The organism is Marinobacter persicus (genome assembly GCF_002934325.1).
GTDB classification, from domain to species: Bacteria; Pseudomonadota; Gammaproteobacteria; order Pseudomonadales; family Oleiphilaceae; genus Marinobacter; species Marinobacter persicus_A.
The window spans coordinates 57,672-114,278 of sequence record NZ_PTIV01000007.1; the positions used below are offsets into that span (position 1 = coordinate 57,672).

General features: G+C 56.8%; 61 protein-coding genes (2 of these 61 running past the window's edge). 5 read left to right on the forward strand and 56 right to left on the reverse strand.

What is annotated here, in order from left to right; translation table 11 throughout:
- Window positions 1-1,696 carry the 5' portion of a translational GTPase TypA gene (typA, locus tag BY454_RS05805; RefSeq protein ID WP_104425545.1) on the reverse strand. Its footprint begins 125 nt before the window's first position, so the window shows 1,696 of its 1,821 coding nt (coding positions 1-1,696); it begins with the start codon at window positions 1,694-1,696; its stop codon lies beyond the left edge, outside the window.
- Between the two features lie 246 nt (window positions 1,697-1,942).
- Entirely contained in the window at window positions 1,943-2,122 is a 180-nt protein-coding gene (locus BY454_RS16750; protein ID WP_146082690.1) for a hypothetical protein, read from the reverse strand.
- Window positions 2,123-2,172: 50 nt separating this feature from the next.
- On the opposite strand from BY454_RS16750, the gene glnA reads away from it, so the two are divergent.
- From glnA to glnG, 4 genes are all read left to right on the forward strand, one after another.
- A complete protein-coding gene (glnA, locus tag BY454_RS05810) occupies window positions 2,173-3,576 on the forward strand; it encodes a glutamate--ammonia ligase (protein WP_104416870.1) in 1,404 nt (467 codons plus the stop codon).
- A 167-nt stretch (window positions 3,577-3,743) separates the two neighbouring features.
- Window positions 3,744-4,271 carry a DUF4124 domain-containing protein gene (locus tag BY454_RS05815; RefSeq protein WP_104416869.1) on the forward strand — a complete coding sequence of 176 codons (528 nt, stop codon included), beginning with the start codon at window positions 3,744-3,746 and terminating at the stop codon, window positions 4,269-4,271.
- A gap of 272 nt (window positions 4,272-4,543) precedes the next feature.
- Entirely contained in the window at window positions 4,544-5,632 is a 1,089-nt protein-coding gene (glnL, locus tag BY454_RS05820; protein ID WP_104416868.1) for a nitrogen regulation protein NR(II), read from the forward strand.
- Window positions 5,629-7,062, forward strand: a complete 1,434-nt coding sequence (gene glnG / locus BY454_RS05825; protein WP_104416867.1) for a nitrogen regulation protein NR(I) — start codon at window positions 5,629-5,631, stop codon at window positions 7,060-7,062. The genes glnL and glnG overlap by 4 nt, the downstream gene beginning before the upstream one ends.
- An 18-nt stretch (window positions 7,063-7,080) precedes the next feature.
- On the opposite strand, the gene BY454_RS05830 is transcribed toward glnG, so the two are convergent.
- From BY454_RS05830 to BY454_RS05925, 20 genes are all read right to left on the reverse strand, one after another.
- Window positions 7,081-7,353, reverse strand: coding sequence for a type II toxin-antitoxin system ParD family antitoxin (locus tag BY454_RS05830; RefSeq protein ID WP_104416866.1), 273 nt, complete (start codon window positions 7,351-7,353; stop codon window positions 7,081-7,083).
- A 103-nt stretch (window positions 7,354-7,456) separates the two neighbouring features.
- Entirely contained in the window at window positions 7,457-11,719 is a 4,263-nt protein-coding gene (locus tag BY454_RS05835; RefSeq protein WP_104416865.1) for a DUF6701 domain-containing protein, read from the reverse strand.
- On the reverse strand, window positions 11,716-12,111 hold the full coding sequence (locus tag BY454_RS05840; RefSeq protein WP_104416864.1) for a pilus assembly PilX family protein: 396 nt from the start codon (window positions 12,109-12,111) through the stop codon (window positions 11,716-11,718). Before BY454_RS05840 ends, BY454_RS05835 begins: the two co-directional genes overlap by 4 nt.
- A complete protein-coding gene (locus BY454_RS05845) occupies window positions 12,101-12,910 on the reverse strand; it encodes a type II secretion system protein (RefSeq protein ID WP_104416863.1) in 810 nt (269 codons plus the stop codon). The genes BY454_RS05840 and BY454_RS05845 overlap by 11 nt, the downstream gene beginning before the upstream one ends.
- Entirely contained in the window at window positions 12,910-13,452 is a 543-nt protein-coding gene (locus BY454_RS05850; RefSeq protein WP_146082691.1) for a type IV pilus modification PilV family protein, read from the reverse strand. The genes BY454_RS05845 and BY454_RS05850 overlap by 1 nt, the downstream gene beginning before the upstream one ends.
- A complete protein-coding gene (locus BY454_RS05855; protein ID WP_258075575.1) occupies window positions 13,430-13,930 on the reverse strand; it encodes a pilus assembly FimT family protein in 501 nt (166 codons plus the stop codon). Before BY454_RS05855 ends, BY454_RS05850 begins: the two co-directional genes overlap by 23 nt.
- A gap of 33 nt (window positions 13,931-13,963) precedes the next feature.
- A complete protein-coding gene (locus BY454_RS17130) occupies window positions 13,964-14,449 on the reverse strand; it encodes a type II secretion system protein (RefSeq protein WP_104416862.1) in 486 nt (161 codons plus the stop codon).
- A 35-nt stretch (window positions 14,450-14,484) separates the two neighbouring features.
- Complete coding sequence (locus tag BY454_RS05865; protein ID WP_104416861.1) at window positions 14,485-15,003, reverse strand: prepilin-type N-terminal cleavage/methylation domain-containing protein; 519 nt, start codon at window positions 15,001-15,003, stop codon at window positions 14,485-14,487.
- Between the two features lie 49 nt (window positions 15,004-15,052).
- Entirely contained in the window at window positions 15,053-15,589 is a 537-nt protein-coding gene (locus BY454_RS05870) for a hypothetical protein (RefSeq protein ID WP_104416860.1), read from the reverse strand.
- A 6-nt stretch (window positions 15,590-15,595) separates the two neighbouring features.
- Window positions 15,596-16,825, reverse strand: a complete 1,230-nt coding sequence (locus BY454_RS05875) for a type II secretion system F family protein (protein ID WP_104416859.1) — start codon at window positions 16,823-16,825, stop codon at window positions 15,596-15,598.
- Window positions 16,825-18,591, reverse strand: a complete 1,767-nt coding sequence (locus BY454_RS05880) for a GspE/PulE family protein (protein WP_104416858.1) — start codon at window positions 18,589-18,591, stop codon at window positions 16,825-16,827. The genes BY454_RS05875 and BY454_RS05880 overlap by 1 nt, the downstream gene beginning before the upstream one ends.
- The gene (locus tag BY454_RS05885) at window positions 18,588-19,712 is read right to left on the reverse strand and encodes an MSHA biogenesis protein MshN (RefSeq protein ID WP_104416857.1); all 1,125 of its coding nucleotides are present in this window, start codon (window positions 19,710-19,712) and stop codon (window positions 18,588-18,590) included. The genes BY454_RS05880 and BY454_RS05885 overlap by 4 nt, the downstream gene beginning before the upstream one ends.
- On the reverse strand, window positions 19,709-20,548 hold the full coding sequence (locus BY454_RS05890; protein WP_104416856.1) for an ExeA family protein: 840 nt from the start codon (window positions 20,546-20,548) through the stop codon (window positions 19,709-19,711). The genes BY454_RS05885 and BY454_RS05890 overlap by 4 nt, the downstream gene beginning before the upstream one ends.
- A complete protein-coding gene (gene mshL / locus BY454_RS05895) occupies window positions 20,548-22,251 on the reverse strand; it encodes a pilus (MSHA type) biogenesis protein MshL (protein ID WP_104416875.1) in 1,704 nt (567 codons plus the stop codon). Before mshL ends, BY454_RS05890 begins: the two co-directional genes overlap by 1 nt.
- A 17-nt stretch (window positions 22,252-22,268) precedes the next feature.
- On the reverse strand, window positions 22,269-22,598 hold the full coding sequence (locus BY454_RS05900) for a hypothetical protein (protein WP_258075576.1): 330 nt from the start codon (window positions 22,596-22,598) through the stop codon (window positions 22,269-22,271).
- A 1-nt stretch (window position 22,599) separates the two neighbouring features.
- Window positions 22,600-23,289 (reverse strand): type II secretion system protein GspM, encoded by a 690-nt coding sequence (locus BY454_RS05905; protein ID WP_104416855.1) that lies wholly within the window; start codon window positions 23,287-23,289, stop codon window positions 22,600-22,602.
- On the reverse strand, window positions 23,282-23,905 hold the full coding sequence (locus tag BY454_RS05910) for a PilN domain-containing protein (RefSeq protein WP_104416854.1): 624 nt from the start codon (window positions 23,903-23,905) through the stop codon (window positions 23,282-23,284). Before BY454_RS05910 ends, BY454_RS05905 begins: the two co-directional genes overlap by 8 nt.
- Window positions 23,902-24,837 (reverse strand): biogenesis protein MshI, encoded by a 936-nt coding sequence (locus tag BY454_RS05915; RefSeq protein WP_258075577.1) that lies wholly within the window; start codon window positions 24,835-24,837, stop codon window positions 23,902-23,904. The genes BY454_RS05910 and BY454_RS05915 overlap by 4 nt, the downstream gene beginning before the upstream one ends.
- A 207-nt stretch (window positions 24,838-25,044) precedes the next feature.
- Window positions 25,045-25,578, reverse strand: a complete 534-nt coding sequence (gene ssb / locus BY454_RS05920; protein ID WP_104416853.1) for a single-stranded DNA-binding protein — start codon at window positions 25,576-25,578, stop codon at window positions 25,045-25,047.
- A gap of 57 nt (window positions 25,579-25,635) precedes the next feature.
- Window positions 25,636-27,006 carry an MFS transporter gene (locus BY454_RS05925; protein WP_104416872.1) on the reverse strand — a complete coding sequence of 457 codons (1,371 nt, stop codon included), beginning with the start codon at window positions 27,004-27,006 and terminating at the stop codon, window positions 25,636-25,638.
- Between the two features lie 176 nt (window positions 27,007-27,182).
- Here BY454_RS05925 and uvrA point away from each other — a divergent pair, with 176 nt between their 5' ends.
- Window positions 27,183-30,008, forward strand: a complete 2,826-nt coding sequence (gene uvrA / locus BY454_RS05930) for an excinuclease ABC subunit UvrA (RefSeq protein WP_104416852.1) — start codon at window positions 27,183-27,185, stop codon at window positions 30,006-30,008.
- A 108-nt stretch (window positions 30,009-30,116) separates the two neighbouring features.
- Here the strand turns inward: uvrA and rplQ are convergent, their stop codons facing one another.
- The 34 genes from rplQ to rpoB all read right to left on the reverse strand — a co-directional run.
- On the reverse strand, window positions 30,117-30,515 hold the full coding sequence (gene rplQ, locus BY454_RS05935) for a 50S ribosomal protein L17 (protein WP_104416851.1): 399 nt from the start codon (window positions 30,513-30,515) through the stop codon (window positions 30,117-30,119).
- Window positions 30,516-30,548: 33 nt separating this feature from the next.
- Window positions 30,549-31,553, reverse strand: coding sequence for a DNA-directed RNA polymerase subunit alpha (locus BY454_RS05940; protein WP_104416850.1), 1,005 nt, complete (start codon window positions 31,551-31,553; stop codon window positions 30,549-30,551).
- 35 nt (window positions 31,554-31,588) lie between these two features.
- Window positions 31,589-32,209, reverse strand: coding sequence for a 30S ribosomal protein S4 (gene rpsD, locus BY454_RS05945; protein ID WP_091706118.1), 621 nt, complete (start codon window positions 32,207-32,209; stop codon window positions 31,589-31,591).
- Window positions 32,210-32,227: 18 nt separating this feature from the next.
- Complete coding sequence (rpsK, locus tag BY454_RS05950; RefSeq protein WP_091706120.1) at window positions 32,228-32,617, reverse strand: 30S ribosomal protein S11; 390 nt, start codon at window positions 32,615-32,617, stop codon at window positions 32,228-32,230.
- Window positions 32,618-32,630: 13 nt separating this feature from the next.
- A complete protein-coding gene (gene rpsM / locus BY454_RS05955; RefSeq protein WP_091706121.1) occupies window positions 32,631-32,987 on the reverse strand; it encodes a 30S ribosomal protein S13 in 357 nt (118 codons plus the stop codon).
- 140 nt (window positions 32,988-33,127) lie between these two features.
- Window positions 33,128-33,241 (reverse strand): 50S ribosomal protein L36, encoded by a 114-nt coding sequence (gene rpmJ, locus BY454_RS05960; protein ID WP_004580765.1) that lies wholly within the window; start codon window positions 33,239-33,241, stop codon window positions 33,128-33,130.
- 43 nt (window positions 33,242-33,284) lie between these two features.
- Complete coding sequence (gene secY, locus BY454_RS05965) at window positions 33,285-34,592, reverse strand: preprotein translocase subunit SecY (RefSeq protein WP_104416849.1); 1,308 nt, start codon at window positions 34,590-34,592, stop codon at window positions 33,285-33,287.
- 17 nt (window positions 34,593-34,609) lie between these two features.
- Window positions 34,610-35,044 (reverse strand): 50S ribosomal protein L15, encoded by a 435-nt coding sequence (gene rplO, locus BY454_RS05970; RefSeq protein ID WP_104416848.1) that lies wholly within the window; start codon window positions 35,042-35,044, stop codon window positions 34,610-34,612.
- A gap of 1 nt (window position 35,045) precedes the next feature.
- Complete coding sequence (gene rpmD, locus BY454_RS05975; protein ID WP_104416847.1) at window positions 35,046-35,231, reverse strand: 50S ribosomal protein L30; 186 nt, start codon at window positions 35,229-35,231, stop codon at window positions 35,046-35,048.
- A gap of 4 nt (window positions 35,232-35,235) precedes the next feature.
- Window positions 35,236-35,736 carry a 30S ribosomal protein S5 gene (rpsE, locus tag BY454_RS05980; protein WP_104416846.1) on the reverse strand — a complete coding sequence of 167 codons (501 nt, stop codon included), beginning with the start codon at window positions 35,734-35,736 and terminating at the stop codon, window positions 35,236-35,238.
- Between the two features lie 12 nt (window positions 35,737-35,748).
- Window positions 35,749-36,096: a 50S ribosomal protein L18 gene (rplR, locus tag BY454_RS05985; RefSeq protein WP_104416845.1), complete on the reverse strand. Its 348-nt coding sequence runs from the start codon at window positions 36,094-36,096 to the stop codon at window positions 35,749-35,751.
- Window positions 36,097-36,105: 9 nt separating this feature from the next.
- Window positions 36,106-36,639 (reverse strand): 50S ribosomal protein L6, encoded by a 534-nt coding sequence (gene rplF, locus BY454_RS05990; RefSeq protein WP_091706131.1) that lies wholly within the window; start codon window positions 36,637-36,639, stop codon window positions 36,106-36,108.
- 9 nt (window positions 36,640-36,648) lie between these two features.
- Window positions 36,649-37,041: a 30S ribosomal protein S8 gene (rpsH, locus tag BY454_RS05995; protein ID WP_104416844.1), complete on the reverse strand. Its 393-nt coding sequence runs from the start codon at window positions 37,039-37,041 to the stop codon at window positions 36,649-36,651.
- Between the two features lie 88 nt (window positions 37,042-37,129).
- A complete protein-coding gene (rpsN, locus tag BY454_RS06000) occupies window positions 37,130-37,435 on the reverse strand; it encodes a 30S ribosomal protein S14 (RefSeq protein WP_104416843.1) in 306 nt (101 codons plus the stop codon).
- A 12-nt stretch (window positions 37,436-37,447) separates the two neighbouring features.
- A complete protein-coding gene (gene rplE, locus BY454_RS06005) occupies window positions 37,448-37,987 on the reverse strand; it encodes a 50S ribosomal protein L5 (protein WP_104416842.1) in 540 nt (179 codons plus the stop codon).
- A gap of 15 nt (window positions 37,988-38,002) precedes the next feature.
- Complete coding sequence (gene rplX / locus BY454_RS06010; RefSeq protein WP_104416841.1) at window positions 38,003-38,323, reverse strand: 50S ribosomal protein L24; 321 nt, start codon at window positions 38,321-38,323, stop codon at window positions 38,003-38,005.
- A 17-nt stretch (window positions 38,324-38,340) separates the two neighbouring features.
- On the reverse strand, window positions 38,341-38,709 hold the full coding sequence (gene rplN / locus BY454_RS06015; RefSeq protein ID WP_091706140.1) for a 50S ribosomal protein L14: 369 nt from the start codon (window positions 38,707-38,709) through the stop codon (window positions 38,341-38,343).
- Window positions 38,710-38,727: 18 nt separating this feature from the next.
- A complete protein-coding gene (gene rpsQ / locus BY454_RS06020) occupies window positions 38,728-38,994 on the reverse strand; it encodes a 30S ribosomal protein S17 (RefSeq protein ID WP_104416840.1) in 267 nt (88 codons plus the stop codon).
- A 1-nt stretch (window position 38,995) separates the two neighbouring features.
- Window positions 38,996-39,187 carry a 50S ribosomal protein L29 gene (gene rpmC / locus BY454_RS06025; RefSeq protein WP_091706143.1) on the reverse strand — a complete coding sequence of 64 codons (192 nt, stop codon included), beginning with the start codon at window positions 39,185-39,187 and terminating at the stop codon, window positions 38,996-38,998.
- Window positions 39,187-39,600, reverse strand: coding sequence for a 50S ribosomal protein L16 (gene rplP / locus BY454_RS06030; RefSeq protein ID WP_104416839.1), 414 nt, complete (start codon window positions 39,598-39,600; stop codon window positions 39,187-39,189). Before rplP ends, rpmC begins: the two co-directional genes overlap by 1 nt.
- 12 nt (window positions 39,601-39,612) lie before the next feature.
- Window positions 39,613-40,296: a 30S ribosomal protein S3 gene (rpsC, locus tag BY454_RS06035; protein WP_091706146.1), complete on the reverse strand. Its 684-nt coding sequence runs from the start codon at window positions 40,294-40,296 to the stop codon at window positions 39,613-39,615.
- Between the two features lie 11 nt (window positions 40,297-40,307).
- Window positions 40,308-40,640, reverse strand: a complete 333-nt coding sequence (gene rplV, locus BY454_RS06040; protein ID WP_104416838.1) for a 50S ribosomal protein L22 — start codon at window positions 40,638-40,640, stop codon at window positions 40,308-40,310.
- 16 nt (window positions 40,641-40,656) lie between these two features.
- The gene (gene rpsS / locus BY454_RS06045; protein WP_104416837.1) at window positions 40,657-40,932 is read right to left on the reverse strand and encodes a 30S ribosomal protein S19; all 276 of its coding nucleotides are present in this window, start codon (window positions 40,930-40,932) and stop codon (window positions 40,657-40,659) included.
- A 24-nt stretch (window positions 40,933-40,956) separates the two neighbouring features.
- Window positions 40,957-41,784 carry a 50S ribosomal protein L2 gene (gene rplB / locus BY454_RS06050; protein WP_091706150.1) on the reverse strand — a complete coding sequence of 276 codons (828 nt, stop codon included), beginning with the start codon at window positions 41,782-41,784 and terminating at the stop codon, window positions 40,957-40,959.
- Between the two features lie 17 nt (window positions 41,785-41,801).
- The gene (gene rplW / locus BY454_RS06055; RefSeq protein WP_104416836.1) at window positions 41,802-42,095 is read right to left on the reverse strand and encodes a 50S ribosomal protein L23; all 294 of its coding nucleotides are present in this window, start codon (window positions 42,093-42,095) and stop codon (window positions 41,802-41,804) included.
- A complete protein-coding gene (gene rplD, locus BY454_RS06060; protein ID WP_104416835.1) occupies window positions 42,092-42,697 on the reverse strand; it encodes a 50S ribosomal protein L4 in 606 nt (201 codons plus the stop codon). The genes rplW and rplD overlap by 4 nt, the downstream gene beginning before the upstream one ends.
- Before the next feature lie 11 nt (window positions 42,698-42,708).
- A complete protein-coding gene (gene rplC / locus BY454_RS06065; protein WP_104416834.1) occupies window positions 42,709-43,347 on the reverse strand; it encodes a 50S ribosomal protein L3 in 639 nt (212 codons plus the stop codon).
- A gap of 75 nt (window positions 43,348-43,422) precedes the next feature.
- On the reverse strand, window positions 43,423-43,734 hold the full coding sequence (rpsJ, locus tag BY454_RS06070; RefSeq protein ID WP_077529290.1) for a 30S ribosomal protein S10: 312 nt from the start codon (window positions 43,732-43,734) through the stop codon (window positions 43,423-43,425).
- Window positions 43,735-43,915: 181 nt separating this feature from the next.
- Complete coding sequence (gene tuf, locus BY454_RS06075) at window positions 43,916-45,112, reverse strand: elongation factor Tu (protein WP_104425546.1); 1,197 nt, start codon at window positions 45,110-45,112, stop codon at window positions 43,916-43,918.
- Between the two features lie 35 nt (window positions 45,113-45,147).
- On the reverse strand, window positions 45,148-47,253 hold the full coding sequence (fusA, locus tag BY454_RS06080; protein ID WP_104416832.1) for an elongation factor G: 2,106 nt from the start codon (window positions 47,251-47,253) through the stop codon (window positions 45,148-45,150).
- A gap of 18 nt (window positions 47,254-47,271) precedes the next feature.
- Window positions 47,272-47,742 (reverse strand): 30S ribosomal protein S7, encoded by a 471-nt coding sequence (gene rpsG, locus BY454_RS06085; RefSeq protein WP_099619739.1) that lies wholly within the window; start codon window positions 47,740-47,742, stop codon window positions 47,272-47,274.
- Window positions 47,743-47,857: 115 nt separating this feature from the next.
- Window positions 47,858-48,232 carry a 30S ribosomal protein S12 gene (gene rpsL, locus BY454_RS06090; protein WP_007154021.1) on the reverse strand — a complete coding sequence of 125 codons (375 nt, stop codon included), beginning with the start codon at window positions 48,230-48,232 and terminating at the stop codon, window positions 47,858-47,860.
- 166 nt (window positions 48,233-48,398) lie between these two features.
- Entirely contained in the window at window positions 48,399-52,613 is a 4,215-nt protein-coding gene (rpoC, locus tag BY454_RS06095; protein WP_104425547.1) for a DNA-directed RNA polymerase subunit beta', read from the reverse strand.
- Window positions 52,614-52,688: 75 nt separating this feature from the next.
- Window positions 52,689-56,607: the 3' portion of a DNA-directed RNA polymerase subunit beta gene (rpoB, locus tag BY454_RS06100; RefSeq protein ID WP_104416871.1), read on the reverse strand. It continues 161 nt past the right edge of the window; 3,919 of the gene's 4,080 nt are visible here — the last part of the coding sequence; the start codon falls outside the window, past its right edge; its stop codon occupies window positions 52,689-52,691.

Below are 56,607 nucleotides of genomic sequence, written 5' to 3' on the forward strand. Positions count from 1 at the left end.
GCTTGATGGGCGGCACCAGACCAATGACTTCGTCCTTGCCAGACGCACGCATGTTGTCCAGCTTCTTGGCCTTGGTGGGGTTGATCACGATGTCGTTGTCACGGCTGTGAATGCCGCACAGCTGTCCTTCGTAGATTTCATCGCCCGGGGCCAGGAACAGCTTGCCACGGCTCTGCAGAGTTTCCAGCGAGTACGTCATCGCGGTGCCCTTGGCCATCGAAATCAGCACGCCGTTCTGGCGCCCGGCCATCGCGCCTTCTTTCACGGGGCCGTAGTGGCTGAAGGTGGACGTCAGGATACCGGTACCGGAGGTCATGGTCAGGAAGGCGTTGCGGAAACCGATCAGGCCACGGGCCGGAATCACATACTCCACGCGCATCCGGCCTTTGCCGTCGGGAATCATGTTGGTCATGTCACCCTTGCGCAGACCCAACTGTTCCATCACCGGGCCCTGGTGCTGCTCTTCGATGTCCACAATCACGTTTTCATACGGCTCTTGCTTCACACCATCGATTTCGCGAATGACCACTTCCGGACGGCCCACGGCCAGCTCGAAATTTTCACGGCGCATGTTTTCGATCAGTACCGACAGATGCAACTCACCACGACCGGAGACCTTGAACTTGTCGGCAGACTCGCCCTCTTCCACACGCAAAGCCACGTTGTGCAGCAGCTCTTTCTCCAGGCGTTCCTTGATGTTACGACTGGTCACGTACTTGCCTTCCTTGCCGGCAAACGGCGAATCGTTTACCTGGAAGGTCATGGAAACGGTGGGCTCATCAACCGTCAGGGCCGGAAGCGCCTCAACGTTGTTGGGATCGCACAGGGTGTCGGAAATGAACAGCTCGTCCAGACCACTGATACACACAATGTCGCCAGCTTGCGCTTCATCCACTTCCACGCGCTGAAGACCGGAATGCCCCATGATCTTCAGGATACGACCATTGCGCTTTTTGCCATTGGAGTCGATGGCGGTAATCGGAGTGTTGGTCTTCACCTTGCCGCGCATGATCCGGCCGATACCGATAACACCCAGGAAGCTGTTGTAGTCCAGCTGGGAAATCTGCATCTGGAAGGGGCCGTCCGGGTCTACGTCCGGCGCAGGGACGTGATCGACAATCGCCTGGAATACGGCGTCCATGTTGTCGTCCATTTCCTCATGCTCCATCCCGGCGATACCGTTCAGGGCACTGGCGTAAACAATCGGGAAGTCCAGCTGTTCGTCGGTAGCGCCGAGGTTGTCGAACAGGTCAAATACCTGGTCCACCACCCAGTCCGGACGGGCACCCGGGCGGTCAATCTTGTTCACAACCACGATCGGGCGCAGGCCCGCATCGAACGCTTTCTGGGTAACAAAACGGGTTTGCGGCATGGGACCGTCGATGGAGTCCACCACCAGCAAAACACTGTCCACCATGCTCATAACCCGCTCAACTTCGCCGCCAAAGTCGGCGTGGCCCGGGGTGTCGACGATGTTGATGTCGTAGTCATTCCACTTCAGGGCCGTGTTCTTGGCCAGGATGGTGATGCCACGCTCTTTTTCCTGATCGTTGGAGTCCATCACCCGCTCATTTTCGAGCTCCTTACGCTCAAGGGTGCCGGACTGGCGCAACAACTGGTCAACCAGGGTTGTTTTACCATGGTCTACGTGGGCAATAATGGCTACGTTTCTAAGCTTACTGATATCATTCGACATATTAAGAGATTTCACTTCATTGAATAGCGAGTTCGCACCTGACTGGCGCCCAACTCAAAATGTGCTCTCGGCCTCAGGGCCTCGGCTTGAAAATAAGGGGTGCGCGATTGTACACGGTTTGACCTTTCAGTTATATGAATTTCTTGTCGGCCTGGCGCTTCGGATCCTCGCCACCACGCCGCACCGTTATCGCGCACAATCACTCTATTCGCACCATTATGGTGCGCACATAAGGTGCATTATTCCTTAATAAGGAAGGTCGCTTAAGGCCAGAATCGCACCAAAGCCTTGCAACTGCGCCCTTGTGGCGCAACCAGGGAAAACTGGCAAGCAGCTTGCTATATCTTTTTCAGCCGTTTTTGGCGGGTAAGAGATGACAGCTTCTGTTAAGCTGCCCGAACCAGCAAAAGCGATCGAGCTCAGCATTACTGAACGATCCGGCACACGAACAAGCAATCACATACGGAGCATGCACAATGTCCAAGACACTTGACCTGATCAACGAACACGAAGTGAAGTGGGTTGACCTGCGTTTTACCGACAGCCGTGGTAAAGAGCAGCACGTAACTCTGCCGGCCACCGAGGTGGACGATGACTTTTTTGCCGACGGCAAAATGTTCGACGGCTCCTCCATCGCTGGCTGGAAGGGCATCAACGAATCCGACATGATCCTGATGCCGGTTGACGAAACCGCTGTGCTGGACCCGTTCACCGAAGAAACCACCGTTAACATCACCTGCGACATCGTGGAACCGACCACCATGCAGGGTTACGAGCGTGACCCGCGCTCTGTTGCCGCTCGCGCCGAGGAATACCTGAAGTCCACCGGCATCGCCAACGGCGCACTGTTTGGCCCGGAGCCGGAATTCTTCGTATTCGATTCCGTGAAGTGGAACGTGGACATGCAGGGCGCGTCCTACCACATTCACTCCGAGGAAGCCGCCTGGGTTTCCGGTGAAGACTTCGACCGTAACAACATCGGCCACCGTCCGGGCGTTAAAGGCGGCTACTTCCCGGTTCCGCCGGTAGACAGCCTGCACGACCTGCGTGGCGCCATGTGTGCCGCCATGGAGTCCATGGGCCTGGAAATCGAAGTACACCACCACGAAGTGGGCACCGCTGGCCAGTGTGAAATCGGCGTTGGCGCCAACACCCTGACCCGCAAGGCTGACGAAGTTCAGATCCTGAAGTACTGCGTGCACAACGTGGCTCACGCCTACGGCAAGACCGCCACTTTCATGCCCAAGCCGGTAGTGGGTGACAACGGTTCTGGCATGCACGTACACATGTCCCTGAACAAAGACGGCAACAACCTGTTCGCTGGCGACGGCTATGCTGGCCTGAGCGAAATGGCCCTGCACTACATCGGCGGCATCATCAAGCACGCCAAGGCCATCAACGCCTTCACCAACCCGGCCACCAACAGCTACAAGCGTCTGGTTCCAGGCTTTGAAGCCCCGGTTATGCTGGCCTACTCCGCCCGCAACCGTTCCGCTTCCATCCGTATCCCGTACGTGAACAGCCCGAAAGCGCGTCGCGTGGAAGTTCGCTTCCCTGACCCGGCGGCCAACCCGTACCTGGCCTTCGCAGCCCTGATGATGGCCGGCCTGGACGGCATCCAGAACAAGATCCACCCGGGCGATGCCATGGACAAGGATCTGTACGACCTGCCGAAGGAAGAAGCGCTGAACATCCCGCAGGTAGCTACTACCCTGCAGGAAGCCCTGGAAGCACTGAAAGAAGACCACGAGTTCCTGACTCGCGGCGGCGTGTTCACCGAAGACATGATCGCCGGTTACATCGACCTCAAGCAGGGCGAAGTAGAGCAGCTGAACATGACTACCCACCCGGTAGAGTTCGACCTGTACTACTCCTGCTAAATGCATTGCACCACTTCGGTGCATCGCATTTATCCCCGAAAGCCCCGCCCCGTGCGGGGCTTTTTTATGCCTTAACGAGATGTAACCACACCACTTGCCTCACCCGTTGCAATGCAATCCCGCCACACTGATAATCGGGCAAAAGGACTGCAATACAGGTTACCGGAATGAAAAAACGTCTCGCACTCGCAATCGCTTTTCTGGCTATCACCACCTCAGCGGCTCATGCCGAGGTGTATCGCCACGTGGACGAATACGGCAACGTCACTTACTCCGACGAGCCCATTGATGGCGGCGAGACCGTTGAGATCAAACCGGTCACCACCATCACCCTGCCTAAGCCGGAAACCGTCAAAAAGTCCGACGAGCTGCGGGAAATTGTCAAAGAGGAAGGCGCTGCCTACGAGAGCGTGTCCTTCTCCTACCCGGAGAATAATCAGGCGTTCTACAGCGGCGGCGGCAATGTCACTTTCCGCTTAAACAGCACGCCCGGCCTGCAAGCCGGCCACAAGTACGAAGTGACCCTGGATGGCCAGCCGATTGGCCAGACCAGCACCAGTGAGCTTACCATCGAGAACGTTTACCGGGGCACCCACAACGCCAACGTCCATATCGTCGATGAACAAGGCGTTCAGGTAAAAAGCGGTAACCCCATCACCTTCACCGTGCACCGCCCATCTGTCATTAATAATTAAGCCAAAGCTTGCACTCCCAACAACACTTCCGCACCATTTCGGTGCGCTTGCACTATAATAAGACCATGCCCTGAGCAACCAAAGGGCGAGTTCAGGTTGCGCGTCTCGCTCATTTCACAGGTTGCACCAACCTACAGCACCGGCATGCCTTGTCAGACGGCGCCTGCCTGCTCTTGAGCCACGCCACTGCTCACGATTGAGAAAAGCTGGTTTGGTTTTTGCAAAACAGAAACCAAAGAAGGACGACACACGCACCCAAAACGGAATCCGTTATGTCACCGCACTCCCCAGTCCTGACCCATCATGGATACAAAGGCATTCTGGATGGCCTGACAACGGCAGTACTTGTGCTGGGCGAGGATCTCAGCATCCGGTACCTGAACCCAGCCGCTGAAAGTCTGTTCAAGATCAGCTCTGCACGAAGTCAGGGGCTTTTGCTGAACGACGTGTTGATCGACTCCGAAGGTGCACTGAAAACACTCCATGAGGCCGCCCGGGATGGCCGGACCTACACCCGGCGTGAGGCGGAATTCTTTGTCCTCTTTGGCTCACGACTGGTCGTGGACTATTCCGTCACCCCACTGTCGACCAACCCCACCGAGCTCCTGATGGAGATCCAGCCTCGCGAGCGCCTGATGCGCATCACCCGCGAGGAAGACATTATCTCCCAGCAGGAAGCCAGCCGGATCCTGGTGCGGGGCATGGCCCATGAGATCAAGAACCCGTTGGGCGGCATTCGTGGCGCGGCTCAACTGCTGGACCGGGAGCTGGCAGACGAAGGCCAGCGCGAATATACCAAAGTGATCATCAACGAGGCCGACCGGCTGCGCAGCCTGGTGGACCGGATGCTGGGCCCGAACAAGGCACTGTCGAAGGCTCCCACCAACATCCACGAAGTCCTGGAACGCGTGCGTACCCTCATTGACGCCGAGAGCAAAGGCCGTATCCAGCTCAAGCGCGATTACGACCCAAGCCTGCCGGAATTCTCCGGCGACAAGGAACAACTGATCCAGGCCTTCCTGAACATTGCCCGGAATGCCATGGAGGCGGCCTTCGAGAATGAGACCACCGGGCCGGCGACCATCTGCTTCCGCACCCGGGCCTTACGGCAATTCACCATCGGCCACCGCCGGCACCGCCTCGTGTGCCGGGTGGACATCATCGACAACGGCCCCGGCATTCCCGCCGACCTGCTGCAGAATATCTTCTATCCCATGATCAGTGGGCGGGCATCGGGTACCGGACTGGGGCTTTCCATTACTCAAAGCATCATCGGCCAGCATCACGGCCTGGTGGAATGCGAAAGTGAGCCTGGAAGAACCGATTTCATCATCTTCCTGCCTCTGGAGGACTACCAATGAGCGAACCGGCAAACGTCTGGATTATCGACGACGATCAAAGCATTCGCTGGGTGCTGGAACGTGCCTTGAGCCAGGCCGGTATGCAAACCAGAGTGTTCGAAAATGGCGAGAACATCATGGCCCGGCTGGAACACGAACGGCCGGACGCCATCATCAGCGACATTCGCATGCCGGGCGTTGATGGCATCACGCTGCTCTCGCAGGTAGTGGAAAAGCACCAGGATGTCCCTGTCATCATCATGACCGCCCACTCTGATCTGGACAGTGCGGTGACCAGTTACCAGACCGGCGCGTTCGAATACCTGCCCAAACCGTTCGACGTTGACGAAGCCGTGGCCCTGGCCAAGCGGGCGGTGGCGCATGCGCGGGAAAAACGCGCCACTACGGAGCCTACCCCAGAGAATGCCCAGCGCAATGCCGAGATCATTGGCGAAGCACCTGCCATGCAGGAGGTATTCCGGGCCATTGGCCGGCTCTCCCATTCCAATATCACCGTATTGATCAACGGGGAAAGCGGCACGGGTAAAGAGCTGGTGGCCCAGGCGCTGCACAACCACAGCCCCCGGGCACGCAACCCGTTCATCGCCCTGAACATGGCGGCGATCCCGAAAGACCTGATTGAATCCGAGTTGTTCGGCCACGAAAAAGGCGCCTTCACCGGTGCCGCAGCCGCCCGCCAGGGCCGCTTTGAGCAGGCCAATGGCGGCACCCTTTTCCTGGACGAAATCGGCGATATGCCTGGCGACACCCAGACCCGCCTTCTGCGGGTGCTGGCCGATGGCGAGTTTTACCGCGTGGGTGGCACTACACCCATTAAAGTAGACGTACGCATCATTGCCGCCACGCACCAGAACCTGGAAAAACTGGTGGACGATGGCAAGTTCCGCGAAGACCTGTTTCACCGCTTGAACGTTATCCGGGTACACCTGCCCAAACTGGCCGAACGCCGGGAAGATATCCCGAGGCTGATGAAACACTTCCTCAAGCGCGCGGCTGAAGAGCTGGCCGTTGAGCCGAAGGTTCTGCGCCCGGAAGCGGAAGAATACCTCACCACCCTGCCCTGGCCCGGTAACGTCCGCCAGCTGGAAAACACCTGTCGCTGGCTGACGGTAATGGCCAGCGGCCGGGAAATATTGGTGGACGATTTACCCCCGGAACTGATGCACCAGGCCGCGACCGAAACCACCACCTTCGGCCGCACCTGGCAAGAAGGCCTGAAAAGCTGGGCGGAGCAGGAACTGAAGCGGGGCAAGAAAGGCATTCTGGACACCGCCGTGCCCGAGTTCGAGCGCATCATGATCGAAACCGCCCTGAAGCACACCGGGGGGCGCCGACGGGATGCTTCCATCCTGTTGGGCTGGGGTCGGAATACGTTGACCCGGAAGATCAACGAATTGGGGCTGGATCATCCGGAGGGGGATGAGGAGTAAGGGCTTTTGCTCTTCTCTTCAGCTTCCTTGCTCAGCTGATATGTCATCCTGCCCATCCTTGGCTAGTTTCCTGGCGTGCATACGGAGCTCTTCCATCGAGCGGTTTCCAGGACCACTTTTAATTCCCGCGTCTACCAACGCCTGCATCTCGGCAATCTTGCGTTGACGATCCTGATCCCTGCGAATCAAATCCCGTATGTAATCGCTGGCATTTGCGTACCGCCCTGATGCGGCCTGCTTCTCAGCCCAATGTTTCATTGGCTCAGGTAGTGAGATATTCATAGTTGCCATTATGTGTCCTCCATCCTCGGCAACATTATGGCAAAGATTGCCATTTTTGGCACATGCTTTATATCTCACCCGCCTTATAACCGCTCAAACTTCACCGGCATCTCTAGTTCAATACTTCCTGCCAGTAGATGATGCGGTCGTTGCCTCGGTAGACGCCGAACGTAGCCCGGGCGGAGGGATCCTCCAGCGAACCATCGTCATTAAAGTCGCCCTGAAGCCACAAAGGCACTGCGAAGGTAGCGATCACATCGCCTCGATTTTCCGCGCCAGGAGCCTCCAGCAACACCCCCCTTCCGGGCGGGGACACGCCTCCATTGAGCGTATCCGAAAGGGAAGTGACTGACGTGCTTCCCCCACTCAGGCCAGATTGGTCCAGAGAAACATCCGCCGTATTGTAGGCCCAGCATCCGTCCGCCGCGTTGAGCACAAAACCACCGGAAGTGTAATACTCAGCCTGGAACGGAATCTCAAGACCGGAGGTTTCCGGCCCGTAGGCATTTTCCATCTGTAAACGCCCATACCTCATATCCAACCCGAATACTGGATCAATGGCTACCGGTACCTGGGGCGATGAGACCCCATCCGCGTCTGAAAAATTAGTTAATTCAATGCGATAATCCGGCGTGAATGAAGGCACGCGGCTTTTTGGCGTCTTGCTATAGGTAACCTCATCATCCGGGGCAAACCGGTATTCCAACCGACCCGGATCCAGCACCGACAGGCTTCCACCATTTAGGCTGGTGGACACCGGGAAAGGATTACCATCCACGTCAACGGCGGTAACGTCCGAACTACCCGGCGAGCGGTTCGGATCAAGGTTTGCTGCTGACAGACGTTGAAAATCGCCCAATGTGTAATTACGGGTGCGGGTACGGGTAGGGATGCCGCCGGCGTTCGGGGCGTACGGGGCGCTCAGGGCCTCGAGGGTCAAAGCCGGCTGCAAACCGTTTTTCCAACTCAAGCCCTGCCCCATGTAGGCAAACGCTGTGGTCACGCTACAGTATGGCGCCACTTGGCCAGGCTCGGACACTACGACTTTGAACCGGTCCGGAATAAAACGACCGACGTACGGTTCTTCATTACCCAGCACATTCTCCGTAGCCAGGTAACTGCCGCTGGCAAGTGACGGCATAAGGCTGATAATGCCAACCTCTGGCCACCGGAAAAGACCACACGCAGTTCCAGCGGTGGAGGCATTACCGTTACAGTCTTCGCCGAAATTACCGAACGCACCGGTAAGTGGCGGCAAATCGCCTCCCGACGGGGCTACCAGAGCTTCAGTCAGGTCCACTGTTTCCGGCGTGACCTCCTTCCCGAAGTTGGGAGTAACATTTCCACTGGCGTTGATCGAGGACACATGGATTTCAAAGTCTGCACCGGCAGCCACGAAATCATTATTATCCAGCACATTAGTGGCGGCCGGATTACCGGGGATCTGCAATTCAAAATGATCCGGACGAGCCACGAACGTGCTATCACCCAGCATTACCAAACCGGCATCATCCCCTGACCCCTCGTATCGGGCATTCAACCGCACTTGACCTACGTCTGGATAACGGAGATCAGCGGTTGCCACACCATTGCCGTCAAAGGCCAAGGAAGTTGTTCCACCCTGGGATGCAGGAATCGCGGTGCTATCTGCATACACGTCCAGACTCCCCGAGGAAGGATTTACATAGTCGGACCAGAGAAAAACAGGCTTAGTGACATTGGAAAAACCTGGTATGCATTGCTCAGTTACTGGATCCTTGCGCACCGCTGCGATGGTTGCCTGGACCAATGTATCCGACACATGATCCGGCACAGAGATGTCAAACCCGGAATCGAAAAAAGTCATATCGCAATTATTGGCTGAAAGGAGTCCAGAGCCATTATCGCAGAGCGTATCAGAGAACGCCTTTGTTCCAGGATCAGACGTCGGTATCGCCAAAGTTACCGTACCGGGGCTGGTAACTCGCAATTCGGCCGTCGTAGTTCCTGTAAACGTGAAGGTATCTCCAGCCACCCAGCCAGATGGCGACATGGTTACCTCAACAGGATCCGGGAACTGTTGGCTGCAGTCAGCATTATCGCAGGCTCGGATCGTGACTGCCTCGGGACTGCAGGTAAGGCCAGTACCGCTGTGTACTATCTCGAAGTGATCCACCAGATTTTCCACTGGACCAATCTTGTCGGCACAGATCTGAAGGTTGTCTAGCTCATGGATATTGTCCGAGGCACCGGTCGAACCTGTGAGTGACAACAACATATTTTCCGGAATCGGCGGTTGGCCCGACAAAGTTTCCTGGATTAACTGTTCAAATTGATTACCGGTCCCAAGCCCCCGCCTCTCAACGGTTAACTCAGGCGTTCGATTGTTCCTGGAATCAATGGTAATCCTGTATCGATAAGGATTGTTGGCATTGTTGGAATCAATGCCGTTCTGCAACTCTCCCGAGTCCGCGATATAGGCATAATCCGGCGCAGCTCCCCGGATGGTTACGGCATCGGGCGTAAAGCCATCCCCCCCTTGCCGGCCCTCGTTATCATTCGCGAAGTTGCCATATTCATCAAGGCCAACCCCCAGCCAGCCTCCGGCAAAGCCACCGCTGCCATCCGGTTCCTGCGCATACCCGAGGGAACCGCCGTATCCGCCGGCTTGCGGCGTAACTGAGGCATCCGAAAACACTACGGCAAGGCCATCGGCACCGGAACCGCCGTATGCGTAGTAGTCGAACTCCACCTGGATTAAATTGTCAGCCCCGGGGAATGTTCGCTGATAAGTTGCCGCTGTCGCCTGATTGCCCACATCTTCAGTCATTCGAAGGCGGTTATTGATGATCTGCGGGGTGAAACTGCCGCTGGAGCGGTCTGTTACCCAATCGGCGCCCAAATCTGTCCGGTTAAAGTTCTCGGGCTGACAGGTAAACGAGCGACTCTGTAAAATCACGTCGTCAATGTGCCAGTAATCGTAATTGCTACCGCTGCCTCTCCACTGCAGGAAACGAAACCTGAAGCCGGAATGGAGGGCACCTGAGGGTAACTCAAAGCTACTCTGACCTGCTTCACCCTCTTGGCCACGCCCCTCGAGAGTTTCCAGATCCCTCCAGTTATTCGACCGATCCAAATATTGAATGTATAAGTCTTCGTTATTGTCCGGTGATTCACTGAAGCTATCTCCACCTCTCCGCCACCAATAATCAAGACTTACCGTTGTCGCTCCCGACAAATCAAAAGCTGGAGAGGTAATAACTACTTCACCACCATTGATTGAGAGTGAAGCTGGAGGGCTGCTGTTTGTATCACCAGTAATATCAATCTGCCCGTCCCCATATTCATTAACCGTCCACCCGTCGCCCAGGAGAGTACCAGTATCAAAGTCATCGCAAAATATTGCGTTGACCCCACTGCAAAAGGTATCTGGCCTGGTTAAAATTCCAGAGCTTCCAGACTCAAATGCGAACCATCCAATGGCCTCTTCCAGTCCCGTCCGCTCCGAGTCGTTCACCTGATCTTCGTCTATATGAGCGGAAAAATCCGATGCCGACAGCTCACCACCACAAAACCGGAGCCAGCCACCATTAGTACCTGCCATGGTGTTATGGCTGGCAACCAAATCAGGCATTGCCCCAAACCCGGTCAGTGAGTAGGTATCACAGGAATCATCGTGTCTATCAACATCCCGGCTGGAAAGTCGCCCAGCAACATACGAATGACCATTATTTGTGCCACTGGCTGGTTCTATTGCCACCCAGCCAATCACCTCTGAACCATGATTCCAGAATGCCTCAGCTCCTTCCAACGCAAGCGTCATTCCACTGGTATCAGGGGGATTTCCTGTATCGTTGCCACTCTCCCAGGCCGACGAAGTAATCCAGTCCGAATCGTTAAAACTGTTTACCGAATGTAGAACGGCAGGGCGCTGACTGAAAGACTGCTGAAAAGTGACGGTATCGAAGCCCCAGTTATTGCTCCACCAAGAGCGCACACCCGAGGTTGCAAGCTTCCCCGCTTCCAGCCTGGTCCCATCCGGAAATTCCCATACGCCTTCTTCGACAACCCAATAACGTATTGCCTCGGCCGCCCAGCCCCCTGCAGGTTTACAGTCATACCCTTCACTTTCACAAGGACTCTGGAAACCAACCTGGAAACTGGACGCCGTTACATCCCGGACACGGGCACTAAGAGACCGATCATTGTTATGGGTGACTGGCCCCACAATAACGACAGGGTTGGTGTAGGTCTCGCGCAAGGTAACTGTTTCCCAGTTACCAGAGTCAATCGAGTCGGAGACCGTAACCGAACCCGTTTCAAAAAACGCTGTCTCGGCGACGGCCAAAGAAGGGAGTGTGAGGAAGATCAGAAACGGGATAACGAAAAAAATCATCTTAAACGAACCTCCACTGTCCTGGATGCCTCTTCCTGACCAGTACCGCAACGACCTTCGCTGATCACTTCAAAAAGTCCATTCCCAGTAATATCCGTACAACGGATCACAGCTCGACAGCCTGACAGACCTGCATCCGGGAAACTAAGGGTACCGTTGGCAAAACACTGAGGATTAGTGGGGTCCGCCAGCACCCTCTTCACACCGACCTGCCCGCCACTTTCGGCGGCAAAAAACGCGCGCTGGGACTGTATCTGCAGGCTGATGGAGCGGCCAGAGCTTTCCTGCAGTTGAGCCATCCCGACTACCAGCAATGCGAGTACGGTAATGATGAACAGCGCAACGGGCAAGCCAGCGCCCGTCTGCTTTCTGAAGCTTGGATCAAGGCACATTTCGAATCTGCACCTCCTGGCCTACTTCGGTTGTTTCGTCGCCGTCCGGGTCCCTCAGTTCAAAGGCGAAATGGACCAGCGCGCCGCGATTCAAGGAAGGCGGCTGGACCCGCAAATCCAGGCTGCCCGAGACCAGGTTGGCACTCATCACTTCGCGGGTTCGGCTGCTCTTACCGGCCAGATCGCTGGCCGTGGGTTGGTCTGTGCCATGGCTGTAATCAGAGTACCGGTAGAGCCATTCGTCATTGGCTCCCTGGCCCTGGCAGATACTGACACGATTGCCCACCGCATAGATTCGCTTTTCCGGGGAGCGCTCCCGAAAACGATGCGACTCTGTGCTATCAAAAAAAGTAACGGTGGTATCCAACGGGTCAACTTCGTTGATGGGAGGAGAAACCGGGCCCGGGTCATCACTGCCATATAGATCATCACGGGGCGAGCCGTAACCATAAACAATTAACTGAGCGCCTTCTGGTATAAGGTCACCAAAGGGCCGCACTTCGACTCGATCAAAATCCGGTCCCGTGGGCAGTTTTTCATAGCCGGTCGCGCCCAGGACCGGACGCCACTCCAGGCACTCACCATTTTCACGTACCGTCAGGGGGAAAGCCTCCCGAATCTCGCGGGTGATCTGCTCACTGATCACCACACCCTGCAAGGCTCGCTGTTGGCGGTCACCAACATCAATAGCACCGCGAGTGGAGAGGGCGACAAACTGTACGGATATGGTGGCCACAATGCCGAGCAGGATGATCACCATTACCAGCTCTATCAAGGTGAATCCGCGCTGCCCAGCCATCAGAAATTCCCCCGATAGCCACTGAACAGGTAATTATTGCCGGAGGGATCGGTGATGGTTATATCAATGCGCTTGGCTTCGTAGTCATTTGCAAAGCCAACGTCGGTACCGGCACAAACCACGGACACCGAGACCGAAAAACCACTGTATCCTGTCAATGGGGCTTCTTCATTGTTCTCCGGTGCGGCACTGCTGAGTTCGTCGTAGTCATCAACATCGTCGTAGGTGGCGCGGGTTTCGGTGTCATCCGATCCGATATTTCCGCAGTCTGCCTCCGAACTGCTGCCAGCCTCACCTCCGCCCAGTGGTGAACCGTCAGCGTACTTCTGGGCCAGGATTTCATCCATGTAAAGCTGCGACAGGGCCACCGCCCGACTCTGGTTCAACGGATCCGCACTGCGGCCCGCAATCAGGGCAAAGGCGCCAACAACGCCGGCAATGGCGATACTGATGATCACAATGGTCATGACCAGCTCAACCAGAGTTGCGCCGGCCTGTCGAGCACACCCACGCGCCAGGCTAACCACTGCAGACCCCGCCATAGACTGCTCCGAGGGAACTGACGCAGACCTGGAAATTGCTATCACCGGAAATGCTGATGTCCCGGTTAGTACGATCAGCTGGTCGACCTAACTTGTCAAAGTCGATGGATTGGGGAGTGGCATTGCCGTTGACGGTTATGGAAACGCCACCTGTCGGCAAAGTGAATTCTTGGAGAATGAAGGGAGGAGTCGAACCCGGACCATCTGGGTCAAACTGGGCCCTGAAGACGGGCTCGCTACCTGCGGGGTGTTCAATACGAACCGATGCATTTGGTTGCCCCGCCAACGCTGCCTGCTGGGCAAGCAGCGTGGCGGAGGCAAGTTGCTGGGTGACCAGCATGGGAGAGAAGGCGGAGCTTCTAGCAAAAAGCCCGATACCGAGTGCGGAGAGCACGCCGATCAGAATGATGACCGTGATTAGCTCTATCAGGGTGAAGCCGTAACAGTCTCGGACCACTATCCCACCTTTAAAGCCCAACTGCTCTCCAAAACAGAACCATTCATCCCCTTCTTAAGGACAATTAACGGCTGCAGTGGAGGCAGGTGTAACCGGCGTTGTTGTTGTATCGGCCTCGGTGTAAACAAAAGAACAACCATCATTCGAGACCGTAAGAGTAGGCGGTGTAGCAGCGCTGTCGTACGCAAGAGTAAAGTCAGCCGCAGACAATTGTGCAGCAGCAGCGATACCGTTATTATTCGCCACAGCCGGAGTCGTTAAAGTACCCCCTGCCTGAGGATAGCCACCCACCATGTTGATCGTTTGGCCTTCAAGGGTCACGTTGCCTGTGCTGCCACCAGCCAACCAGGCGGCATGCGCAATTCCTGTAGCAGATTTAACCGCTCCCTGAGCTCCGGAAATTGCAGCCTGCTCAGCATCGCCCCCCAAGTCCGCAAAACGCGGCAAGGCAAACGCCGCCAGGATACCGAGGATCACAATCACCATGACCAGTTCGATCAGGGTGAAGCCTTTTTCTTTTCTTGCTGTCATCGCTTTCATGTTATTGCTCCATTTTACCGTTATGGCTTGCGCTTTTAGTTAATTGTGGTCTCGATTTCGCCGGTGTCGGCGTCGTAAACAATGGTACTGCCCTGTCCGTCCGACTGGTACGTAAAGACACAGTCACTGCCCGGATCCCCGTCTGCATCCGCCTGGGTCGTCACAGCGTAATCCGGGTTTGTTCCATTGATTGTCGGTGCATTCGATTGCAGAACGCCTAACCAAACCTGTTGGCAAGGGGCTGCTGTCATATCTGCATCGTTACTGCCACCGGTTGCCGTGGGCCACCCATCTCCACTCACGTCAACATTGTCATTACCAAAACCTTGAACGTCGTCTGTGGCTGCAGTCTGGCCATTGGACACCCACTGAGTTTTAGTCAGAGCCACACCCGCCGCCAGCGCTCCCGCAGTTGCCCGGATACTGGACTGATGCGCCTCCTCCGACAACTGCGCAAACCGCGGCAAGGCAAACGCCGCCAGAATCGCCAGGATGGCAATCACCACCACCAGTTCGATCAGGGTAAAACCCCGGTTCTTTTTACCTGTATGCATGACAGCTCCTTAGCCTCATATCTTTGAGAATTGTGTCACAAACCTCAAGTTAATCCCTATAGTTCTCAAGGTTAATTTGACCAGATTTTACACGGGTCAATTTCAGGCCAACCGCCCGGGGCGGTTTGTTGCCGGCCGGGGTGGTGTAGTCTACTTCCACCCGCCAGGCCAGGGGCTCGGTGCCGGCACCCTCTTGGCCGGTGATCGTGGCCCTGGCGTCGGGTGAGCGAGGAAAGTAAACCACCACTTGTTTCTCTTCGTGGAAACACCAGCCCCCCGGTTCCGCATTCGTTCGCTGGCAATCACCTCCCCAGTTCATTGGAGGCCGCTCCAATAACTGCACCGGGTTGAGGCCCGCCAGCGGTTCCAGTTTTTCATCGGCCAGCATGGCTTCGGCGCCTTTGACCACCAGGGCGCTGCGAAACTGGTTAAGCATCAGCCGCACGCCCTGCTGTTCGGCCTGGGCCGTCACCCGCTCCAGTGAACTGAACAGGTAGGTAACGGCGAACCCCAGCAGGCACACCGCCAGCGCCAACTGGAACCGGCTACGATAGTCCGCCCCGATATGGCCGATTCGGTTGGCCATACCGGGTTATTGCCGCCCCATGGCGGCGGCGCCCAGATCCCAGATGGGCAGGAATACGCCCAGCGCCAGGATCAGCACCAGTACACCCATGGCCACAATCAGGATTGGCTCTATGGATTCGGCCAGGCGCTTGAGGCCGTAATCCACGTCTTCGTCGTAAAAGTCCGACACGTTGTTAAGCATATCGTCCACCGAGCCGGTCTCTTCGCCCACGGCAATCATCTGCAAAATCAGTGGGGTGAACATGCCGCTGTTGCGGGCGGTGCGCAGCAGGCTTTCCCCGCGCTCAATGCCCTGGCGCATTTCTTTGATGTGGTCGCTGATCCAGGCATTGTCGGTGGCATCGGCCACCACGCTGAGGGCACTCGTCACTGGCATGCCGGCACTCAGCATGGTGGCAAAGTTACGGGCGAAGCGGCTGAGCATGATCAACTCCAGCAGCGGGCCGATGATGGGGATTTTCAGTTTGTAGCGGTCCCACACCCGACGGCCCTTGTCGGTTTCTTTCCACTGACGAATCAGGATGCCGGCGGCGGCCAGGGCAAACAACATTACGTGCCAGTAGCCAAGCAGAAAATTGGAGGTCCCGACCAATACCTGCGTGAGGAATGGCAGGTCGGCGCCCAGTTTGTCGAATACGGAAGCAAACTTGGGGATTACCAGAAAGTTCACCACCATCAGGGCGGCGAAGAGCGCGATAATGACAAAGGTGGGATAGCGCAGGGCCTGTTTTACCCGTCGTTTGGTATCCCGTTCCAGTTCCAGAATCTCCGAAAGCCGTTTGAAAGCGTCGTCAAGCATGCCGGTGTTCTCGCCCACATGGATCATGGCAATGAACAGATCGGAAAACACTTTCGGGTGCATCTGCATGGCGGTCGCCATTGTGGTGCCGCCTTCCAGGCGGGTGGTGATGTCGTCCAGCACCTCTGCCAGCACCGGGGAGCGGGTGGTTTCCGCCAGCCCGCGCATGGTGCGGATCAGCGGTATACCGGCTTTGGCCAGCGCGTGCATTTGCCGGCAGAATACAATCAGCTCATCCAGCGTGACATTCTTCTGGAAAAGCGGAATGTTGTTGAGCTTTTCGGTAACAGACTGCTGTTGCTGGCTTTCCTTGATGGTCAGCGGTGTTATGCCCCGGCGCATCAGTTCACTGGCCGCCGCTTCCTGGCTAGCAGCCTTGAGTGAACCTTGCTGGACAGCGCCCTGGCTGTCCTTGCCCCGGTAACTGAATTGCATCAGGAATCCACCCCTATGGCATCCCGGCTCAATTCATCCTCTTCCAGGGAAACACCCATTTCGGCGGTGGCCGCTACGCGACTGACTTCCTGCAAGGAGGTCACCCCCTGCAAGGCATAGTCCATGGCGCACTGACCCAGCGGCCGGAAAAATTCGCTCTTGCGGGCAGCCCGGGTGAAATCGGAGACATCCTTTCGGCGCAGGGCATCGAGCATGTCCTCATTCATTTCCAGCATCTCGTACACGCCCACCCGGCCCCGGTAACCTGTGTTGCTGCACTGATAGCAACCACGGCCGTGCACGAATCCGGCTTCGATATCGAGCGGGTCCAGGTCGAAGGAACGCAGCCAGATCAGCTCCTGTTCCGTGGGTTCGTAGGTTTCCGTGCAGTTGTCGCAAACACGGCGTACCAGTCGCTGGGCCACCACACCCAGCAGGGAGCTGGCCACCAGGAAGGGCTCGGCACCCATGTCGATCAGGCGCATGGCACTGCTGATGGAATCGTTGGTGTGCAGGGTGGAGAGCACCAGGTGGCCGGTCATGGCGGCACGCAGGCCGATTTCCACGGTCTCATGATCCCGCATCTCACCCACCAGAATGATATCCGGGTCCTGGCGCAGAGCCGAACGCAGCACGCTGGCGAATTCCAGGCCGATTTTCGGGTTTACCTGTACCTGGGTAATACGCGGCAGGCGGTATTCCACCGGGTCTTCGGCGGTGATGATTTTCACTTCCGGCTTGTTCAGCTCGGTCAACGCACCATAAAGCGTGGTGGTTTTACCACTACCGGTGGGGCCGGTCACCAGGATCATGCCGTGAGGCCGTTTGATCAGCTTGCGAAAACGCTCCAGCAGGTGCGAGGGCATCCCGGTGCTTTCCAGATTCAGCGTACCCTGGCTCTGATCCAGCAGACGCATAACCACCGACTCGCCATGCTGGACCGGCATGGTGGATACCCGCACATCGATGCTGCGCCCTTTCACCCGGATGTTGAAGCGACCGTCCTGAGGCAGGCGTTTCTCGGAAATGTTCAAGCCGGCCATCAGTTTCAGGCGCAGGACCAGCGCGGAATTCACGCGCTTTTCCTTCATCACCTGCTCCTGCAACACACCATCGATGCGCTGGCGAATACGCACCACCGTCTCATCCGGTTCTATATGGATATCCGAACTGCGGGCCTGGACCGCATCTTCAAACAGCGTCTGCAGTAGCTTGACGACCGGGGCATCCGCGCTTTCCGTTTCGGCCGAAAGGTTCGCCAGGTCAAAGGCGTCGTCGTCCAGTTCGTCTTCCAGCTCTTCGGCCAGGGAGGCGATTTCATCGGTCCGGCGGTAAACCAAATCCAGGGTGTTGAGCAGTTCGCTTTCTCGGACCACCGCCTGTTTGACCGGCTGCTTGAGCACCCGGACCAATTCGTCGTAACCCACCAGATCCAACGGGTCAGCCATGCCCACCAGCAGTTCACCGTTCTGCTCGGCCAGTACAATGGCGCGGAAACGCCGGGCCATGGCTTCCGGCAGCTTTTTTACCAGCTCGTTGTTGAACTGATAGTGGCGCAATTGAACAAAGGGAACGTTGAGCTGGCGAGACAGGATGTTAAGCAGAGTGTCTTCTTCAACGTAACCCAGCTCGACAAGTGTCCGGCCCAGCTTTCGGCCGGTATTCTTCTGCTCCCGAAGGGCCGTTTTCAGCTGGTCTTCGGTAATGACGTCGTTCTGGACCAGCAGGTCACCGATCCGGATTTTTTTCTTCGGTTCCGCGCTCATGATCCTGCCTGTAATGCCTGAATACGTTGTTTGGCGTAGCTGGCCAGCCGTTCCGACAGCCCGGGCATGGCCGCGGCCTGAACATAGGCCCGGGCGGCACTGTTAGCCTGGCCGGCAGCGTCCAGTGCCATGGCCAGCCCAAACCACCAGCTCGGCTGGTTATTCTGGTATTCGATCAATTCCGACCAATGGGCCGCCGCCGCTTCCGGCTCTCCCGCCTGTTGCAATAACGTCGCCAGGGTCACCCGGTAGTCCGGGAAGGCGTCTACCGCTGGAACCTGGCTGCGCAACGTGGCCACGGCTTGCTTAAGGCTGCCCAGCTCCAACTGGGCACGGGCCCTCAGAAGACGAAGATTGGCGTGGTCGGACGCCAGGCTTTGCGGTAGCCAGCCCAGGGCTCTGGCCGGCATCTGCTGGACCAGCATTTGTCTTGCGAAGACTTCCCGGCTTTGTGGTGCTGGTTGCCGGGCAGTCAGTTCAGTCAGCCGCTGCTCCGCTTCGGTCGTCCGGCCACGGGCCAGCAACTGCTCAAGGTCGCGGCTGGCCCGACGGTCAATCGCCTGGGGCGTCTCACGGGGCTGTTTCACCGGGTTGTGGGCTCTGTCCTGGAGCTTGGTTTCCGCATCACTGGTCACCGATATCGACTTCGTGTCAGCAACCTGCTCTGCCGGCTGGTCGGAGTTCAGTCTCGGTGACTCTGGTTCTGGCTCTGGAGCAACCGCTTCTTGGGTTTCCTGCTTCACTCCCACTGGCTCCGGAGTTTTTGCCTCAGGTTCCGGCGCAGGCTTGGTCAGTTGCGCGACCGGCTGAATGGGTTCCGGCTCAGGCTGCGGGGCGGCAGCCTTCGGCTTTTCTTTCGGGACTTCGACCACCGGCTCTGGCCGTACGGTTGGCACCGGAGCTTCGGCAGCGGCTTGCCGGGGTGGCTCCGCCAACGGTTGGCCCATCACCCACCAGCCGACACCGACACCGGCCAGGACCACCGCCAGCAAGACCGCCAGCAGGGGCGCTTTCGAACGTTGGGGCGGCTGCCCCTGCGCCTGGCCGGTGTAGGCGCGGCTCACCTGAGGGCGATTCTGGCGTTGCTCGGCGGCTTTCAGGGCATCGTTCAGCAGGCTCATATCCGGCCTCCCATAACCCCAACCGGGCGCGCACTTTCGGTATCGCGAACGGCCTGCATGGCGTGCTTGCGGCTTACCTGGGCATTCCCGCCACCCCAGGCAGCGAGCAGGGATTTGTGGGCCAATACATTCACCAGCCGCGGGATACCGCCCGAAGCTTTCCAGATCACTTTCACCGCCGAAGGCGCAAACAATTCGCCGCCGTTATACCCGGCCTGGGTCAGGCGATGGCGAATGTACTGGCCGACGGAATCTTTGGTCAGCGGTGAGAGCCGGGTCTGGAAAGTAATCCTCTGGCGGAGCTGACGCAGGCTGTCCTTGCCCAACGCGACATCCAGTTCGGGTTGGCCGAACAGGACCACTTGCAGCAAGCGGGTGCTTTCGGTTTCCAGGTTGGTCAGAAGGCGAAGCGCTTCAATGGTCTGCTCCGGCATGGCCTGGGCTTCATCAATCACCAGCACCACCGGCTTCTGCTCCATGGCCAGATCAATCAGCCGCTGGTTCAGTGCCTTCAGTGTCTGGTGGGTATTGGCGCAACGGGCCACATCCACGCCCAGTTCTTCGGCTACGGCTTCGTAGAGCGTTTCCGGCGGCAGATGCGGGTTCGGTATATAAGCGGTACAGGCTTCTTTATCCAGTTCGTTTAACAGGAGCCGGCATAGCAGGGTCTTGCCGGTACCCACCTCGCCGGTGACCTTGATAAAGCCCTCACGCTGGCGCAACGCCACCAACAGCAATTCCAGGGACTCGGAATGGCTGGGCGCCCGCAGGAAATAACGGGTGTTGGGTGTAAGCGCAAAAGGCGCTTCCTGTAATCCGAAATGGCTCTCGTACATCAGCGTGGCGCAGTTTCAGGTTGAGGCTTGACGGATTCGGTCGAGTTCAGCAACTCGCGCAGCACACTCATGCGCTCGCGGGTGGCACGAACGTCCGCTTGCATCTGCCCCGGCGTTGAAACAATCGGGCGCAGCAGGATCACCAGTTCACTCTTGCGACTTTCGTAATTACGCTGTTTGAACAGCTCTCCCATCAGCGGAATGTCACTGAAAAACGGCACTGCGGCGTTGTTGTCTTCGCTACGATTCTGGATTAACCCCCCGATCACCACAATCTGGCCGCTCTGGGCCCGGATGACACTGTCTGTCTCCCTGACCGTGCTTTGCGCCAGGGGCAGGGTTACGTCCCGCTCACCCACAGTGATCAGTTTTTGCTGATCCTCCACTTCACTGACGGCGGGATGAACATGCAGAGTGATGGTTCCTTCTTTTGAAATCTGCGGGGTAACATCCAGGGAAATTCCCGAGAAAAAGGGTGTCAGCTCGACGGACGTTGACGTGTTCTCGGTACCCGTGCCCGCCGTGGTGTCGTCGTTAAAGTCGATATCGGTCACAAAGAACTCGTCCGTGCCGACCTTGATCACGGCTTTCTGGTTATTGGTGGTGGAAATACGGGGGCTGGAAAGGATCTGGACATTCCCTTGCTGCCCCAGCAACTCAATGACTGTACTGAAATTGCCCTCTGTGATCGTTGCCGAAAACAGGCCACCAATGTCACCTGTACGAATAGCCTGCCCCACCAGTTCCCCGGCGACGCTGGTAGGAGTGGAGCCCGACGACACTGACCTCAGATCTGACCAGTCAATACCCTGCCGGTAACTCTCATTCAGTTCCACCTCCAGAATCTTGGCTTCCAGAACCACCTGCCTCTGCATGATCAGCTCGGTGCGCCGCAGGTAATCCTCCACCATGTCCAGCTGGTCCGTACTGGCCCTCACCATCACCAGGCCAGCTCCGGCGTTTACCACGACCTGCCCGTCCTCGGCCGATACGATCATCTGCAGCGCGCGGGTGATGTCCTGCCAGAAATCGGATTCTGTCTCGGTTGAAATCGCGGTCCCCACCAGATTGCGGGTATCGCCAGACTGGTTATTACCGCCAGTTCCCGAGTTTCCGCCTCCTCCAGAGTTACCGTTACCGCGAGCGCTGCTGACCTGCCCGGAACTGACCCGGGTATCGGAGCTACCGCTGCGCTTGAAATGCAGGTAGTCGATGGGAAAAAGGCGGGTCTGGACGTCGTTGGCCGCCACCCGGTAGAGGCGCCCGGTCTTGCGGATGTTCAGCCCATAGAGATCCGCCGCAATGTCCATCACCTCAGGCACCGTGACGTCCGTCAGCCGCAGGTCAACAGCCGTGCTCACATTCGGGCGCACCACGACGTTATAGGGCGTGCCTTCTACCAGGGCCTCGAAAAAACTGGCGGCGGGAACGCCAGAGGCATTCACATCAAAGCGTTCGTCCTGGAGTTGCGGACTCTGCAGAGGCGGTAACAACTGGCTGCTGATCTCCGCTGGCGTCGGTGCGTTGCTTGCGGTCTCCGCCGGACCGCTTACCGCCTGCCGTTCCGCCTCTGCCATGGACTGGTCAATCTGATCCGCCACATCCGTGGAGGTGGCATTGGTGGTGCGCATCATCGGATTGTTGCTGCAGGCGGTCAGGGTAAGCCCAAGCACTACAGCTACCAGGGGTCTGATTGTAATCATCGTGATCCGTTTGTCCGTCATTGGCTTCTCCGCACCTGCGGCAGGGTTTTCGGGTAGAGCACCCTGAACTGGCCCTGATCAAGAATTTCCACCTTGTGCCGGTAAATACGCTTAACCCGGATGCCATTGTGGATTTCCCCCTCGCGCATCGGCACGCCTTCGATAACCGCCACCCGCCGTGCACTGCCCAGCAGTATGGAACCGAGCTCCAGATCCCGGACTGGTGCTTTCTGCACGCTTGGCAGCCGGGCCTCTGGCGGCCGGGTCGGGTCCTGCAGGGCGTTGGCCTGACTACTGGCCATCAAGGCAACGACCAACAGCCATTGAAAACAGGTTCTTATCAACACATCACACTCCCAGCCAGGCGGCTTCAAGGCTCAGGGTTCTGACCCGGATCCGGGCCTGGCCTCCCGGCCACTCACCGGCTTCGTAATTGAGCCGCAGCCATCCCAGACGATCATCCATGGCTTCAAGCTTTTCCAGGTATTGAAGGACGGCAAGGTAACCACCGGAAACCGTCAACTCGACATCGTGGGCGTAAAGCAGGGGCTCCGGGGCCTCACTGTCGTCGGTGTTTTCGGATTCCGTGGGCGGCTCACCCTGATAGACGGGCTCGGGTGTGCGCAGCACCAGCGATTCCAGGGTCAGCTCTTCCTGCGCTGCCAGCATGTTCCGGAGCAGTGCCACCATATCCCGTGGCGCGATCAATTGGTTTGTCGTTTCACTGATCTGCTGGTCCAGGCGATCAAGTCGGGTCTGACGGGTCTGCAGGCGTTTGCGTAATTCAGCCGATGGATCACTGGCCAGCTGGGCACTCAGGGTTTCCTGCTCGCCCAGAAGGTTATCTCGTGTGGTGGCGAGTGTCTGCAGGCGATTGTTCAGTTGTTGTTTCTCGGCCAACACCGGTGTCACCAGCAATTCCCAGCCAATCACGAACAACAGCACACAGGCCGTCACCATAATCAAGGCGCGTTCCCGCACCGGCCGCTCGTTAAACCAGACCGCACCGGCCTCGAACCTCTGCTGGAATTTAGTCATTACCCGCCTCCTTACTCGGATGAGTGGCGACGCGAAATGCGACCCATTCTCCCGAGGCATCCTCATCGTCTGGACGAGTTAACAGGAAATCCCGGAACGTCTGGCCGGCAAACACAGCTTCGGAGCCCAGCTGTTCCAGGTAAAGCGGGACACGCTCAGGCACTCGGGTTCGCCCTTCCAGACCGAGGCGGGGCGGAGAGGATTCCAAGCGAATCGCGGTCAACCAAAGCTGGGAGGGAACCTGCCGGGCTAGCGCAGCCATGCGGCTGGCAAATCCAGAATCGTTGTTGCTGGCCAAGCTATCTACTCGTTCCAGCAACCGCTGCCGTCGGGATATGGTATCGGTAATTCTTGCCAGGGCCTTTTCCAGTTCCGGGTCCGGCTTACGGGCCTCCACCTCTTTCGCCATGCGATCAATGGCCTGCTGCAGCTGACTGTTTTGCCGCTCAATCCTTTCAGCCCGCTGCTGCAGCTGTTGGTTCTGCCATTGCCCAAAGGCCATGGCACCCACCAGTGCGACAACCACAACGGCCACCAACACCAGGGCAGAGCGGGCATTCAAATGCTGTTTGCGGGGACGCAGCTCGGCGGTGTAGAGGTTGACCGTTTGCCTCATGCGTTGCGTCTCCCGGGAGAGAGGTTCAGGCCTGCGCTCCAGGCCAATAGGCAGCGAGAATCAAGTTCTTCATTCAGGGCAAAAGCCGACCAGTCCGGCGCATCAATACCGGCCGCCATATACGACCCCAGCATGGACGTCAGCGGCAGCATGGAATCCCTCGCCACCAGCCGGATAATGGCGGGGGGAGCCTGGCCCAGTTGGCTTTCGAAGTAATCCATGGAGCGCTGCATCTCCAGCGCCAGCGCCTGAACGGCCTCCTCCTGCTTGGAGGCGTCCAGAAGATCGTCGTACGACAGCTCCAGACGGCGGGAAAGGTAAAGTGTCTCGCCGCGACACACCACCATCTGACCATAACGGTCCCGCAGATGGACAACGGCCACGCCCACATTACCAGCATCCAGACCGGCGGCAAAGTTACGCAATGCCAGCTCGGCGATATCAATTTGCTGGAGCTTCAGGTCTGCGTTGTTTACCAGTGCAACCAGCTCCTGAACCAGGGATTTACGGGCCGCCACCAGGTTCACCAGTGGCCCACGGCCCCGGGTGGCATCCTCGGGGAAAGCAAACACATCGGAGACAGCCTCGGTGGGGCTGAAATCAAGAAAGTCTTTCAGCTTCCACTTCAGGGCGTCTGCCAGCTCCGAGTCCTCGACCCCTTCTGGCCGCTCCACCTGGAAGACCTGGTATTGCTCAATGGGCAGAATCAGGGTGGTGGGGGCGCTTGCCCAGCCATGACTGGCGACGAGTTCGTCGAGGGTTTGCTGGCGCTTGGCTGGCAGGCACTCAGCAAATCCCGCTGCCTGCTCTGGCGTCCCCGGCGACACCGCCCAGGCGATGCCATCGGGCCGAACCTCCAGACAAAGGCGGGAGACTGACGAACCACGCCGGAATAATCGCTGTAGGGGCTTGATGCCAGGGATCAGGGCCATGTCTTCCTTGGTGTTGTTTGGAATGCCATTGCCGGACCAACGTCAGGGAATAATGCTTGGAAATCCGCCAATTTTTACATGAGGTTACATCATAAGTGAAAAACTCTGTCCAACTCCACGTTTTATGACGGATTTCACAGAATTTTGCACACCCTTTACAAAAAAGCCCGCGCAGAGCACGGGCTTTCTACAAGGCGGAAGACAGACTTAGAACGGGATATCGTCGTCGAAGTCATCAACCGGCTCCGGCATCCCGCCGGAAGGCTGCTGGCCCTGCGGGTTGCCGCCATAACCGCCAGACTGGGACTGGGGCTGCTGCGGTGGCTGCTGGTTGTACTGCTGATTCTGTGGCCGCCCCTGGGGAGCCCCCTGATTCATCGCGCCTTCGCTACCGCCACGACTGTCCAGCATCTGCATCTGGCCGTTGATATCCACTACGATTTCAGTGGTGTAACGGTCCTGGCCGTCCTGCCCCTGCCACTTCCGGGTTTGCAGTTTACCTTCGATGTAAACCTTGGAGCCCTTGCGCAGGTACTGCCCCGCCACTTCGGCGATCTTGCCGAACATGACTACGCGGTGCCATTCGGTCTTTGGCACCAGTTGCCCACTTTGTCGGTCCTTATAGCTCTCATCGGTGGCAAGGTTCAGATTCACAACCGCATTGCCATTGGGGGTGTACCGTGTTTCCGGGTCCTGTCCCAGGTTACCGATGAGAATGACCTTGTTTACGCCTCGTGCCATGGTTTGCTCCTGATCTATGTTTGCCGAATGCCTGCTTTCCGTGCACGCATCCCGTGTTTAAGAGTTATTACCCTGCCGCACAAAGTCCAGGTGCGCAAGCTGATCTTGGTTAAAATCCTGCCGGTCGACTTTCAGGTACGCCACCGCTCCATCTTCCACGATGACCACATCTTTAACGCCCACCAGATTTCGAAGATTCTCGTCGATTTCGTCAAAGCGGGCAGCGGCCACCTCATGCAGCGGGACAGTCAGGCTTGTGGTGTACTGTGGCACCGGCATGGTCAGCGCCACCAGCAACCAGAGCACCAGGCTGATCACCATCAGCCCGATCACACCTTCCAGGCCAGCCATCTGAAGCAGCAAGCCACCCAGCGTGCCCCCAAGGAAAGCGCCGGTAAACTGCGATGTGGAATACACGCCCATGGCGGTGCCCTTGCAGGCAGCGGGCGCTTCCTTACTGATCAGCGAGGGCAAGCTGGCTTCAAGCAGGTTGAAGGCCATAAAGAATAGGAACAGCACGCCCCAGGCTGCCCACAGACTTTGCCCCACCACCGCCAGGCACGCGGTGGAAATCGACAATAAGGCAATGGCGCCACATAGCACCGGCTTCATTTTACGCTTTTTCTCACCAATGATGATAAAGGGCACCATGGCGAAGAAAGAGGTGACCATCACAGTCAGGTAAAACCACCAGTGCGAGGTCGCTGCCAGACCGAGCTTGTCCTGCAACATGGTTGGAAACACCAGGAACAGTGACGTCAACACAAAGTGCAAAGCAAAAATACCGAAATCCAGGCGCAGAAGACGCCCATCTTTCAGCACCCGCCCCAGCATTTCCCGCGCCGGGTGCGTGTCGGCACTGATCTTGTGATCATGCGGCCTGGGTACCAGCCGGGCAACGATCACCAGCGCAACCAACGCCAACACCGCAGTCAGGTAGAAAATGCCGGACAAGCCCCAGACCGATCCCAGCATGGGTCCAAGCACCAGGGACACCGAGAATGACAAGCCAATGGAGATTCCCACGGTGGCCATGGCCTTGGTCCGGTGCTCTTCCCGGGTCAGGTCACTGAGCAAGGCCATCAGCACACTGGCTATCGCGCCCGCCCCTTGAAGAATCCGTCCGGCGATAACACCGTATATGGAATCCGAGGCTCCGGCGAGCAGACTACCGGCCGCAAACAGAATCAGGCCGATGTAGATCATGCGCTTTCGCCCCACTCGATCTGACAACAGACCGAAAGGCACCTGTAACACAGCCTGGCTGAAACCATAGGCGCCTATCGCAAGGCCTATCAGCAACGGCGTTGCACCCGTCAGGTCGCTGCCCAACAGTACAAATACCGGCATCACCATAAACAGGCCGAGCATACGCATGGCGTACACCGAAGCCAGAGCCATTACTGAGCGTTTTTCAAGCGCGTTCATCTTGTCCCGTGCGGCATGGATGAATGGAACGACCATCGGTCGCAGGTCGCGCATTGTAACAGAAGCACCCCGCATTCGGGACTTGACGGTCTAAATGCCGGGTCCGCGTTTTTACCGCCTTCGCTGGGGCGGGGGGAACACGATATAATGATTGTTTTTTCTTCAAGAGAGGTTGTATGGACCATATCCAGATCAAGGGCGCACGCACCCATAACCTGAAAAATTTCGACCTGGATATGCCAAGGGACAAGCTCATTGTGATTACCGGCCTGTCCGGCTCCGGCAAGTCCTCCCTGGCGTTCGACACGCTCTACGCCGAGGGCCAGCGACGCTACGTGGAATCCCTGTCCACCTACGCCCGTCAGTTCCTTTCGATGATGGAAAAGCCGGATGTGGATCATATCGAGGGGCTGTCGCCCGCGATTTCGATCGAGCAGAAGTCCACTTCCCACAACCCCCGCTCCACCGTCGGTACCATTACGGAAATTTATGATTACCTGCGTCTGCTGTTTGCCCGCGCAGGCGAGCCCCGCTGCCCGGACCACGGGCAACCCCTGGAAGCGCAGACTGTCAGCCAGATGGTGGACCAGGTACTGGCCATGCCCGAGGGCAGCAAGCTGATGATCCTGGCGCCGGTTATCCGGGACCGCAAGGGTGAGCACCACCAGGTGATCGACACCATGCGCAGCCAGGGCTTTATCCGGCTCCGGGTTGACGGCACCGTCTACGACATTGACGACATCCCCGCCCTGGATAAAAAGAAGAAGCATCACATTGATGTGGTGGTGGACCGTTTCAAGGTAAAGGAAGGCCTTGAACAGCGGCTGGCAGAGAGCTTTGAGACCGCGCTGGAAATGACCGATGGCATTGCACTGGTCGCTCCCATGACCGGTGAAGGTGAAGAACATACGTTCTCCGCCCGCTACGCCTGTACCCAGTGCGGTTATTCCCTCAGCGAACTGGAGCCCCGGCTGTTCTCGTTCAACAACCCGGCCGGGGCGTGCCCCACCTGCGATGGCCTGGGCGTACGACAATTTTTCGACCCGGAGAAGATCATCCAGAACCCGGAAGCCACGCTGGCAGCCGGCGCCATCAAGGGATGGGATCGCCGGGCGGTGTATTATTTCCAGCTACTGAACAGTGTCGCGGAATATTACGGCCAGGACCTGGAAACACCCTGGGAAGAATTACCCGAAGACTTTCAAAACACCCTGCTTCACGGCTCCGGCGACGAAGAAATTCCATTCCGGTACGTGAATTCCCGTGGCCATATCATGGAGAAGTCGCACCCGTTTGAAGGCATCCTCCCGAATCTGGAACGCCGTTACCGGGAAACCGAATCCCAAAGCCTGCGCGAGGACCTGGCGCGCAACCTGAGTACCCAGCCGTGCCAGTCCTGCGGCGGCTCACGGCTTCGGACCGCCGCCCGGCACGTGTTTATCGAAGACCGAAACCTGCCGGACATTTCGCACCTGCCAGTCGGCGACGCCCATGACTATTTCAGCCAGCTGAGCCTGCCAGGGCGCAAGGGTGAAATTGCCGAGAAAATTCTCAAAGAGGTGCGCCAACGGCTGCAGTTCCTGGTGAATGTTGGCCTTCAGTACCTCACCCTGGAACGTAGCGCCGACACCCTTTCCGGGGGTGAGGCCCAGCGCATTCGACTGGCCAGCCAGATTGGCGCGGGCCTCGTTGGCGTGATGTACATTCTCGACGAACCATCGATCGGGCTGCATCAGCGCGACAACGACCGCCTGCTTGCCACGCTGACCCACTTGCGGGACCTGGGCAATACCGTGATCGTCGTGGAGCACGACGAAGACGCCATTCGCGCCGCCGATTATGTCATCGACATCGGCCCCGGAGCCGGGGTTCATGGCGGAGAAATTGTCGCCAAGGGGACGCCAGACGACATCATTGCCAACCCCCAGTCATTGACCGGGCAATACCTGAGCGGGGAAAAATCGATCGCCATACCGCCGACCCGACAGAAGGGGAACGGCAAATCCCTCGTGCTGTCCGGCGCCACCGGCAACAACCTGCAGGATGTCACCCTGACTCTGCCGCTGGGCATCATGACCTGCATCACCGGGGTCTCCGGGTCTGGCAAGTCAACGCTGATCAACAGCACGCTTTACCCGGTCGCGGCCACGAGGCTCAACAAGGCTACAACCCTAAATCACTCGCCTTACGGGCATCTCAAGGGCCTTGATCATCTGGACAAGGTCATTGATATCGACCAGAGCCCCATTGGGCGAACACCTCGCTCCAACCCGGCGACCTACACCGGCTTGTTCACTCCCATCCGGGAGCTCTTCGCCGGTACGCAGGAGGCCCGCTCCCGTGGCTACAAACCGGGGCGCTTCTCCTTCAACGTGAAAGGAGGCCGCTGCGAGGCCTGCCAGGGCGACGGCGTCATAAAAGTGGAAATGCACTTCCTGCCCGACATCTACGTGCCCTGCGATGTCTGCAAGGGCAAACGCTATAACCGGGAAACACTGGAAGTGCGTTACAAGGGCAAGAACATCCACGAAGTCCTGGACATGACCGTGGAAGAAGGCCGGGAGTTCTTTGACGCCGTGCCTTTCCTGGCCAGGAAGCTCCAGACACTAATGGACGTGGGGCTGTCCTACATTCGACTGGGACAGAGCGCCGTCACACTCTCCGGCGGGGAAGCTCAGCGAGTGAAACTGGCGAAGGAGTTGTCCAAGCGCGATACCGGCAAGACACTGTATATCCTGGACGAGCCAACCACCGGCTTGCACTTCTACGACATCCAGCAATTGCTCAACGTACTGCAACGGTTGCGGGACCATGGCAATACCGTGGTCGTGATCGAACACAACCTGGACGTGATCAAGACCGCCGACTGGATTGTCGACCTGGGCCCTGAAGGCGGTTCGGGGGGCGGGCAGATTATTGCTGAGGGCACGCCGGAAGACGTTGCCAAGAACCCCGCGTCCCACACAGGCCGATACTTGCAGCCCATGCTAGAAAAGTTATAGACGGGAAATGAAGAGCTTGTCGGCGAAGGATTTCCCAGAACCCAGACACAAAAAAACCGGGAACCTGACGGAACCCGGTTTTTTTGTGGTTGGCCAAAGCCGCGGAAATTAATCCTCGTCTTCGTCCACCTCTTCCGCTTCGATGTCCAGCGGGCGACCGACCAGCTCAACGAATGCCATCGGGGCATTGTCGCCGGCACGGAAACCGCACTTCAGGACACGGAGATAACCACCCGGACGCTCGCTGTAACGCGGACCCAGCTCTTCAAAGAGCTTGGCCACGGCAGCATCGTTACGCAGGCGAGAGAACGCCAGACGACGATTCGCAACCGAATCTTGCTTTGCGAGCGTGATCAGCGGCTCTGCTACCCGACGCAGCTCTTTGGCTTTCGGGAGAGTCGTTTTGATCAGCTCGTGCTCAACCAGTGACGCAGTCATGTTACGGAACATGGCCTTGCGATGCGCACTGGTCCTGTTGAACTTACGACCACTCTTACGATGACGCATTGCTCTGATTCCTTACCTTAAACTAATCGGCGATTAACCGCCCAAAACCCGGTCGTCACCACGAAGGCTTGCCGGCGGCCAGTTATCAAGACGCATACCCAGGGACAGACCACGGGACGCCAGAACGTCCTTGATCTCGGTCAGCGACTTTTTGCCAAGGTTGGGCGTCTTCAGCAGCTCCACTTCAGTGCGCTGGATCAGATCGCCGATGTAGTAAATGTTTTCAGCCTTCAAGCAGTTAGCTGAACGCACAGTCAATTCCAGATCGTCAACCGGACGCAGCAGGATCGGATCAACTTCTTCCTCTTCCTCTACGCGTTCCGGCTCTTTCTCATGATCCAGATCCACGAACACTGCCAGCTGCTGCTGGAGAATGGTCGCCGCCCGACGAATTGCTTCTTCCGGGTCAATCGTCCCATTGGACTCCAGGTCAATCACCAGCTTGTCCAGGTCTGTGCGCTGCTCAACCCGGGCGCTTTCCACCGCATAAGCAACACGGCGAACCGGGCTGAATGTGGCATCAAGCTGCAAGCGTCCGATGGCACGAGTCTCGTCTTCTTCCAGACCGCGCTGATCAGCCGGCTCATAACCACGGCCGCGAGCCACACGCAAGCGCATGTTCACTTCGCCGTTTTCACTGAGATGACAGATCACGTGATCCGGGTTGGCGATTTCAACATCGTGGTCCAGCTCGATATCGCCGGCGGTCACAACGCCCGGGCCCTTTTTGCTGAGCGTAAGCTCGGCATCGTCCCGGCCGTTCATTTTCACGGCGACGCCCTTGAGATTCAGAAGAATCTCAATAACGTCTTCCTGGACACCTTCAATGGCGCTGTACTCGTGCAGGACACCGTCGATCTGCGCTTCAGTAATGGCGCAGCCCGGCATCGAGGACAAGAGAATCCGGCGCAGCGCGCTGCCCAGGGTGTGACCGAAACCGCGCTCGAGCGGTTCCAGGACAACCTTGGCGCGATTCGCGCTGGATTCTTTCACGTCAATGGTACGAGGTGTCAATAACTCATGTACTGAACGCTGCATAGACGCCCCTATCTGCTATCGTTGCTAACTGGGCTTTACTTGGAGTAAAGCTCGACGATGAGGTTCTCGTTGATGTCGGCAGGCAGTTCAGTACGCTCAGGAACTGACTTGTAAACGCCGGACATCTTGTTGGCGTCAACCTCTACCCAGCTTACCGGTGCGCGGCTTGCAGCCAGGTCCAGAGCGCCTTTAACGCGCAGCTGGTTCTTGGCCTTTTCACGCACGCTCACAACGTCACCCGGCTTAACCTGATAAGAGGCGATGTTTACCGACTTATCGTTAACCAGGATCGCCTTGTGAGAGACGAGCTGACGAGCTTCCGCACGGGTAGAACCAAAGCCCATGCGATATACAACGTTATCCAGACGACCTTCCAACAGCTGCAGCAGGTTTTCGCCTGTTGCACCCTTCAGACGGGCCGCTTCTTTGTAGTAGTTACGGAATTGCTTTTCGAGCACACCGTAAATACGACGAACTTTCTGTTTTTCACGAAGCTGTACGCCGTACTCGGACAGACGACCGCGACGCGCGCCGTGCATACCCGGCGGAGTCTCGATTTTGCACTTGGAGTCGAGCGCGCGTACGCCGCTCTTCAGAAAAAGATCTGTCCCTTCACGACGAGACAGCTTGCACTTCGGGCCTATATAACGAGCCATATTTCACTGTCTCCTGTGTTAGACGCGGCGCTTCTTGGGCGGACGACAGCCGTTATGGGGAATCGGCGTCACATCTGTGATGTTGGTGATCTTGTAGCCACACGCGTTCAGCGCGCGAACTGCAGATTCACGTCCGGGCCCAGGACCCTTAACCTCTACGTCCAGGTTTTTAAGGCCGTATTCAGCAGCCGCATTACCGGCTCTTTCAGCTGCTACCTGCGCAGCAAAAGGTGTACTCTTACGTGAGCCGCGGAAACCGGAACCACCAGAAGTGGCCCAGGACAGGACGTTGCCCTGACGGTCCGAAATGGTCACGATAGTGTTGTTGAAGGACGCGTGTACGTGCGCGACGCCATCAACAACCGTCTTTTTCACCTTTTTACGGGTACGTGTACCTGGCTTTGCCATGTTTGCCTACCTGTTACTTGCGAATCGGTTTGCGAGGACCTTTCCGGGTGCGGGCGTTGGTCTTGGTGCGCTGGCCACGGACCGGAAGGCCATGACGATGACGCAGACCACGGTGGCATCCGAGATCCTTCAAACGCTTGATGTTCATCTGTACTTCACGACGCAGATCGCCTTCAACGATAAACTTGCCCACTTCGGTACGAAGGGATTCAAGCTGCTCGTCGCTAAGGTCTTTGACCTTGACGTCCGGCTTGACGCCGGTTGCATCGCAAAGCTTCTGGGCTGTTGTCTTGCCAACACCAAAGATGTAGGTCAGCGAGATAACAGCATGTTTGTTGTCGGGTATATTGACACCGGCTATACGTGCCATCCAAATTACTCCGCGTTCAAAGCTTTGCTGTGTGAATTTTCCGCCACAAAAAGGGCGCGAAATAATAGCGCTTGACCCGGCTCCGAGTCAAGCGCCACTATTCCGAACCCCTGTAACAATGTCAGGTTTGATCCGCTGAATCAGCCCTGGCGCTGCTTGTGACGAGGCTCCGTGCAAATGACTCGAACTGAGCCATTGCGACGAATTACTTTGCAGTTACGGCAAATTTTCTTTACCGAAGCGCGTACTTTCATTGTCGACTCCAGTTTCTCAGGGAACGACTACCGCCGTTCCGACCTAGCCCTTGAGATTGGACTTCTTCATCAGTGACTCGTACTGATGTGACATCAGGTGTGATTGAACCTGAGCCATGAAATCCATCACGACGACTACAACAATCAGCAGTGAGGTACCACCCAGATAGAAGGGTACGTTACCTGCAACCATCAGGAACTGTGGGAACAGAGACACTGCTGCAATATACATTGCCCCGAACAACGTCAGACGGGTCAGTACACCATCGATGTACTTTGCGGTCTGTTCACCCGGGCGAATGCCGGGAATGAACGCACCGGAGCGCTTGAGGTTATCCGCAACTTCCTTGGGATTATACATCAGCGCTGTATAGAAGTAGCAAAAGAAGATAACTGCTGCTGCAAACAGAATGATGTACAACGGCTGGCTCGGAGCCAGGGCCTGGGAAACGCTGCTCAGCCACTCCATGCCTTCACCCTGACCGAACCATTGCCCCAGCGACGCCGGGAACAACAGAAGGGACGAGGCGAAGATCGGCGGAATAACGCCGGCCATATTGACCTTCAAGGGCAAATGACTGGACTGCTGGGCAAACACCCGGCGACCTTGCTGACGCTTGGCATAGTTAATGGTCAGACGCCGCTGTCCCCGCTCCATGAAAACCACGAAGCCAATGACGGCAACTGCAAGGATACCAATACCGAGCACGACCAACAGGCTCATCTCACCGCTACGAGCCTGCTCCAGGGTTTGGCCAATGGCGCCGGGCAAGCCGGCGACAATGCCGGTGAAGATCAACAGCGAAATACCGTTGCCGATACCGCGCTCGGTGATCTGCTCACCCAGCCACATCATGAACACAGCGCCAGAAACAAACGACACCACCGCCACAAAGTGGAAGCTGAAGCTGTCGTTGAAGGTGACGCCCTGTGAGGCCAACCCCATGGAAATACCAAAGCCCTGAACCAGGGCCAGGACAACCGTACCATAGCGCGTATATTGGCTGATCTTACGACGACCAGACTCGCCTTCCTTTTTCAGTTGCTCAAGGTGCGGGCTGACCGCCGTCATGAGCTGCATGATAATGGAAGCCGAAATATACGGCATGATACCGAGTGCGAAGATACTCATGCGCTCAAGCGCACCACCGGAAAACATGTTGAACATGCTCAGGATCGTGCCCTGATTCTGCTCGAACAATGCCGCCAAACGGTCCGGGTTAATGCCAGGCACGGGAATGTGGGCACCGATCCGGTACACCAACAATGCCAGGAAGACAAACCAGAGCCGCGAACGCAGCTCTGCAAATCCTTTTCCGGCGCCCGCAGGCATGGATGCTGTCTTGGCCATTTAGTCCTCGACTCGCCTTAGTCTTCGACTTTACCACCCGCGGCAGTAATTGCCTCGCGTGCGCCCTTGGTGACACGAAGGCCCTGTACGGTTACTGCACGGTCAATTTCGCCGGACAGGATAACCTTGGCTTCGCGGATTTCATCGCGGACGATGTCGGCGCGCTTCAACGCATCCAGATCCACAACGTCGCCTTCAACCTTCGCCAGTTCGTTCAGGCGAATCTCAGCGACGTAGCGCTGCTGGCGAGACGTGAAGCCGTACTTCGGCAGACGGCGTGCCAGTGGCATCTGACCGCCTTCAAAACCCCGAGCAACGGTACCGCCGGAACGGGATTTCAGACCTTTGTGACCACGGCCACCGGTTTTACCCAGGCCGCTACCGATACCACGACCGACGCGCTTGGCGGACGGACGTGAACCGGGTTCCGGAGCAAGTTCGTTCAGACGCATCTCAGTTCTCCTCAACCCGAACCAGGTAATTTACCCGGTTGATCATACCGCGGATGGAAGGTGTGTCTTCCAGCTCAACGGTGTGACCGATTTTACGAAGACCCAGGCCCTTCACACACAGCTTGTGCTTGGGCTGACAGCCGATCGGGCTGCGGGTCAGAGTTACTTTGATCGTATTGTTCGCCATGACTTCAACCCAGAATATCGTCGACGGATTTACCGCGCTTGGCCGCAACATCTTCAGGCGCTTTCATGGCCTGCAGACCCTTGATGGTGGAACGCACTACGTTCACCGGGTTGGTAGACCCGTAACACTTGGACAGTACGTTCTCCACACCGGTTACTTCCAATACCGCACGCATCGCACCACCGGCGATGATACCGGTACCTTCGGAAGCCGGCTGCATGTAGACCTTGGAGCCGCCATGCTGTGCCTTGACCGGGTACTGGAGAGTGTTGCCGTCAAGCGCCACATCTACCATGTTTTTGCGCGCAGCTTCCATGGCCTTCTGGATGGCAACCGGAACTTCCCGGGCCTTACCACGACCGAAACCAACACGACCTTTACCATCACCCACTACAGTCAGTGCGGTGAAGGCGAAAATACGGCCACCTTTAACAACCTTGGCGACGCGATTGACCTGAACCAGCTTTTCCTGGAGCTCAGGCGCCTTCTGTTCGTTAACGCTCATCTTCTCCACCTCTTAGAATTGCAAGCCAGCTTCACGGGCAGCGTCGGCCAGAGCCTGGACACGACCGTGATAACGGTAACCCGAGCGGTCAAAAGCGACCTTCTCGATGCCTGCTGCCTTGGCACGCTCAGCGATCAGCTGACCGACCTTCTGGGCAGCTTCCACGTTACCGGTTGCACCCTGGCGCAGATCCTTATCCAACGTGGAGGCAGAGGCCAGCACTTTGCTGCCATCTGCAGTCGTAACCTGGGCATACATGTGACGCGGCGTGCGGTGAACGCACAGACGGTCGGTACCCAGCTCACGGATCTTCATGCGCACTTTGCGTGCGCGACGCAGTCTTTCGTTATTTGCGCTCATAGTCCCGCCTTATTTCTTCTTGGCTTCTTTGCGTCTGACCTGCTCATCCGCATAACGCACACCTTTGCCTTTGTAAGGCTCTGGCGGACGGAACGCGCGGATTTCAGCAGCGACCTGGCCAACCTGTTGCTTGTCGATACCGCGAACTACCACTTCGGTGTTCGAAGGAGTTTCAGCGGTAACACCCTCGGGCAGCTCATATTCAACCGGGTGGGAAAAACCCAGTGTCAGATTGAGCTTCTTACCTTGCGCCTGCGCACGGTAACCTACGCCCGTCAGCTGGAGTTTACGCTCCCAGCCAGTGGACACGCCGGTAACCATGTTGTTAACCAGCGCGCGGGTAGTACCTGCAAGAGCGCGGGACTTTTTGGCGCCATCACGAGCAGCAAAGCGCAGAACATTCTCTTCCTGCGTTACTTCAACCGCCTGATGGATGGTGAATTGAAGCGCTCCCTTGGAACCCTTCACATCGATTTCCTGTCCGTTCAGCTTAACCTCAACACCGGAAGGCAGCACGACAGGATTATTGGCAACCCTGGACATGTGTATCTCCTAGAATACGGTGCAGATGACTTCGCCACCCACGCCTGCAGCACGTGCAGCGCGGTCTGTCATAACGCCCTTGGACGTTGAGACAATCGCGACCCCAAGACCACCAGCTACCTTCGGCAGCTCACCTGAACCTTTGTACTGACGCAGGCTCGGGCGGCTTACCCGCTGGATCTCTTCAATTACCGGCTTACCGCCGAAGTACTTCAGAGTGATGGTCAGCTCGGGCTTAGCGTCGGCTGAAACGGAAAAATCCTCTACGTAACCTTCGTCCTTCAGGACTTGGGCTACGGAGGCCTTCATCTTGGACGACGGCATCGTTACGTCGGCTTTCGATGCCATCTGGGCATTACGGATACGGGTAAACATATCCGCAAGCGTGTCTTGCATACTCATTAGTATGAGGCTCCTGATCTTTTTAGTTGTGCAGCGGCTTGCCGCACCGCTTACCAACAGGCACCTGACCGAAGTCAGGCGGCCTATCTTACCAGCTTGACTTGGTCAGGCCAGGCACGTCACCGCGCATGCCGTATTCGCGGAGTTTAATCCGCGAAAGCTCGAACTTGCGCAAAACACCGTGCGGGCGACCAGTAACCTGGCAACGATTCCGAAGACGAGACGGGCTCGCATTACGAGGAAGCTGCTGGAGCTTCATCTGTGCGTCCCAACGTTCTTCATCGCTGGTATTCGGGTTCTTGATAATAGCTTTGAGCTCCGCGCGCTTGGCTGCGTATTTCGCAACCATTTTTTCGCGCTTCAGCTCACGCTGCTTCATTGAAACCTTCGCCATGTCACTCGTTCCTTATTTCTTGAACGGAAAGCCAAAGGCTTTCAAGAGTTCGCGACCTTCGTCGTCGGAATCAGCAGTGGTGGTGATGGTCACATCCAGGCCACGGACCTTGTCTACCTTGTCGTAGTCAATTTCCGGGAAGATGATCTGCTCACGCACACCCATGCTGTAGTTTCCACGACCGTCAAAGGATTTCGGGTTCAGACCGCGGAAGTCACGAATGCGGGGAACCGCAATGTGCACCAGACGATCAAAGAAATCCCACATGCGTTCGCCACGCAGGGTCACTTTACAGCCAATCGGCCAACCTTCACGGATTTTGAAACCCGCGACGGATTTGCGAGCTTTGGTGATCACCGGTTTCTGGCCCGCTAGGCGCTCCAGATCGGCAACTGCGTTTTCGATCAGTTTTTTATCACCAACAGCTTCACCAACACCCATGTTCAGGGTGATTTTCTCAATCCGCGGCACCTGCATGATGTTCTTGTAAGAGAACTCCTTCTGCAGGGCAGGTACCACTTCTTTAGTGTACTGCTCTTTACTGTTAAGCATCGTAACCACCACCGCTTACTGGTTATCGACGGCTTCAGACGTGGACTTGAAGATCCGCACTTTGGTGCCGTCTTCCTTAACCTGGAAGCCTACACGATCGGCTTTGCCGGTCTGCGGATTAAAAATAGCCACGTTGGAAACCTGGATAGGTGCTTCTTTCTCGACGATACCACCCTGGGTGCCGAGCATCGGGTTTGGCTTGGTGTGCTTCTTGATCATGTTGATCCCAGAAACAAGCACTCGGCCGTCGTCCTGAACCTTCAGGACTTTACCACGTTTGCCCTTATCTTTCCCGGTGGTGACGATTACTTCGTCATCGCGTTTGATCTTTTTCATAACCGGCCTCTGGTCCTTTAAAGTACTTCGGGTGCCAGTGAAATAATTTTCATGAACTTCTCATTACGCAGTTCACGGGTAACCGGTCCGAAGATACGGGTACCGATGGGTGCGTCCTGAGGGTTCAGAAGCACTGCGGCGTTGCCGTCGAAGCGGATCAAAGAACCGTCTGGACGACGTACGCCTTTGCGGGTACGTACCACTACAGCCTTCAGGACCTGGCCTTTCTTAACCTTGCCGCGGGGAATGGCTTCCTTGACGGTCACCTTGATGATATCCCCAACGCCTGCATAGCGCCGGTGAGATCCGCCCAGGACCTTGATGCACTGGACTTGCCGTGCACCACTGTTATCCGCGACTTCAAGCATTGTTTGAGTCTGAATCATGGTTGTTCTCCGGGCGAATTACACCTTGGATGCAGTTTCGGTGACTTCCACCAGGGCCCAGCTCTTGGTCTTGGAGACCGGACGGGTTTCCTGGATGGTGACTGTGTCGCCGACGTTGCACTGGTTGCTTTCATCGTGCGCATGAATCTTGGTGGAGCGCTTCATGTACTTACCGTACAGAGGGTGTTTCACCTGACGCTCAACCAGGACCACGATGGACTTGTCCATCTTGTTGCTCACGACCTTGCCGCTAAGAGTTCTGGCAGTTTGGGTAGCTTCGGTCATGTTACTGTCCTGCCTTTTCGTTCAATACCGTTTTAACGCGCGCAATGTCGCGCTTCACCTTGCCGAGAAGGTGAGACTGATTCAGCTGACCTGTCGCCTTACGCATGCGCAGGTTGAACTGCTCCTTCAGGAGGTCGATCAGCTCTTGGTTCAGCTCCTCGACTGACTTTTCACGCAGCTCTGTTGCTTTCATCACATCACCGTCCTCTTAACAAAGGTGGTCTGTACCGGCAGTTTGGCAGCAGCGAGTGTGAAAGCGTCACGGGCCACATCTTCGGCCACGCCTTCCATCTCGTACAGCATACGGCCAGGCTGAATTTCAGCCACCCAATACTCGACAGAACCTTTACCTTTACCCATCCGGACTTCAAGCGGCTTGCTGGTGATCGGCTTGTCCGGGAAAACCCGGATCCAGATCTTACCACCACGCTTGATCCGACGGTTCATCGTACGACGAGCAGCCTCGATCTGGCGCGCAGTTATACGCCCACGAGTTGTCGCCTTCAATCCGTATTCACCGAAGCTCACCTTGTTGGCACGGTGCGCGAGGCCGGTGTTACGGCCTTTCATTACCTTGCGGAATTTCGTGCGTTTTGGTTGCAACATAAGAGTGCCCCTTTACTTAGAACCTTTCTTCCCAGAGGCTTTCTTGTCAGCACGGACCTGTTCCATACCACCAAGAATCTCACCTTTGAAGATCCATACCTTCACGCCGATAATGCCGTAGGTGGTTTGCGCTTCGTAGGTTGCGTAATCAATATCTGCACGCAGAGTGTGCAGAGGAACGCGACCTTCGCGATACCACTCGGACCGGGCAATTTCAGCGCCCCCGAGACGACCGCCTACCTGGATCTTGATGCCCTTGGCGCCCTGACGCATGGCGTTCTGTACCGCGCGCTTCATGGCACGACGGAACATCACACGACGCTCGAGCTGACCGGCAACGTTTTGCGCTACCAGCTTGGCATCCAGATCCGGTTTGCGGACTTCTTCGATGTTGATGTGCACGGGCACGCCCATCATGGCGCTTACTTCGCGACGCAGACGATCAACATCTTCACCCTTCTTCCCGATCACAATGCCGGGACGGGCGGTATGGATCGTGATCCGGGCGTTCTGAGCAGGGCGCTCGATCACGATCTTGCTGACAGACGCCTTTTCCAGACGCTTGTCGAGGAATGCGCGAACTTCGATGTCATTCAGAAGCTTGTTCGCGTAGTCCTTTTTATCGGCGTACCACACTGAGTTGTGCTCTTTGATCACACCCAGGCGAATGCCGGTTGGATTTACTTTATGACCCATCTGAGCATCTCCTACTTGTCGGCGACCTTGACGGTGATATGACAGGTGCGCTTGAAAATACGGTCAGCGCGCCCCTTGGCTCGAGCTCGGATTCGCTTGAGCGTTGGGCCCTCATCCACCATGATGGTGGAAACCCGCAGATCATCTACGTCCAGACCTTCGTTATGCTCAGCGTTGGCAATGGCGGACTCAAGAGCTTTCTTGATGATCACCGATGCCTTCTTAGGGCTGAATGTCAGAATGTTCAGGGCGTCCTCAACAGCCTTGCCGCGTACCTGGTCAGCGACAAGACGTGCTTTTTGAGCTGAGAGGCGAGCGCCCTTGTACTTGGCTGCTACTTCCATTTCTATTACCTCGAGATCAGCGTTTAGCTTTCTTGTCGGCTGCATGACCACGATAAGTACGCGTTGCCGCGAACTCACCCAGCTTATGTCCAACCATATCTTCGGTGACATAAACCGGCACGTGTTGCTTGCCGTTGTGGACTGCAATGGTCAGGCCTACCATCTCTGGGAAAACGGTTGACCGGCGGGACCAGGTTTTAATGGGCCGCTTGTCGTTGTTTTCCAGAGCTGCCTCGACCTTCTTCAACAGATGCAGGTCTATAAAAGGACCTTTCTTCAAAGAACGTGGCACAGCAAATTACCTCTATGTAGTCGTTTACTTGGCCGAACGACGACGTACTATCATCTTGTCAGTACGCTTGTTCTTACGAGTTTTATGCCCTTTGGTCGGAACACCCCACGGAGTAACCGGGTGACGTCCGCCAGAGGTACGCCCTTCACCACCACCATGCGGGTGGTCAACTGGGTTCATAGCAACACCACGTACTGTTGGCCGTTTGCCGCGCCAACGTGATGCACCCGCTTTACCAAGCTGCTTGAGACTGTGTTCGCTGTTGGAGACTTCGCCCAACGTGGCACGACAATCAACAAGCACCTTTCGCATTTCACCTGAGCGCAGGCGGATGGTTGCATAAGAACCTTCCCGAGCAACCAGCTGTACGGATGCGCCCGCGGAACGAGCCAGCTGGGCACCTTTGCCAGGCTTGAGTTCGACGCAGTGGATCACGGAACCGACCGGAATGTTCCGGAGCGGCAGCGTGGAACCCACCTTGATCGGCGCGTCGATACCGGAGCGCACAGGATCGCCAATCTGCATACCCTTGGGAGCGATAATGTAACGACGCTCGCCATCGGCGTACTTCAGCAGTGCGATGTGCGCAGAGCGGTTAGGATCGTATTCCATGCGCTCAATAACCGCAGGGATACCATCTTTGGTCCGCTTAAAATCGATGACACGGTAGTGCTTCTTGTGACCACCACCGGTGTGACGGGTTGTGATGCGGCCTACATTGTTACGACCACCCGTCTTGTTCTTTCTTTCTACCAACGGCTCGTAGGGGCGCCCAGTGTGCAGATCCGGGTTGTAAAGCTTTACAACGTGACGGCGTCCGGCAGATGTTGGTTTGGTTTTGACGATCGGCATATTACGACCCCTTTACCTTATTCCACATCCAGAAAATCGATGTCCTGACCTTCTGCCAGCTTTACATAAGCCTTACGAATGTCATTACGCTTGCCGAATCCGCGGATAGTGCGCTTTTGCTTACCCTTGCGGTTCAGAACCTGAACACCTTCTACGGTGACGTTGAACAGCTGCTCAACGGCTTTCTTGATCTCCGGCTTGGTGGCATCAGCGGATACGCGGAACGCAACCTGACCACGCTCTGCCGCCAGAGAGGCTTTTTCCGATACGAGCGGCCCAAGCAGGACCTGATAAATACGTTCCTGATTCATCCCAGCATCTCCTCGATCTTCTTCAGAGCGGGAACAGTCACCACGACTTTCTCGAAGGCAACCAGGCTGACCGGATCCAGACCAGCAATATCACGCACATCAACGTGCGGAATGTTACGAGAGGCCAGATGCAGGTTCTGCTCTACGCTTTCAGAAAGAATCAGGGCATTGGATACGCCCAGGTCATTCAGCTTGGCAGTGAAAGCCTTAGTTTTCGGGCTGTCCACGTTGATATCGTCAACAACAACCAGGCGCTCCTGGCGAACCAGCTCGGAGAAAATGGACCGCATCGCAGCACGGTACATCTTACGGTTAACCTTCTGCTCGAAATCACGGGGCTTGGCAGCGAAAGTAACACCACCAGCGCGCCAGATCGGAGAGCGGATAGTACCCGCACGAGCACGACCAGTACCCTTCTGACGCCACGGCTTCTTGCCACCGCCGGCAACTTCGGAACGTGTCTTCTGTGCTTTGGTACCCTGACGGCTGGCTGCCATGTAGGCAGTCACCACCTGGTGAACCAGAGCTTCGTTAAAATCTTTGGCAAACGCAGCGTCGGAAACAGAGATTCCTTTGCCGCTACCAGTAATTGTCAATTCCATCGCACCGCTCCTCAGGCTTTAACTGCAGGCTTGATGACAACATCGCCGCCAGTTGCGCCAGGTACGGCACCACTCACCAGCAGCAGGTTGCGCTCGGCATCGACACGGACAATCTTCAGGTTCTGCACGGTGACCTGTGCGTTACCCATCTGACCGGCCATCTTCTTGCCCTTGAACACCTTACCCGGAGTCTGGTTCTGACCAATGGAACCCGGGGCACGATGCGACAGGGAGTTACCGTGAGTAGCGTCCTGCATGGAGAAATTCCAGCGCTTAACGCCGCCCTGGAAGCCCTTACCTTTGGACTGACCGATAGCGTCCACTACCTGGCCATCTTCAAACACGGAAACATTCAGCTCGCCACCGGCGGCCAAATCTTCGCCTTCGCCTTCGCCCAGACGGAATTCCCAGTTACCACGACCAGCCTCTACGCCAGCTTTCGCGTAGTGTCCGGCTTCAGCCTTGGTTACACGGGAGGAGCGACGAGAACCTACGGTTACCTGAACTGCACGGTAGCCGTCGTTTTCGAGAGTTTTCAACTGGGTAATGCGGTTGGGCTCAACCTCAATTACCGTTACGGGCAATGCTTGCCCTTCATCCGTAAAAATACGGGTCATACCGGCCTTACGACCGACAACACCAATTGCCATGTTTCACCTCTTAAGTGTACGGGGCTCGCACCCTCTATGGCCTGTGACAGTTACACAGACTAATACCGGGCGGTATTAGCCGAGGCTGATCTGAACGTCCACACCTGCTGCCAGGTCCAACTTCATCAGAGCATCAACTGTCTTTTCCGTCGGCTCAACGATGTCGAGCAAACGCTTATGCGTACGAATTTCATACTGATCACGCGCGTCTTTGTTGACGTGCGGAGAGATCAGAATCGTGTACTTTTCCTTCCGCGTCGGCAGAGGAATCGGGCCACGCACCTGAGCGCCGGTCCGCTTGGCGGTATCGACGATCTCCTGCGTGGACTGGTCGATCAGGCGATAATCAAACGCCTTCAACCGAATTCGAATTTTTTGGCTTTGCATGATGCACCAAACTCCACTCGTAGCAGCTACTTTATTAGCCGACCTTCAAAAAAAGGAGCCGCATTGTATGCAGAATACCCAACCGTGTCAACAGCCATGCTGAAGACCTGGTCGGGCAACTGTGCGACTCATACGGAAAAGGGGCTGAACATTCAGCCCCTTTTCCGGATCATCGAATAACTTACTCGACGATCTTGGATACCACGCCGGCACCAACGGTACGGCCACCTTCGCGAATCGCGAAGCGCAGGCCATCTTCCATGGCGATCGGAGCGATCAGGGTAACAGACATTTTCACGTTGTCACCCGGCATTACCATTTCAACACCTTCCGGCAGTTCACAAGAACCAGTCACGTCAGTTGTACGGAAGTAGAACTGCGGACGGTAGCCTTTGAAGAACGGGGTGTGACGACCACCTTCGTCTTTTGCCAGGACGTACACTTCGCACTCGAACTTGGTGTGGGGAGTGATGGACCCCGGAACCGCCAGTACCTGACCACGCTCAACGTCGTCACGCTTGGTACCACGCAGCAGGGCACCGATGTTCTCACCAGCACGACCTTCGTCGAGCAGCTTACGGAACATCTCAACACCAGTAACAACGGTCTTGACGGTGTCTTTGATACCAACGATTTCAACTTCGTCGCCAGTCTTGACGATACCGCGCTCAACACGACCGGTTACAACGGTACCACGACCGGAGATGGAGAAGACGTCCTCGATCGGCATCAGGAACGGCTGATCGATGGCACGCTCCGGCTCGGGGATGTAGTCATCCAGAGCTTCTACCAGCTTCTTAACAGCGGTAGTGCCCATTTCGTTGTCGTCTTTGCCTTCCAGCGCCATCAGAGCAGAACCGGTAACGATCGGAGTGTCGTCGCCCGGGAACTCGTACTGGCTCAGCAGATCACGAACTTCCATCTCGACCAGCTCGAGCAGCTCTTCATCGTCTACCATGTCCGCTTTGTTCAGGAACACAACGATGTACGGTACGCCAACCTGACGGGACAGCAGGATGTGCTCACGAGTCTGCGGCATGGGGCCGTCAGCAGCGGAGCAAACCAGGATCGCGCCGTCCATCTGGGCAGCACCGGTGATCATGTTCTTCACATAGTCAGCGTGGCCCGGGCAGTCAACGTGCGCGTAGTGACGAGTCGGAGAATCGTACTCAACGTGGGAAGTCGCGATGGTGATACCACGCGCCTTCTCTTCCGGTGCGTTATCGATCTGGTCGAACGCACTGGCAGAACCTGTACCCCAAACTTCGTGACATACACGAGTCAGAGCAGCGGTCAGAGTGGTTTTACCATGGTCAACGTGACCGATGGTGCCCACGTTCAAGTGCGGCTTACTACGCTCAAATTTTTCTTTAGACACGGTTACACCTCTTCCTGTTACTTAAATTCTGGGAATCAACCCTGTTTAATGATCGCATCGGCAATGTTCGATGGAGCTTCGGAATAACCGGCAAACTCCATGGAATATGACGCCCGGCCCTGAGTTGCAGAACGCAGGTCGGTGGCGTAACCAAACATCTCCGACAACGGAACTTCGGCGCGGATCTGCTTGCCAGCCGGAATGTCTTCCATACCCTGTACAAGGCCGCGACGACGGTTCAGGTCGCCTACTACGTCACCCATGTAATCTTCAGGGGTAACAACCTCCACCTTCATCATCGGCTCCAGCAGCGCCGGATTGGCTTCCAGAGCGCCCTTCTTCATTGCCATGGAACCGGCAACTTTAAAGGCCATCTCGTTGGAGTCGACGTCGTGGTAAGAACCGTCATACAGGGTTGCTTTGATGCGCAGCAGCGGATAACCGGCCAGACAGCCGTTCTGCATCTGCTCTTCAATACCCTGCTGAACCGCCGGGATGTATTCCTTCGGAACAACACCACCAACGATTTCATTCACGAAGATAAAGTTTTCGCCTTCTTCATCATCCAGCGGCAGCGGCTCAAGCTTCAGCTTGACGTGACCGTACTGACCACGACCACCCGACTGACGAACAAACTTGCCTTCGACGTCTACCGGCTTACGAATGCACTCACGGTAGGCTACCTGCGGCTTACCGATGTTGGCTTCAACCTTGAACTCGCGACGCATACGGTCAACGATGATGTCCAGGTGCAGCTCGCCCATACCAGAGATGATGGTCTGGCCGGACTCTTCGTCGGTACGAACACGGAATGAGGGATCTTCCTGGGCCAGCTTGCCCAGAGCAACACCCATCTTTTCCTGGTCGGCCTTGGATTTCGGCTCAACAGCCACCGAGATAACCGGCTCCGGGAACTCCATGCGCTCAAGAACGATCTTGTGGTTCTCGTCACACAGGGTGTCACCAGTGGTCACACTCTTCAGACCGATGGCGGCAGCGATATCGCCCGCCAGTACTTCCTTGATTTCCTGACGCTCTTTGGAGTGCATCTGCACCATCCGGCCGACACGCTCTTTCTTCTGCTTAACAGAGTTGTATACAGCGTTACCGGATTCCAGCTTACCGGAGTAAACACGGAAGAAGGTCAGCGTACCCACGAACGGGTCGGTCGCGATCTTGAACGCCAGAGCGGCGAACGGCGCTTCGTCATCAACCGGACGGGTTTCTTCGGTACCCTCGTCGTCAACTTCACCGCGGATGGCCTTAACTTCGTCAGGCGCCGGCAGGAATTCGATAACGGAGTCCAGAACGGCCTGAACGCCCTTGTTTTTGAACGCGGAACCACAGGTGGCAACAACGATTTCGTTGGCCAGGGTACGCATACGAAGACCTTTCTTAATGTCCTCAATGGAAAGCTCGCCTTCCTCGAGGTACTTCTCCATCAGCTCTTCGTTGGCTTCAGCCGCGGCTTCCACCATTTCCTCACGGTACTGCTCGACTTCGTCGACCATGTCCGCGGGAACGTCCTTCTCTTCGTAGGTCGCACCGGCGTCGGCTTCGTTCCAGTAAATTGCCTTGTTGCGGATCAGGTCCACAATGCCGGCGAATTCGTCTTCAGCGCCAATCGGCAGCTGAATGGGAACGCAGTTCGCGCCCAGGCGATCCTTGATCTGCTCGACAACGCGCAGGAAGTCTGCACCGGCACGGTCCATCTTGTTGACGAACACCATGCGCGGAACTTCGTATTTGTTGGCCTGACGCCATACGGTCTCGGACTGCGGCTCAACACCTGAGGAACCACAGAACACAACCACGGCACCATCCAGAACACGCAGGGAACGCTCTACTTCGATGGTGAAGTCAACGTGCCCCGGGGTGTCGATGATATTGATCCGGTGCTCAGGGTACTGCTTATCCATACCCTGCCAGAAAGTGGTGGTAGCAGCGGAGGTAATGGTGATACCACGCTCCTGCTCCTGCTCCATCCAGTCCATGGTAGCGGCGCCATCATGAACCTCACCGATCTTGTGGGAGATACCTGTGTAGAACAGTACCCGCTCGGTGGTAGTGGTCTTGCCCGCATCCACGTGCGCACAGATACCAATGTTTCTGTAACGTTTGATCGGAGTCTTGCGTGCCACGATATAAACCTCGGCTGTTTAGAAACGGAAGTGAGAGAAAGCCTTGTTGGCTTCGGCCATGCGATGCACGTCTTCGCGCTTCTTCACAGCGGAACCTTTGCTGTCGGCGGCATCAAGAATCTCACCTGCCAGACGCTGCGCCATGCTTTTCTCGCCGCGCTTCCGTGAAAATTCTACGAGCCAGCGCATGGCCAGCGCGTTTTGACGGGAAGGCCGTACTTCTACGGGCACCTGGTAGGTGGCACCACCAACACGGCGGGATTTAACTTCCACCATCGGCTGGATGTTTTCCAGGGCCTTTTCGAACATGTCGATCGGCTCTTCCTTTGATTTCTCGGCAACAATGTCGAGCGCGCCGTAAACAATGCGCTCTGCAACGGATTTCTTACCGCTTTCCATCACGTGGTTGATGAACTTGGCAAGACGTGCACTGCCGAATTTCGGATCCGGGATAATTTCCCGTTTTGCTGCAACTCTTCTTCTAGGCATCGATAAGCCCTTATATATCTAAAAGGTCTTCAGGAACCCCTGAGATAGCAAACTGCTACTCAGCCTTACTCTTACCGTTCTGACAAGCAACGATAAAAGACACCCGTGCGGGACATCAGGACTTGGGTCGTTTTGCACCGTACTTGGAGCGGCCCTGCTTACGATTCTGCACACCCTGGGTGTCCAAAGTACCGCGAACAGTGTGATAGCGCACACCCGGCAAGTCTTTTACTCGACCGCCGCGGATCAGCACAACACTGTGCTCCTGAAGGTTGTGACCTTCACCACCAATGTATGAGGAAACCTCGTAGCCGTTGGTCAGACGAACACGGCACACTTTACGAAGTGCTGAGTTCGGCTTCTTCGGCGTTGTGGTGTACACACGAGTGCATACACCACGGCGCTGAGGGCAGGCCTGCAGAGCAGGAACGTCGCTCTTGGCTGCCTTGCGCTTACGAGGCTTACGCACCAACTGATTAATCGTTGCCATGTAAGCAAACTCCAAAAAAAGCTATTCCAATGAAACTTACCCCCAGTGAAGGGGGTAAAATTTAAGGGACGCAAGTTTAAGCCCGCGCCCCGGGTCAGTCAAGCTGACTGATCTCTTTTTAACCACCCCACGGGTAGGTATCTACCCGCAGGTGGTTTGCGCCGGCTCAACTTTCGCGGTTGAGTTCGGCGCTCAGCGCTTCTTCCACATCCGCCGCAGTCACGCCCTGCTCTTCCAGTTCACGCTTGCGACGACGCTCGTTGTGGTAGGCCAGACCGGTACCAGCCGGGATCAGACGACCCACGACCACGTTTTCTTTCAGGCCGCGCAGGTAATCACGCTTGCCATTGACAGCGCCTTCGGTCAGAACCCGCGTGGTCTCCTGGAAGGAGGCGGCGGAAATGAACGATTCGGTTGCCAGGGAGGCCTTGGTGATACCCAACAGCAGACGCTGGTACTTCGCCGGTTCCTTGTCGAGGGTTTCGACGCGCTCGTTCTCTTCCAGCACCTGGGTGATTTCCACCTGGTCGCCAGACAGGAGCGTGGTATCGCCCGGATCGGTGATTTCCACCTTGCGCAGCATCTGACGAACGATAACCTCAATGTGTTTATCGTTGATGACAACGCCCTGCAGACGGTACACGTCCTGGATCTCGTTGGTGATGTACTTCGCCAGCTCCACGACACCCAGCAGACGCAGGATATCGTGCGGGTTGGACGGACCATCCGAGATCACTTCGCCCTTCTCAACGGTTTCACCTTCGAACACGTTCAGCTGGCGATGCTTCGGAATCAGCACCTCGTACGGATCGGCATCACGCGGCGTGATTACCAGGCGCTTCTTGCCTTTGGTCTCTTTCCCGAAGGACACCACACCACTGGTCTCCGCCAGGATGGAAGACTCTTTCGGACGACGGGCTTCGAACAGGTCGGCAACCCGTGGCAGACCACCGGTGATGTCACGAGTCTTGGAGCTTTCCTGCGGGATACGTGCAACCACGTCACCCAGCTCAACCCTGGCACCGTTGGCCATGGTCACCAGCGCATTGGCTGGCAGGAAGAAGATCGCGGCACCGCCACCCGGCAGCTCCACATCGTTACCGTTGTCATCCACCAGCTGGATGGCCGGACGGATGTCCTTACCAGCTGCCGGACGTTCCTTCGGATCAATCACTTCCATGGTCGACAGTCCGGTCAGCTCGTCGGTCTGGGTCCGGACGGTAATGCCCTGATCCATGTGCACGAACTTAACGGTACCTTCGGCTTCAGCCACGATTGGGTGGGTGTGCGGATCCCACTTGGCCACCACAACGCCGGCTTCGACTTCGTCACCGTTCTTCACGGACAGCACGGCGCCATACGGCAGCTTGTACCACTCGCGCTCACGGCCCTGATCATCAGCGATCGCCAGTGCCGAGGAGCGTGAAATAACCACCAGGCTGCCGTCGCTTTTCTCGATCGACTTCAGGTTGTGCAGGCGAACCGTACCACCGTGCTTAACCTGGATATTGTCCACCGCAGACGCCCGACTTGCCGCACCACCGATGTGGAAGGTACGCATGGTCAGCTGGGTACCCGGTTCACCGATGGACTGGGCGGCGATAACGCCAACCGCTTCACCCACGTTCACCTCATGGCCACGGGCCAGGTCACGGCCGTAACACTTCGAACAGATACCGTGGCGGGTGTCACAGGTAATCGCGGAGCGTACCCAGACTTCGTCCACACCGGCACGTTCCAGCGTTTCAACCGCCTTTTCGTCCAGCAGCGTGCCGGCCGGAATGACGGCGTTTTCCTTATCGATCGGCGTGAAGGCGTCACGGGCGGTTACACGGCCCAGTACACGATCACCCAGTGGCACAACGACGTCGCCGCCTTCGATGTGCGGCGTCATCAACAGGCCTTCGTCAGTGCCACAGTCTTCCTCGGTCACCACCAGATCCTGGGATACATCAACCAGACGACGGGTCAGGTAACCGGAGTTCGCGGTCTTCAGTGCGGTATCCGCCAGACCCTTACGGGCACCGTGGGTGGAGATGAAGTACTGGAGTACGTTCAGACCTTCACGGAAGTTCGCGGTGATCGGCGTTTCGATGATCGAGCCATCCGGCTTGGCCATCAGGCCACGCATACCGGCCAGCTGACGGATCTGGGCGGGGGAGCCCCGGGCACCAGAGTCGGCCATCATGTAAACGGAGTTGAACGACTCCTGCATCAGGTCTTCGCCGTCTTCGCCCTTCACCGGATTACCATCAGGCCCAATCACCTGCTCCTGGGACAGACGCTCCATCATGGCCTTGGAGACCTTGTCGTTGACCCGGGACCAGATATCGATCACCTTGTTGTACTTCTCGCCCTGGGTCAGGAGACCCGACGCGTACTGGGTCTCGATGTCCTTAACCTCGGCAGAGGCGGCATCCACCATCTCGTATTTTTCCGGCGGGATCTCGAAATCGTTAAAGCCGATGGAGATACCGGACACGGTGGCGTAGTGATAACCCATGTACATCAGCTGGTCAGCAAAGATAACGGTATCCTTGAGACCGGCTTCGCGATAACAGGTATTGATCAGGTTCGAAATGGCCTTCTTGACCATCGGCTTGTTCACGATGTCGTAAGACAGGCCGTCCGGCAGGATATCGAACAACAGGGCACGACCAACGGTGGTGTCCACAATCTTGTGCTGTTCGATCTTCTCGCCGTCGTCGCCGTAGGTGACTTCTTTAACTCGAACCTTAACGATGGCCTGCAGATCCACCTTGCCTGCGCCATAGGCACGGTGCGCCTCTTTTACGTCGGCAAACACCATGTCTTCGCCCAGCGCGCTCTTACGCTCACGAGTCATGTAGTACAGACCCAATACAACGTCCTGGGAAGGCACGATGATCGGCTCGCCATTGGCCGGTGACAGTACGTTGTTGGTAGACATCATCAACGCACGCGCTTCGAGCTGGGCCTCCAGGGTCAGCGGCAGGTGCACCGCCATCTGGTCACCGTCGAAGTCGGCGTTATAGGCCGCACACACCAGCGGGTGCAGCTGGATAGCTTTACCTTCAATCAGAACCGGCTCGAAAGCCTGGATACCCAGACGGTGCAGTGTCGGCGCACGGTTGAGCATGATCGGGTGCTCGCGGATGACTTCGTCCAGGATATCCCAGACCACGCCTTCCTCGCGCTCGACCATCTTCTTGGCGGCCTTGATGGTGGTCGCCAGGCCACGGTGCTCAAGCTTGGAGAAAATAAACGGCTTGAACAGCTCCAGTGCCATTTTCTTGGGCAGGCCACACTGGTGCAGACGCAGGTAGGGACCAACCACGATCACGGAACGACCGGAGTAGTCCACACGCTTACCCAGCAGGTTCTGACGGAAACGACCCTGCTTACCCTTGATCATGTCGGCCAGGGACTTCAGCGGACGCTTGTTGGTGCCGGTGATGGCACGACCACGACGGCCGTTGTCCAGCAGCGCATCCACGGACTCCTGCAGCATGCGCTTTTCGTTGCGCACGATGATGTCCGGGGCGTTCAGCTCCAGCAGGCGCTTGAGACGGTTGTTCCGGTTGATCACGCGACGGTACAGGTCGTTCAGGTCGGAGGTGGCAAAGCGGCCACCGTCCAGCGGTACCAGCGGACGCAGGTCGGGCGGCAGAACCGGCAGTACGGTCATGATCATGTCGCCCGGCTTGTTGCCGGAATACAGGAACGCCTCAAGAATCTTCAGACGCTTGCTGAATTTCTTGATCTTGGTTTCGGAATTGGTCTGCGGGATTTCTTCACGCAGGGCATCCACTTCCGCCTGGATATCGATGTCTTCAAGCAGTTCCTTGACGGCTTCGGCACCCATGCGGGCATCGAATTCGTCGCCAAACTCTTCCAGGGCTTCGTAATACTGCTCGTCGTTTAGCAGCTGGCCCTTTTCAAGTGTGGTCATGCCTGGGTCGATAACGATGAAGGATTCAAAGTACAGAACCCGTTCAATGTCACGCAGAGTCATGTCCAGCATCAGACCAATGCGGGACGGCAATGATTTCAGGAACCAGATGTGAGCGACCGGGCTGGCCAGGTCGATATGGCCCATGCGATCACGACGGACGCTGGCCAGTGCAACTTCAACACCACACTTCTCGCAGATCACACCGCGATGCTTGAGGCGCTTGTACTTGCCGCACAGGCACTCGTAATCCTTGATCGGGCCGAAGATCTTGGCACAGAAAAGACCGTCACGCTCCGGCTTGAAGGTGCGGTAGTTAATGGTCTCGGGTTTCTTAACCTCACCGAAAGACCAGGAGCGAATCATGTCAGGCGACGCAAGACCGATACGGATCGCGTCGAATTCCTTGCTCTGATTCTGGCTCTTGAGAAGATTCAGCAAATCTTTCATCAGTAAAAGCTCCGGATGGCGTTAATCTCGGGCGGGCACACGAGGTGCCCGCTCACGCTGCCAAAAAAATTCGGCTCACTCGGATTCCAGCTCGATGTCGATACCCAACGAGCGGATTTCCTTGACAAGAACGTTGAAGGATTCAGGCATTCCCGGCTCCATCCGGTGATCGCCATCAACAATGTTCTTGTACATCTTGGTGCGGCCGTTTACGTCGTCCGACTTCACGGTGAGCATTTCCTGCAGGGTGTAGGCGGCGCCGTACGCCTCCAACGCCCAGACTTCCATCTCACCGAAGCGCTGACCACCGAACTGGGCCTTACCACCCAGCGGCTGCTGGGTAACCAGGCTGTAGGAGCCGGTGGAACGAGCGTGCATCTTGTCATCGATCAAGTGGTTCAGCTTGAGGATGTACATGTAGCCCACGGTCACCGGACGGTCAAATGCGTCACCGGTGCGGCCATCGTACAACGTCACCTGACCACTGGTATCCATGTCGGCCAGCTCCAGCATGCGCTTCACTTCGCGCTCCTGGGCACCGTCGAATACCGGCGTTGCCATCGGCACGCCATCACGCAGGTTGCTGCACAGCTCCAGGATCTCCTTGTCGCTCAGGGAGTCCAGGTCCACCTTGAACACTTCGTCCGAGTGGTTGTAAATCTGGTCCAGCAACTCACGCAGCTCTGCCACCTTACGCTGCTCTTCCATCATCCGGGTAATCTTGTCGCCCAGACCTTTTGCAGCCATGCCCAGGTGTGTTTCCAGTACCTGACCAACGTTCATCCGCGACGGTACACCCAGCGGGTTCAGTACCACGTCCACCGTGGTGCCGTACTCATCGTGCGGCATATCCTCGATCGGCATAACCGCTGAGATAACACCCTTGTTACCGTGACGGCCGGCCATCTTGTCACCCGGCTGGATGCGACGCTTGATCGCCAGGTATACCTTGACGATTTTCAGTACGCCCGGCGCCAGATCGTCGCCCTGCTGGAGCTTGCCTTTCTTGTCTTCAAAGCGCGCTTCGTGCTCTTTCTTGCGCTCTTCCAGACCCTGCTCGGATTTTTCCAGCAGCTCGTTCAGGGCTTCATCCTTCATGCGAAGCTTGAACCAGTCGGCACGCGGCAGTTCGGCCAGATAGCTTTCATCCAGCTTGCTGCCTTTCTTGACGCCGCCCGGACCACTTATGACTTCCTGGCCTTTCAGGGCCGCCATCAGACGCTCAAAGGTGGCACCCTCAACAATCCGGTACTCGTCTTTCAGGTCCTTGCGGTACTTATCGAGCTGTTCTTTCTCGATGGACAACGCACGGGCATCCTTCTCAATGCCATCGCGAGTAAATACCTGCACATCGATAACGGTGCCTCGGGTACCGGTCGGCACACGCTGGGAGGTGTCCTTAACGTCGGACGCCTTCTCACCGAAGATGGCACGCAGGAGCTTTTCCTCCGGTGTCAGCTGGGTTTCGCCTTTCGGCGTCACCTTGCCCACCAGAATGTCACCGGGGCCGACTTCCGCGCCGATGTAAACCACACCGGACTCATCCAGCTTGGACAGCGCGCTTTCACCAACGTTCGGGATATCGGAGGTAATTTCCTCGCTACCCAGTTTGGTATCACGGGCCACGCAGGTCAGTTCCTGAATGTGGATCGTAGTCAGACGGTCTTCCTGAACCACCTTCTCGGAGATCAGGATCGAGTCCTCGAAGTTGTAACCGTTCCAGGGCATGAATGCGATGCGCATGTTCTGCCCCAGGGCCAGTTCACCCAGGTCGACGGACGGACCGTCAGCCAGCACGTCGCCACGAGCAATCTCGTCGCCTTCGCGGACGATGGAGCGCTGGTTGATGCAGGTGTTCTGGTTCGAGCGGGTGTACTTGGTGAGGTTGTAGATATCCACACCAGCATCACCGGCTTCGGTTTCTTGGTTGTTAACGCGAACCACGATACGGGCTGCGTCAACGCTTTCGATCACACCACCACGGCGAGCGGTTACACATACGCCGGAATCCTGGGCCACGGTGCGTTCAACACCAGTACCTACCAGCGGCACCTGAGCCTTCAGGGTCGGAACGGCCTGACGCTGCATGTTTGCACCCATCAGGGCGCGGTTGGCGTCATCGTGCTCCAGGAACGGAATCAGTGACGCTGCCACCGATACTACCTGGCGCGGCGACACGTCCATGAAGTTCACCGACTCCGGCGGAGCCACGGTAAATTCGTTCCGGTGACGTACGGTTACCAGTTCATCCGTCAGGCGCTTGTTCTCATCAGTTTCAGCACTGGCCTGGGCGATGATGTAGTTGCTCTCTTCAATCGCAGAGAGGTACACCACCTCGTCAGTCACCACGCCATCAACCACTTTCCGATACGGACTTTCGAGGAAGCCGTAGGAGTTGGAACGGGCGTAAGTGGCCAGCGAGTTGATCAGACCAATGTTCGGGCCTTCCGGCGTCTCGATCGGGCACACACGGCCATAGTGAGTCGGGTGTACGTCCCGAACCTCAAAGCCGGCACGCTCACGGGTCAGACCGCCTGGGCCAAGCGCGGAAATGCGGCGCTTGTGAGTGACCTCGGACAGCGGGTTGTTCTGGTCCATGAACTGGGACAGCTGGCTGGAACCGAAGAATTCCTTAACAGCCGCCGCAACCGGCTTGGCGTTGATCAGATCCTGCGGCATCAGGCCTTCGCTCTCGGCCAGGCTCAGACGCTCACGCACGGCACGCTCAACACGAACCAGACCAACACGGAACTGGTTTTCGGCCATTTCACCGACGCAACGGATACGACGGTTGCCCAGGTTATCAATGTCGTCCACCTGGCCCTGGCCGTTACGAATACCAATCAGGGTCTTCAGGACATCAATGATGTCTTCGTGGGTCAGCGTACCTTCGCCGGTGCTTTCCTCACGGCCCAGACGACGGTTCAGTTTCATACGGCCAACCGACGACAGGTCATAGCGCTCATCGGAGAAGAACAGGTTGTTAAACAGGTTCTCAGCCGATTCCTTGGTGGGCGGCTCGCCCGGACGCATCATGCGGTAGATTTCCACCAACGCTTCGAGCGGAGTGCGGGTCGGGTCGATACGCAGCGTATCGGACATGAACGGACCACAATCCAGATCGTTGGTGTACAGGGTCTCAATTTCGGTAACACCGGCATCCAGGATGTTCTGGACAATTTCCTCGGTCAGCTCGGTGTTACATTCCACCAGCACCTCACCAGTGGACTGATCGATCATATCCTTGGCAAGTACGCGGCCGTAGAGGTATTCGGTCGGTACTTCCAGCTCACTGATACCCGCCTTTTCCAGCTGTTTGATGTGACGAGCAGTAACCCGGCGGCCTTCCTCAACAATGACGTTGCCATCCTGATCCTTGATATCGAAAGTCGCGATATCACCACGCAGACGGCTAGGCACCAGCTCCAGCTTGCACTTCTCTTCACCCAGCGCGAACTTGGAGGTCTCAAAGAACATCTCCAGCATCTGCTCGGAGGTATACCCCAGGCCGCGCAGCAGGATGCTTGCCGGCAGCTTACGACGACGGTCGATGCGCACGAACACACTGTCCTTCGGATCAAACTCGAAGTCGAGCCAGGAACCACGGTAAGGAATCACCCGCGCCGAATACAACAGCTTACCGGATGAGTGGGTCTTGCCCTTGTCGTGATCGAAGAACACACCAGGTGAACGATGCAGCTGGGAAACGATTACGCGTTCGGTACCGTTGATAACGAAGGTACCGTTTTCAGTCATCAGGGGCATTTCGCCCATGTAGACTTCTTGTTCTTTAATGTCCTTGATCGCCTTGTTGGACGATTCCTTGTCATAAATGATAAGGCGGACTTTTACCCGCAGCGGCGCGGCGTAGGTAACGCCCCTGAGCTGACATTCCTTGACATCAAACACTGGCTCGCCAATTCGGTAGCTCACGTACTCGAGTGCGGCGTTGCCAGAGTAACTGACAATCGGGAATACGGATTTGAAGGCAGCA

Excerpts from the sequence above, each read along its gene's own strand:
- BY454_RS16750 (WP_146082690.1), bottom strand. The coding sequence starts at position 2,122 with ATGCTGAGCTCGATCGCTTTTGCTGGTTCGGGCAGCTTAACAGAAGCT.
- glnA (WP_104416870.1), top strand. The coding sequence starts at position 2,173 with ATGTCCAAGACACTTGACCTGATCAACGAACACGAAGTGAAGTGGGTT.
- BY454_RS05815 (WP_104416869.1), top strand. The coding sequence starts at position 3,744 with ATGAAAAAACGTCTCGCACTCGCAATCGCTTTTCTGGCTATCACCACC.
- glnL (WP_104416868.1), top strand. The coding sequence starts at position 4,544 with ATGTCACCGCACTCCCCAGTCCTGACCCATCATGGATACAAAGGCATT.
- glnG (WP_104416867.1), top strand. The coding sequence starts at position 5,629 with ATGAGCGAACCGGCAAACGTCTGGATTATCGACGACGATCAAAGCATT.
- BY454_RS05830 (WP_104416866.1), bottom strand. The coding sequence starts at position 7,353 with ATGGCAACTATGAATATCTCACTACCTGAGCCAATGAAACATTGGGCT.
- BY454_RS05835 (WP_104416865.1), bottom strand. The coding sequence starts at position 11,719 with ATGATTTTTTTCGTTATCCCGTTTCTGATCTTCCTCACACTCCCTTCT.
- BY454_RS05840 (WP_104416864.1), bottom strand. The coding sequence starts at position 12,111 with ATGTGCCTTGATCCAAGCTTCAGAAAGCAGACGGGCGCTGGCTTGCCC.
- BY454_RS05845 (WP_104416863.1), bottom strand. The coding sequence starts at position 12,910 with ATGGCTGGGCAGCGCGGATTCACCTTGATAGAGCTGGTAATGGTGATC.
- BY454_RS05850 (WP_146082691.1), bottom strand. The coding sequence starts at position 13,452 with ATGGCGGGGTCTGCAGTGGTTAGCCTGGCGCGTGGGTGTGCTCGACAG.
- BY454_RS17130 (WP_104416862.1), bottom strand. The coding sequence starts at position 14,449 with ATGAAAGCGATGACAGCAAGAAAAGAAAAAGGCTTCACCCTGATCGAA.
- BY454_RS05865 (WP_104416861.1), bottom strand. The coding sequence starts at position 15,003 with ATGCATACAGGTAAAAAGAACCGGGGTTTTACCCTGATCGAACTGGTG.
- BY454_RS05870 (WP_104416860.1), bottom strand. The coding sequence starts at position 15,589 with ATGGCCAACCGAATCGGCCATATCGGGGCGGACTATCGTAGCCGGTTC.
- BY454_RS05875 (WP_104416859.1), bottom strand. The coding sequence starts at position 16,825 with ATGCAATTCAGTTACCGGGGCAAGGACAGCCAGGGCGCTGTCCAGCAA.
- BY454_RS05880 (WP_104416858.1), bottom strand. The coding sequence starts at position 18,591 with ATGAGCGCGGAACCGAAGAAAAAAATCCGGATCGGTGACCTGCTGGTC.
- BY454_RS05885 (WP_104416857.1), bottom strand. The coding sequence starts at position 19,712 with ATGAGCCTGCTGAACGATGCCCTGAAAGCCGCCGAGCAACGCCAGAAT.
- BY454_RS05890 (WP_104416856.1), bottom strand. The coding sequence starts at position 20,548 with ATGTACGAGAGCCATTTCGGATTACAGGAAGCGCCTTTTGCGCTTACA.
- mshL (WP_104416875.1), bottom strand. The coding sequence starts at position 22,251 with ATGATTACAATCAGACCCCTGGTAGCTGTAGTGCTTGGGCTTACCCTG.
- BY454_RS05905 (WP_104416855.1), bottom strand. The coding sequence starts at position 23,289 with ATGACTAAATTCCAGCAGAGGTTCGAGGCCGGTGCGGTCTGGTTTAAC.
- BY454_RS05910 (WP_104416854.1), bottom strand. The coding sequence starts at position 23,905 with ATGAGGCAAACGGTCAACCTCTACACCGCCGAGCTGCGTCCCCGCAAA.
- BY454_RS05915 (WP_258075577.1), bottom strand. The coding sequence starts at position 24,837 with ATGGCCCTGATCCCTGGCATCAAGCCCCTACAGCGATTATTCCGGCGT.
- ssb (WP_104416853.1), bottom strand. The coding sequence starts at position 25,578 with ATGGCACGAGGCGTAAACAAGGTCATTCTCATCGGTAACCTGGGACAG.
- BY454_RS05925 (WP_104416872.1), bottom strand. The coding sequence starts at position 27,006 with ATGAACGCGCTTGAAAAACGCTCAGTAATGGCTCTGGCTTCGGTGTAC.
- uvrA (WP_104416852.1), top strand. The coding sequence starts at position 27,183 with ATGGACCATATCCAGATCAAGGGCGCACGCACCCATAACCTGAAAAAT.
- rplQ (WP_104416851.1), bottom strand. The coding sequence starts at position 30,515 with ATGCGTCATCGTAAGAGTGGTCGTAAGTTCAACAGGACCAGTGCGCAT.
- BY454_RS05940 (WP_104416850.1), bottom strand. The coding sequence starts at position 31,553 with ATGCAGCGTTCAGTACATGAGTTATTGACACCTCGTACCATTGACGTG.
- rpsD (WP_091706118.1), bottom strand. The coding sequence starts at position 32,209 with ATGGCTCGTTATATAGGCCCGAAGTGCAAGCTGTCTCGTCGTGAAGGG.
- rpsK (WP_091706120.1), bottom strand. The coding sequence starts at position 32,617 with ATGGCAAAGCCAGGTACACGTACCCGTAAAAAGGTGAAAAAGACGGTT.
- rpsM (WP_091706121.1), bottom strand. The coding sequence starts at position 32,987 with ATGGCACGTATAGCCGGTGTCAATATACCCGACAACAAACATGCTGTT.
- rpmJ (WP_004580765.1), bottom strand. The coding sequence starts at position 33,241 with ATGAAAGTACGCGCTTCGGTAAAGAAAATTTGCCGTAACTGCAAAGTA.
- secY (WP_104416849.1), bottom strand. The coding sequence starts at position 34,592 with ATGGCCAAGACAGCATCCATGCCTGCGGGCGCCGGAAAAGGATTTGCA.
- rplO (WP_104416848.1), bottom strand. The coding sequence starts at position 35,044 with ATGCGTCTGAACGAACTTGCTCCGGAACCCGGTTCACGTCCGTCCGCC.
- rpmD (WP_104416847.1), bottom strand. The coding sequence starts at position 35,231 with ATGGCGAACAATACGATCAAAGTAACTCTGACCCGCAGCCCGATCGGC.
- rpsE (WP_104416846.1), bottom strand. The coding sequence starts at position 35,736 with ATGAGCGTTAACGAACAGAAGGCGCCTGAGCTCCAGGAAAAGCTGGTT.
- rplR (WP_104416845.1), bottom strand. The coding sequence starts at position 36,096 with ATGAGCGCAAATAACGAAAGACTGCGTCGCGCACGCAAAGTGCGCATG.
- rplF (WP_091706131.1), bottom strand. The coding sequence starts at position 36,639 with ATGTCCAGGGTTGCCAATAATCCTGTCGTGCTGCCTTCCGGTGTTGAG.
- rpsH (WP_104416844.1), bottom strand. The coding sequence starts at position 37,041 with ATGAGTATGCAAGACACGCTTGCGGATATGTTTACCCGTATCCGTAAT.
- rpsN (WP_104416843.1), bottom strand. The coding sequence starts at position 37,435 with ATGGCGAAGGTTTCAATGAAGCAGCGTGAGCTGAAGCGCGAAAAAATG.
- rplE (WP_104416842.1), bottom strand. The coding sequence starts at position 37,987 with ATGCTTAACAGTAAAGAGCAGTACACTAAAGAAGTGGTACCTGCCCTG.
- rplX (WP_104416841.1), bottom strand. The coding sequence starts at position 38,323 with ATGAAAAAGATCAAACGCGATGACGAAGTAATCGTCACCACCGGGAAA.
- rplN (WP_091706140.1), bottom strand. The coding sequence starts at position 38,709 with ATGATTCAGACTCAAACAATGCTTGAAGTCGCGGATAACAGTGGTGCA.
- rpsQ (WP_104416840.1), bottom strand. The coding sequence starts at position 38,994 with ATGACCGAAGCTACCCAAACTGCCAGAACTCTTAGCGGCAAGGTCGTG.
- rpmC (WP_091706143.1), bottom strand. The coding sequence starts at position 39,187 with ATGAAAGCAACAGAGCTGCGTGAAAAGTCAGTCGAGGAGCTGAACCAA.
- rplP (WP_104416839.1), bottom strand. The coding sequence starts at position 39,600 with ATGTTGCAACCAAAACGCACGAAATTCCGCAAGGTAATGAAAGGCCGT.
- rpsC (WP_091706146.1), bottom strand. The coding sequence starts at position 40,296 with ATGGGTCATAAAGTAAATCCAACCGGCATTCGCCTGGGTGTGATCAAA.
- rplV (WP_104416838.1), bottom strand. The coding sequence starts at position 40,640 with ATGGAAGTAGCAGCCAAGTACAAGGGCGCTCGCCTCTCAGCTCAAAAA.
- rplB (WP_091706150.1), bottom strand. The coding sequence starts at position 41,784 with ATGCCGATCGTCAAAACCAAACCAACATCTGCCGGACGCCGTCACGTT.
- rplW (WP_104416836.1), bottom strand. The coding sequence starts at position 42,095 with ATGAATCAGGAACGTATTTATCAGGTCCTGCTTGGGCCGCTCGTATCG.
- rplD (WP_104416835.1), bottom strand. The coding sequence starts at position 42,697 with ATGGAATTGACAATTACTGGTAGCGGCAAAGGAATCTCTGTTTCCGAC.
- rplC (WP_104416834.1), bottom strand. The coding sequence starts at position 43,347 with ATGGCAATTGGTGTTGTCGGTCGTAAGGCCGGTATGACCCGTATTTTT.
- rpsJ (WP_077529290.1), bottom strand. The coding sequence starts at position 43,734 with ATGCAAAGCCAAAAAATTCGAATTCGGTTGAAGGCGTTTGATTATCGC.
- rpsG (WP_099619739.1), bottom strand. The coding sequence starts at position 47,742 with ATGCCTAGAAGAAGAGTTGCAGCAAAACGGGAAATTATCCCGGATCCG.
- rpsL (WP_007154021.1), bottom strand. The coding sequence starts at position 48,232 with ATGGCAACGATTAATCAGTTGGTGCGTAAGCCTCGTAAGCGCAAGGCA.
- rpoC (WP_104425547.1), bottom strand. The coding sequence starts at position 52,613 with ATGAAAGATTTGCTGAATCTTCTCAAGAGCCAGAATCAGAGCAAGGAA.